At 71.0% G+C, this 55,573-nt stretch carries 54 protein-coding genes (1 of these 54 only partly in view); 28 read left to right on the top strand and 26 right to left on the bottom strand.

Going from position 1 to position 55,573, the window contains the following annotated elements:
- On the bottom strand, nucleotides 1-584 hold the start of the coding sequence (locus tag ACZ6QQ_RS12365; protein ID WP_465876285.1) for a helix-turn-helix domain-containing protein. Its footprint begins 601 nt before the window's first position; only the first 584 of its 1,185 coding nucleotides appear in the window; its start codon is at nucleotides 582-584; the stop codon falls past the left edge of the window.
- 191 nt (nucleotides 585-775) lie between these two features.
- Here ACZ6QQ_RS12365 and ACZ6QQ_RS12360 point away from each other — a divergent pair, with 191 nt between their 5' ends.
- Nucleotides 776-1,153: a VOC family protein gene (locus tag ACZ6QQ_RS12360; RefSeq protein WP_465876054.1), complete on the top strand. Its 378-nt coding sequence runs from the start codon at nucleotides 776-778 to the stop codon at nucleotides 1,151-1,153.
- A gap of 229 nt (nucleotides 1,154-1,382) precedes the next feature.
- Here the strand turns inward: ACZ6QQ_RS12360 and ACZ6QQ_RS12355 are convergent, their stop codons facing one another.
- From ACZ6QQ_RS12355 to ACZ6QQ_RS12345, 3 genes are all read right to left on the bottom strand, one after another.
- Entirely contained in the window at nucleotides 1,383-1,997 is a 615-nt protein-coding gene (locus tag ACZ6QQ_RS12355; protein ID WP_465876053.1) for a restriction endonuclease, read from the bottom strand.
- Nucleotides 1,998-2,249: 252 nt separating this feature from the next.
- Nucleotides 2,250-3,038 (bottom strand): GNAT family N-acetyltransferase, encoded by a 789-nt coding sequence (locus tag ACZ6QQ_RS12350; RefSeq protein ID WP_465876052.1) that lies wholly within the window; start codon nucleotides 3,036-3,038, stop codon nucleotides 2,250-2,252.
- 21 nt (nucleotides 3,039-3,059) lie between these two features.
- Complete coding sequence (locus tag ACZ6QQ_RS12345; protein WP_465876051.1) at nucleotides 3,060-4,163, bottom strand: L-dopachrome tautomerase-related protein; 1,104 nt, start codon at nucleotides 4,161-4,163, stop codon at nucleotides 3,060-3,062.
- 237 nt (nucleotides 4,164-4,400) lie between these two features.
- Here ACZ6QQ_RS12345 and ACZ6QQ_RS12340 point away from each other — a divergent pair, with 237 nt between their 5' ends.
- Nucleotides 4,401-5,156 carry a phosphotransferase family protein gene (locus ACZ6QQ_RS12340; RefSeq protein ID WP_465876050.1) on the top strand — a complete coding sequence of 252 codons (756 nt, stop codon included), beginning with the start codon at nucleotides 4,401-4,403 and terminating at the stop codon, nucleotides 5,154-5,156.
- A gap of 173 nt (nucleotides 5,157-5,329) precedes the next feature.
- On the opposite strand, the gene ACZ6QQ_RS12335 is transcribed toward ACZ6QQ_RS12340, so the two are convergent.
- Nucleotides 5,330-7,222, bottom strand: a complete 1,893-nt coding sequence (locus ACZ6QQ_RS12335) for a CocE/NonD family hydrolase (RefSeq protein ID WP_465876049.1) — start codon at nucleotides 7,220-7,222, stop codon at nucleotides 5,330-5,332.
- 267 nt (nucleotides 7,223-7,489) lie between these two features.
- On the opposite strand from ACZ6QQ_RS12335, the gene ACZ6QQ_RS12330 reads away from it, so the two are divergent.
- The 7 genes from ACZ6QQ_RS12330 to ACZ6QQ_RS12300 all read left to right on the top strand — a co-directional run bounded on the left by ACZ6QQ_RS12330 (nucleotide 7,490) and on the right by ACZ6QQ_RS12300 (nucleotide 16,711).
- Entirely contained in the window at nucleotides 7,490-8,812 is a 1,323-nt protein-coding gene (locus ACZ6QQ_RS12330; RefSeq protein WP_465876048.1) for a glycosyltransferase family 4 protein, read from the top strand.
- 226 nt (nucleotides 8,813-9,038) lie between these two features.
- Complete coding sequence (locus tag ACZ6QQ_RS12325) at nucleotides 9,039-10,580, top strand: O-antigen ligase family protein (RefSeq protein WP_465876047.1); 1,542 nt, start codon at nucleotides 9,039-9,041, stop codon at nucleotides 10,578-10,580.
- Between the two features lie 5 nt (nucleotides 10,581-10,585).
- Entirely contained in the window at nucleotides 10,586-11,692 is a 1,107-nt protein-coding gene (locus ACZ6QQ_RS12320) for a Wzz/FepE/Etk N-terminal domain-containing protein (protein ID WP_465876046.1), read from the top strand.
- Between the two features lie 25 nt (nucleotides 11,693-11,717).
- The gene (locus ACZ6QQ_RS12315; RefSeq protein ID WP_465876045.1) at nucleotides 11,718-13,526 is read left to right on the top strand and encodes a flippase; all 1,809 of its coding nucleotides are present in this window, start codon (nucleotides 11,718-11,720) and stop codon (nucleotides 13,524-13,526) included.
- Entirely contained in the window at nucleotides 13,523-14,395 is an 873-nt protein-coding gene (locus ACZ6QQ_RS12310; RefSeq protein ID WP_465876044.1) for a sulfotransferase family protein, read from the top strand. The genes ACZ6QQ_RS12315 and ACZ6QQ_RS12310 overlap by 4 nt, the downstream gene beginning before the upstream one ends.
- A gap of 448 nt (nucleotides 14,396-14,843) precedes the next feature.
- Nucleotides 14,844-16,262, top strand: coding sequence for an O-antigen ligase family protein (locus ACZ6QQ_RS12305; RefSeq protein ID WP_465876043.1), 1,419 nt, complete (start codon nucleotides 14,844-14,846; stop codon nucleotides 16,260-16,262).
- 2 nt (nucleotides 16,263-16,264) lie between these two features.
- Nucleotides 16,265-16,711, top strand: coding sequence for a hypothetical protein (locus tag ACZ6QQ_RS12300; RefSeq protein WP_465876042.1), 447 nt, complete (start codon nucleotides 16,265-16,267; stop codon nucleotides 16,709-16,711).
- A gap of 79 nt (nucleotides 16,712-16,790) precedes the next feature.
- Here ACZ6QQ_RS12300 and ACZ6QQ_RS12295 read toward each other — a convergent pair whose 3' ends face one another.
- The 3 genes from ACZ6QQ_RS12295 to ACZ6QQ_RS12285 are packed head-to-tail and all read right to left on the bottom strand — an operon-like array spanning nucleotide 16,791 to nucleotide 20,045.
- Entirely contained in the window at nucleotides 16,791-18,299 is a 1,509-nt protein-coding gene (locus ACZ6QQ_RS12295; protein ID WP_465876041.1) for a hypothetical protein, read from the bottom strand.
- Nucleotides 18,296-19,075 (bottom strand): sulfotransferase family protein, encoded by a 780-nt coding sequence (locus ACZ6QQ_RS12290; RefSeq protein WP_465876040.1) that lies wholly within the window; start codon nucleotides 19,073-19,075, stop codon nucleotides 18,296-18,298. Before ACZ6QQ_RS12290 ends, ACZ6QQ_RS12295 begins: the two co-directional genes overlap by 4 nt.
- Entirely contained in the window at nucleotides 19,068-20,045 is a 978-nt protein-coding gene (locus ACZ6QQ_RS12285) for a hypothetical protein (protein WP_465876039.1), read from the bottom strand. Before ACZ6QQ_RS12285 ends, ACZ6QQ_RS12290 begins: the two co-directional genes overlap by 8 nt.
- A gap of 263 nt (nucleotides 20,046-20,308) precedes the next feature.
- Between ACZ6QQ_RS12285 and ACZ6QQ_RS12280 the strand changes: the two genes are divergently transcribed.
- The 3 genes from ACZ6QQ_RS12280 to ACZ6QQ_RS12270 are packed head-to-tail and all read left to right on the top strand — an operon-like array spanning nucleotide 20,309 to nucleotide 23,481.
- Complete coding sequence (locus ACZ6QQ_RS12280; RefSeq protein WP_465876038.1) at nucleotides 20,309-21,571, top strand: glycosyltransferase; 1,263 nt, start codon at nucleotides 20,309-20,311, stop codon at nucleotides 21,569-21,571.
- Nucleotides 21,568-22,566 (top strand): sulfotransferase family protein, encoded by a 999-nt coding sequence (locus ACZ6QQ_RS12275; RefSeq protein ID WP_465876037.1) that lies wholly within the window; start codon nucleotides 21,568-21,570, stop codon nucleotides 22,564-22,566. The genes ACZ6QQ_RS12280 and ACZ6QQ_RS12275 overlap by 4 nt, the downstream gene beginning before the upstream one ends.
- A 3-nt stretch (nucleotides 22,567-22,569) precedes the next feature.
- Entirely contained in the window at nucleotides 22,570-23,481 is a 912-nt protein-coding gene (locus ACZ6QQ_RS12270) for a sulfotransferase family protein (RefSeq protein WP_465876036.1), read from the top strand.
- A gap of 10 nt (nucleotides 23,482-23,491) precedes the next feature.
- On the opposite strand, the gene ACZ6QQ_RS12265 is transcribed toward ACZ6QQ_RS12270, so the two are convergent.
- Both ACZ6QQ_RS12265 and ACZ6QQ_RS12260 read right to left on the bottom strand, forming a co-directional pair.
- Complete coding sequence (locus ACZ6QQ_RS12265; RefSeq protein WP_465876035.1) at nucleotides 23,492-24,328, bottom strand: ABC transporter permease; 837 nt, start codon at nucleotides 24,326-24,328, stop codon at nucleotides 23,492-23,494.
- On the bottom strand, nucleotides 24,325-25,323 hold the full coding sequence (locus tag ACZ6QQ_RS12260) for an ATP-binding cassette domain-containing protein (protein WP_465876034.1): 999 nt from the start codon (nucleotides 25,321-25,323) through the stop codon (nucleotides 24,325-24,327). Before ACZ6QQ_RS12260 ends, ACZ6QQ_RS12265 begins: the two co-directional genes overlap by 4 nt.
- A gap of 146 nt (nucleotides 25,324-25,469) precedes the next feature.
- On the opposite strand from ACZ6QQ_RS12260, the gene ACZ6QQ_RS12255 reads away from it, so the two are divergent.
- The 4 genes from ACZ6QQ_RS12255 (at nucleotide 25,470) to ACZ6QQ_RS12240 (ending at nucleotide 28,891) form a co-directional block, all read left to right on the top strand.
- Entirely contained in the window at nucleotides 25,470-26,249 is a 780-nt protein-coding gene (locus ACZ6QQ_RS12255) for a TetR/AcrR family transcriptional regulator (protein WP_465876033.1), read from the top strand.
- 96 nt (nucleotides 26,250-26,345) lie between these two features.
- On the top strand, nucleotides 26,346-27,176 hold the full coding sequence (locus ACZ6QQ_RS12250; RefSeq protein ID WP_465876032.1) for a basic amino acid ABC transporter substrate-binding protein: 831 nt from the start codon (nucleotides 26,346-26,348) through the stop codon (nucleotides 27,174-27,176).
- 59 nt (nucleotides 27,177-27,235) lie between these two features.
- Nucleotides 27,236-28,102, top strand: a complete 867-nt coding sequence (locus ACZ6QQ_RS12245; protein ID WP_465876031.1) for an amino acid ABC transporter permease — start codon at nucleotides 27,236-27,238, stop codon at nucleotides 28,100-28,102.
- A gap of 6 nt (nucleotides 28,103-28,108) precedes the next feature.
- Nucleotides 28,109-28,891, top strand: coding sequence for an amino acid ABC transporter ATP-binding protein (locus tag ACZ6QQ_RS12240; RefSeq protein WP_465876030.1), 783 nt, complete (start codon nucleotides 28,109-28,111; stop codon nucleotides 28,889-28,891).
- 26 nt (nucleotides 28,892-28,917) lie between these two features.
- On the opposite strand, the gene ACZ6QQ_RS12235 is transcribed toward ACZ6QQ_RS12240, so the two are convergent.
- The gene (locus tag ACZ6QQ_RS12235) at nucleotides 28,918-29,334 is read right to left on the bottom strand and encodes an SAM-dependent methyltransferase (RefSeq protein ID WP_465876029.1); all 417 of its coding nucleotides are present in this window, start codon (nucleotides 29,332-29,334) and stop codon (nucleotides 28,918-28,920) included.
- A 46-nt stretch (nucleotides 29,335-29,380) separates the two neighbouring features.
- Nucleotides 29,381-30,658 (bottom strand): APC family permease, encoded by a 1,278-nt coding sequence (locus ACZ6QQ_RS12230; protein WP_465876028.1) that lies wholly within the window; start codon nucleotides 30,656-30,658, stop codon nucleotides 29,381-29,383.
- Between the two features lie 70 nt (nucleotides 30,659-30,728).
- On the opposite strand from ACZ6QQ_RS12230, the gene ACZ6QQ_RS12225 reads away from it, so the two are divergent.
- Entirely contained in the window at nucleotides 30,729-31,748 is a 1,020-nt protein-coding gene (locus tag ACZ6QQ_RS12225; RefSeq protein ID WP_465876027.1) for a helix-turn-helix domain-containing protein, read from the top strand.
- Between the two features lie 21 nt (nucleotides 31,749-31,769).
- On the opposite strand, the gene ACZ6QQ_RS12220 is transcribed toward ACZ6QQ_RS12225, so the two are convergent.
- From ACZ6QQ_RS12220 to ACZ6QQ_RS12210, 3 genes are all read right to left on the bottom strand, one after another.
- Nucleotides 31,770-32,315: an RICIN domain-containing protein gene (locus ACZ6QQ_RS12220; RefSeq protein ID WP_465876026.1), complete on the bottom strand. Its 546-nt coding sequence runs from the start codon at nucleotides 32,313-32,315 to the stop codon at nucleotides 31,770-31,772.
- A 213-nt stretch (nucleotides 32,316-32,528) separates the two neighbouring features.
- Nucleotides 32,529-33,776: a DUF2786 domain-containing protein gene (locus ACZ6QQ_RS12215; RefSeq protein WP_465876025.1), complete on the bottom strand. Its 1,248-nt coding sequence runs from the start codon at nucleotides 33,774-33,776 to the stop codon at nucleotides 32,529-32,531.
- Nucleotides 33,777-33,893: 117 nt separating this feature from the next.
- Nucleotides 33,894-34,154, bottom strand: a complete 261-nt coding sequence (locus tag ACZ6QQ_RS12210) for a hypothetical protein (RefSeq protein ID WP_465876024.1) — start codon at nucleotides 34,152-34,154, stop codon at nucleotides 33,894-33,896.
- 135 nt (nucleotides 34,155-34,289) lie between these two features.
- Here ACZ6QQ_RS12210 and ACZ6QQ_RS12205 point away from each other — a divergent pair, with 135 nt between their 5' ends.
- Nucleotides 34,290-34,847 (top strand): carboxymuconolactone decarboxylase family protein, encoded by a 558-nt coding sequence (locus ACZ6QQ_RS12205; protein ID WP_465876023.1) that lies wholly within the window; start codon nucleotides 34,290-34,292, stop codon nucleotides 34,845-34,847.
- A gap of 24 nt (nucleotides 34,848-34,871) precedes the next feature.
- Here ACZ6QQ_RS12205 and ACZ6QQ_RS12200 read toward each other — a convergent pair whose 3' ends face one another.
- On the bottom strand, nucleotides 34,872-36,284 hold the full coding sequence (locus ACZ6QQ_RS12200; RefSeq protein WP_465876022.1) for an aminopeptidase P N-terminal domain-containing protein: 1,413 nt from the start codon (nucleotides 36,282-36,284) through the stop codon (nucleotides 34,872-34,874).
- A gap of 13 nt (nucleotides 36,285-36,297) precedes the next feature.
- The gene (locus ACZ6QQ_RS12195; protein WP_465876021.1) at nucleotides 36,298-37,530 is read right to left on the bottom strand and encodes a PucR family transcriptional regulator; all 1,233 of its coding nucleotides are present in this window, start codon (nucleotides 37,528-37,530) and stop codon (nucleotides 36,298-36,300) included.
- A 280-nt stretch (nucleotides 37,531-37,810) separates the two neighbouring features.
- Here ACZ6QQ_RS12195 and ACZ6QQ_RS12190 point away from each other — a divergent pair, with 280 nt between their 5' ends.
- The 5 genes from ACZ6QQ_RS12190 to ACZ6QQ_RS12170 are packed head-to-tail and all read left to right on the top strand — an operon-like array spanning nucleotide 37,811 to nucleotide 42,681.
- Nucleotides 37,811-38,995: an NAD(P)/FAD-dependent oxidoreductase gene (locus ACZ6QQ_RS12190; protein WP_465876020.1), complete on the top strand. Its 1,185-nt coding sequence runs from the start codon at nucleotides 37,811-37,813 to the stop codon at nucleotides 38,993-38,995.
- Nucleotides 38,982-39,368: a (2Fe-2S)-binding protein gene (locus ACZ6QQ_RS12185; RefSeq protein ID WP_465876019.1), complete on the top strand. Its 387-nt coding sequence runs from the start codon at nucleotides 38,982-38,984 to the stop codon at nucleotides 39,366-39,368. Before ACZ6QQ_RS12190 ends, ACZ6QQ_RS12185 begins: the two co-directional genes overlap by 14 nt.
- On the top strand, nucleotides 39,361-40,785 hold the full coding sequence (locus tag ACZ6QQ_RS12180) for an FAD/NAD(P)-dependent oxidoreductase (RefSeq protein WP_465876018.1): 1,425 nt from the start codon (nucleotides 39,361-39,363) through the stop codon (nucleotides 40,783-40,785). Before ACZ6QQ_RS12185 ends, ACZ6QQ_RS12180 begins: the two co-directional genes overlap by 8 nt.
- Nucleotides 40,782-41,684, top strand: coding sequence for a dihydrodipicolinate synthase family protein (locus ACZ6QQ_RS12175; protein ID WP_465876017.1), 903 nt, complete (start codon nucleotides 40,782-40,784; stop codon nucleotides 41,682-41,684). Before ACZ6QQ_RS12180 ends, ACZ6QQ_RS12175 begins: the two co-directional genes overlap by 4 nt.
- Nucleotides 41,677-42,681, top strand: a complete 1,005-nt coding sequence (locus tag ACZ6QQ_RS12170) for a proline racemase family protein (protein WP_465876016.1) — start codon at nucleotides 41,677-41,679, stop codon at nucleotides 42,679-42,681. Before ACZ6QQ_RS12175 ends, ACZ6QQ_RS12170 begins: the two co-directional genes overlap by 8 nt.
- Nucleotides 42,682-42,847: 166 nt before the next feature.
- Here ACZ6QQ_RS12170 and ACZ6QQ_RS12165 read toward each other — a convergent pair whose 3' ends face one another.
- On the bottom strand, nucleotides 42,848-43,747 hold the full coding sequence (locus ACZ6QQ_RS12165) for a hypothetical protein (RefSeq protein WP_465876015.1): 900 nt from the start codon (nucleotides 43,745-43,747) through the stop codon (nucleotides 42,848-42,850).
- A 162-nt stretch (nucleotides 43,748-43,909) separates the two neighbouring features.
- On the opposite strand from ACZ6QQ_RS12165, the gene ACZ6QQ_RS12160 reads away from it, so the two are divergent.
- Both ACZ6QQ_RS12160 and ACZ6QQ_RS12155 read left to right on the top strand, forming a co-directional pair.
- On the top strand, nucleotides 43,910-45,046 hold the full coding sequence (locus ACZ6QQ_RS12160) for a sensor histidine kinase (protein WP_465876014.1): 1,137 nt from the start codon (nucleotides 43,910-43,912) through the stop codon (nucleotides 45,044-45,046).
- A complete protein-coding gene (locus tag ACZ6QQ_RS12155) occupies nucleotides 45,043-45,693 on the top strand; it encodes a response regulator (RefSeq protein ID WP_465876013.1) in 651 nt (216 codons plus the stop codon). The genes ACZ6QQ_RS12160 and ACZ6QQ_RS12155 overlap by 4 nt, the downstream gene beginning before the upstream one ends.
- Nucleotides 45,694-45,716: 23 nt before the next feature.
- Here the strand turns inward: ACZ6QQ_RS12155 and ACZ6QQ_RS12150 are convergent, their stop codons facing one another.
- The 5 genes from ACZ6QQ_RS12150 to ACZ6QQ_RS12130 all read right to left on the bottom strand — a co-directional run bounded on the left by ACZ6QQ_RS12150 (nucleotide 45,717) and on the right by ACZ6QQ_RS12130 (nucleotide 47,581).
- Nucleotides 45,717-46,214: a twin-arginine translocation signal domain-containing protein gene (locus tag ACZ6QQ_RS12150; protein ID WP_465876012.1), complete on the bottom strand. Its 498-nt coding sequence runs from the start codon at nucleotides 46,212-46,214 to the stop codon at nucleotides 45,717-45,719.
- A 146-nt stretch (nucleotides 46,215-46,360) separates the two neighbouring features.
- Nucleotides 46,361-46,837, bottom strand: a complete 477-nt coding sequence (locus ACZ6QQ_RS12145) for an NUDIX domain-containing protein (protein ID WP_465876011.1) — start codon at nucleotides 46,835-46,837, stop codon at nucleotides 46,361-46,363.
- Between the two features lie 11 nt (nucleotides 46,838-46,848).
- Nucleotides 46,849-47,070: a hypothetical protein gene (locus ACZ6QQ_RS12140; protein ID WP_465876010.1), complete on the bottom strand. Its 222-nt coding sequence runs from the start codon at nucleotides 47,068-47,070 to the stop codon at nucleotides 46,849-46,851.
- Complete coding sequence (locus ACZ6QQ_RS12135) at nucleotides 47,067-47,333, bottom strand: hypothetical protein (protein WP_465876009.1); 267 nt, start codon at nucleotides 47,331-47,333, stop codon at nucleotides 47,067-47,069. The genes ACZ6QQ_RS12140 and ACZ6QQ_RS12135 overlap by 4 nt, the downstream gene beginning before the upstream one ends.
- The gene (locus tag ACZ6QQ_RS12130; RefSeq protein ID WP_465876008.1) at nucleotides 47,330-47,581 is read right to left on the bottom strand and encodes a hypothetical protein; all 252 of its coding nucleotides are present in this window, start codon (nucleotides 47,579-47,581) and stop codon (nucleotides 47,330-47,332) included. Before ACZ6QQ_RS12130 ends, ACZ6QQ_RS12135 begins: the two co-directional genes overlap by 4 nt.
- A 286-nt stretch (nucleotides 47,582-47,867) precedes the next feature.
- On the opposite strand from ACZ6QQ_RS12130, the gene ACZ6QQ_RS12125 reads away from it, so the two are divergent.
- Nucleotides 47,868-49,040 carry an XRE family transcriptional regulator gene (locus ACZ6QQ_RS12125; RefSeq protein WP_465876007.1) on the top strand — a complete coding sequence of 391 codons (1,173 nt, stop codon included), beginning with the start codon at nucleotides 47,868-47,870 and terminating at the stop codon, nucleotides 49,038-49,040.
- Between the two features lie 9 nt (nucleotides 49,041-49,049).
- On the opposite strand, the gene ACZ6QQ_RS12120 is transcribed toward ACZ6QQ_RS12125, so the two are convergent.
- Nucleotides 49,050-49,625 (bottom strand): GNAT family N-acetyltransferase, encoded by a 576-nt coding sequence (locus ACZ6QQ_RS12120; RefSeq protein ID WP_465876006.1) that lies wholly within the window; start codon nucleotides 49,623-49,625, stop codon nucleotides 49,050-49,052.
- 17 nt (nucleotides 49,626-49,642) lie between these two features.
- A complete protein-coding gene (locus tag ACZ6QQ_RS12115; protein WP_465876005.1) occupies nucleotides 49,643-50,818 on the bottom strand; it encodes a nitric oxide synthase oxygenase in 1,176 nt (391 codons plus the stop codon).
- Between the two features lie 571 nt (nucleotides 50,819-51,389).
- Here ACZ6QQ_RS12115 and ACZ6QQ_RS12110 point away from each other — a divergent pair.
- Nucleotides 51,390-52,265, top strand: coding sequence for a TauD/TfdA family dioxygenase (locus ACZ6QQ_RS12110; protein ID WP_465876004.1), 876 nt, complete (start codon nucleotides 51,390-51,392; stop codon nucleotides 52,263-52,265).
- Nucleotides 52,266-52,289: 24 nt separating this feature from the next.
- On the opposite strand, the gene ACZ6QQ_RS12105 is transcribed toward ACZ6QQ_RS12110, so the two are convergent.
- Nucleotides 52,290-53,111, bottom strand: a complete 822-nt coding sequence (locus ACZ6QQ_RS12105) for a poly-gamma-glutamate hydrolase family protein (protein ID WP_465876003.1) — start codon at nucleotides 53,109-53,111, stop codon at nucleotides 52,290-52,292.
- Between the two features lie 305 nt (nucleotides 53,112-53,416).
- On the opposite strand from ACZ6QQ_RS12105, the gene ACZ6QQ_RS12100 reads away from it, so the two are divergent.
- Nucleotides 53,417-55,462 (top strand): M6 family metalloprotease domain-containing protein, encoded by a 2,046-nt coding sequence (locus ACZ6QQ_RS12100; RefSeq protein ID WP_465876002.1) that lies wholly within the window; start codon nucleotides 53,417-53,419, stop codon nucleotides 55,460-55,462.
- The last annotated feature ends 111 nt before the right edge of the window (nucleotides 55,463-55,573 follow it).

Here is a 55,573-nt window from a genome sequence, read left to right as displayed (position 1 = left end):
CGATAGATCGGATCGTCCGCCTCGGCGGCTGCTGCCAGTGCCCGGTCGGCTCCCAGTAGCGACACATCCAGTGCACCGATGCGCTTGCCGAACGCCCGCACCAACATCATCAGGTCGGCGGTCGCCCGTTGCGCCCCTCGCCGCTGCTCCCCGTCGACTGCGGCAACGGTGGCACGAGCCTTGGTGATCAGCTCGGGCAACACCGAACCCGTACGCGAGTACCGATCCCCCGAGTCGTACCAGGCGTTCCAACTCCACTCGATCGTCCGCCGTAGCCCGTCCAGATCCGGTGGCCCGTCAAGCTGCGGCGCGTAGGCGTACAGCGCGGCACGCACGGGAGCGACGGTTTCGTGCTCCGCCTGTTCATCGGGAAGGCTGCCCACGGGCAGGCCGGTCAGCCGGTAGAGATCGCGGACCTTGAGGATCCGGGCGATCTCGATCCAGTCGCCCAACGAGGTGACCGACCGCTCACCGGACTCCCACTTGCGCCAGGCGGAGACCGTCACGCCCTTGAGTTGCGCGGCCACCTCTTGCGTGATGCCGGCTCGCTGACGGTAGAGCTTTATGCGCTGGGCCGGCGTCATGCCGGGGTCGCTTCCCAGGTCCACGAGATTCCGCCTCCCGCGTGCGGTCGCCCAACCTCTGACGGTACTCCCGACTGCATCACCCGAACGCGGACAGTACCCAAGCTGGATCAGCGAGTCACAAGTCTCTGGTGACCATTCCCGACGTAACGCCAACGAGCCACGACCTGCCCGGCGCCTAGGATTGATCCATGATCGCTGAGCTTCAGTGTGTGGTGCTGGACTGCCCTCGTCCGGTGGAACTTGCCGAGTTCTACCGGACGCTCCTCGGTGGCGAGGTCAATCGGCCGGATCCGCAGTGGGCGGTCGACGACGACTGGGCGACATTGCACACGCCGTCCGGCCTCGTCCTGGCCTTTCAGCGGGTGGCGGACTACCGGCCACCGATGTGGCCCGATCCGGCCCGGCCCCAGCAGTTCCACCTGGACTTCCGTGTCGCGGACCTGGATGGTGCCCAGGAGCAGGTGTCGGCCCTGGGGGCGACGGTGTTGGACGACGGACCGGACGGGCGGGGCTGGCGCATCTACGCCGATCCCGCAGGGCACCCGTTCTGCCTGGTCCGCCACTGACGAACGGATGCCTCGTAGCGCTGGTGACCGTCCGTCATTGTCGACGCTACCCGGACACTGCGGCGGACGTATGAAGTGTCAATCTCGTACATCATTTTCGATGTACCAATGCAAAAGATGATGTACGAGTCGAAGGCATCAATTTCCCCGGCGGCGTCACGCTGTGTCGCCGGGGCTGGTCAGCGTGTCGTGCGCGACGAGGCGGCTGAGTGCCGAACGAGCCGCCCTCTCAGATCTGCGGGGTGAGCCGGTTGGCGATCTCCGGGGGTACGACGCCGTGCGCGGCCCAGTCCGCCAGTGCGGATCGCCCGACCAGACTGATCCTCAGCTCTCGGGCCAGCTCCACGCCGTCTCCCGCCGTGAAGCGACCGTTCGTGACGAGCATGCAGAGCTGGCCCTGGTGAATCGTGTGGCAGGTGCCGGCGAAGCGTTGGATGGCCGCGCTTCCGACCGGGTTGGTCCAGTCCTGACGCTTGCACTGCACGACCACCCGCCGACCGTCCGGCGTACGGGCGAGGATGTCCGCGCCCCGGTCGCCCGTACGGCCGCAGACCTGGACCTGGGTGAACCCGGATCGGGCGAGCAGAGCGGCCACCCACTGCTCGAACTGCTCTCCGCTCATGGCGTCGGTGGCCGCGATGGAGCGCGCCGACTCCGCCTCGATCGCCCGTTGCCGGGCGCGTTCCCGGAGCCAGAACCGGAGTACGGCGATGCCGACCGCGACCAGGGCCAGGACGATCAGGCCGGACCACACCGGGTGCCGCTCGACGAACTCCGCGACGGCCAGCACCAGGAACAGTGCCGGGAGAGCGGCCAACAGGACCCAGCCCGCCCGACCGTCCAACGGGCTGCCACCACCACCTTTCAGGTATCGAACGGTGGAGCGACGCCCCCGACCTCGGCGGTAGTGGGACCTGACGCGGGTGCCGTCGCGACGGCGGTACGAGCGGACCCGGTGCATCGTGGCTCCTTGGCGGCGAGGGATCCCCTACTCTCCGCTGTGGCTACGACACTTCAGTGTTGTCGGCATCGACCGGATCCGTCATCCGCGAAAGCTGGCATTCCGCCCGGACCGGAGGACGGACCCCGGCGCCAGCTATGACCGGGCGGTGAAGGTCAGCTCGGTGTACTCGGCCACCGGGCCGAAGCCGAGTCGGGTGTAGAGCGCGATCGCGGCGGCGTTGTCCGCCTTCACGTTCAACGCGATCCGGTCGACGTCCGCCAGCAGTCGGCGGCACAGTGCGGCCACCGCCACCGAGGCGAGCCCCCGGCCACGGGCCTGCGGATGGGTGGCCACGTTGCCGAGCGCCGCCACCCGGTAGCGGGGCGAGAAGACGTGCACGCCGGCCACCGCCAGCAGATCACCGTCGCGCCGGACCCCGACGTACGGGCCCTGCTCGACCATCTTGGGCACGAACGAGTGTGCCGGGTAGGCCAGCTCGTAGAACGCGGAGAGTTCGGGCAGGTCGGCAACGGTCAGCTCGACCACCTCGGTTTTGTCCTGCGCGCCCGACCACCGGTCCAGCCGGGTCGGGTCGGTCAGTGCCATCTTCAGGTGCGGCCCGTTCGAGTCGGCCGTGAACTCCGGCTCCAGCGCCGTCGTCACGCCGGGGGAGAGGTGGGCGTAGAACCGGCGCGGCAACAGCGGCCGCAGGTCCGACACCAGTTCGGTCAGTGCAACCGCGCGGTCCGGGGTGTCCAGGGCCAGCAGGATGGGCAGGCCCGCGCCGTGGAAGACCAGCGCCAGCGCCTCGCCCCGCCGGTACCAGGTTGTGTACGGCCAGAAGCGCTCGTCCAGATCACCCAGCTCGTACGCGCGCAGGTCCGGCGTACGCAGTAACAGGTCGGCCAGTTCGGCCCGGTCGTGCACACTCTCCACCGGCATCCAGAGATGATCACACAGGCGTTACCGCAGCAGCACCGGGCCCGCGTCGATCCGGGTCCGCATCAGCAGGTACGGCTTCTGCCGGCGGTCCACCCCGCCCTGGTAGGTCGGTTGGCGGTGCAGTTGATTGGCGGTGACGTACAGGTATCCGTCGGTGGCGATCGACATGGTGTCCGGCCAGAGCAGCCGAGGATCGCGGGCGACCGTCTCCAGCCGCCCGTCCGGGTGCCGGCGCAGGATCGCGTTCTGCTCGTACCCGGTCAGGTAGATCCGTCCGGCGTCGTCGCTCTCCAACCCGTCGGAGGCGGTGCCCTTGTCTCCCTCGTCGACGACCGTCGCCGCCACCTCGGCGTCGTCGAGTCCCCGGTCGAGCAGCGCGTCCACCGAGACGCTGTGCAGCCGTCGGGAGGTCAGCGGGCAGTAGTAGAGCCGGCTGCCGTCGGCGGAGATGGCGATCCCGTCCGACCCCATGGTCAGTGGCTTGGGCGGACCGTCGGCCGGCCGCATCAGGAACTCCCGCCCCTCCACCAGCGGGTGGAACACGGCGAGTGGTTCGGTCTTGGTGGACGGGTGGTCGTGCAGGCGTCGCCACGCCTCGCCGGTGGCCAGGTCGACCACGATGATGCCGTTCGGGCCGTTGCCGCTGGAGTCGGTGACGAAGGCGGTGCCGGCGGCGCCGCGCCGCAGGTCGAACCGGACGTCGTTGATGTACGAGGTGGGCAGGGCGACATCGGCGGGCAGCAGGATCTGCTGGGTGACGCTGTTGGTGGTGAGGTCGACGCAGACGAGTTTCGGCCCGCCGTACCGGGTGGGGGCCAACATCGGGCTGCCGGTGTCGACCACCCAGAGCCGGTCGGCGGGGTCGACCACGACGCACTGGACCGAGACGAACGCCTCCGGGTCGTCGTCGCCGGTCGGGCTGTTCCACGCGATGTCCGGATAGGGGTGGGTGTCCCCGTCGCGTACCTCGGCGACGGAGGCGGTGACCTTGTCGCCCCACTTCGGGAAGTTGACGAAGATCCGGCCGGTGTGCGAGACGGCCACCCCGGTCGGCATCGGCCCGGTGAAGGTGGCGACCACCTCCAGGTCCCCGTAGGGCTCGTCGGTGGCGAAGTGGTCGCTCATCAGCCGTACCCCCTTGGTGTGGTCACACTAGTTGCCGGTACTTCCCCGATTCGTCCGGCGGAAACCAGTCCGTCCTGGTGGGGTCTACCGGTCCGCGGTCCCGGAGTGGGCCAGCTCCCGGTCCAGGTCGTCGTCGGCGGTGTCCAGCGCCACGCCGAGCCGGTCGGCGTCCCGGCCGCCGGCGGATCTCGCCCGCCGCCCGCAAATCGGGCGACATCGGCGGCCATCCCCGCCAGGATGGCCGGTGTGGAAGAGGTTGAAGTCGTCGTCGCCCACAGACAGCGGGCGACGCTGCGCGTCGGCGACGTGTTCCTCAAGGTCGACGGCGACCCGGCGCACGCCGACGTCGAGGTGCGGGCGATGGCCATGGCGCCGATACCGACCCCGGCGATCCTCTGGCGCGAGCCACCTGTGCTCGCGATCGCCGCCGCGCCCGGCAAGGCGCTCGGCATCCTCGGCGAACCGTCGGCCGCGTCGCCCGCAGCGTGGGCTGCGGCGGGTGCCGCCATACGACGGCTGCACGATGCGCCGTTGCCGCCGTGGCCGGGGCCCAGGCTCGACGACGTGGCGGCGGAACTCGACCGCGAGTGCGCGTGGCTGCTCGCCAACGCCGTTCTGCCCGCCGAGGTGATCCGGCGCAACCGGGAGATCGCCGAGGGGGCGCTCCGGCCGTGGAGACCGGTGTTCATCCACGGTGACCTGCAGATCACCCACGTGTTCGTCGACGGCGACGAGGTCACCGGCGTCATCGACTGGTCCGAGGCCGCCCCCGGCGACGCCATGTTCGACCTCGCCATCTTGACGCTCGGGCACGAGGAACGCCTCGACGACCTGCTTGCCGGCTACGGTGCCGGCGCGGACCGGGACGTGATCCGCGCCTGGTGGTCACTGCGCAGCCTGGTGGCGTCGCACTGGCTGATCGAGCACGGCTTCGATCCGCACGCGCCGGGGTGCGAATTCGACGTGCTCAGATCCCGGATGCAGGAGCCCTAGTCTGTATCCGGGCTGGGCCACGCCGCCACCCGGCCTCAACTTCGATACAGCCCCTGGCGGGCAAGGCCCGCCAGCTCGTAGTCGGGCCGCAGGCCGGCGGCGGGGCTGATGGAGCCGCCGGCCTGCGGGTTTTCCCGTGGAACGCCAACTGCGCGGGAGACGTCCCGGGGGTCTTACAGTCCGGCGGCGTGCGCGGCGGCGGTGCCACCGACCACGGGCAGGACGATGTTGCTGCTCTTCAGCGCGACCTCGATGTTCGCCCGGCTCTGGTCGGCCTGGCTGGAGTACTGCGGGTAGCTGCCGACGATGATCACGCCGATCCGGTGACCCGGCTGGAAGACGTAGTCCTCCGGCAGCAGCGGGAAGTCGAAGTTGTACGCCTGACCCGGCACCAGCGGCACCGCGGTCCGCAGCGACTGCCGGTTCTGGGCGTCCATGATGCCCTTGGTGACCAGCTCGTAGTCGGCCGTCGCCACCCGCTTCTGGGTCTGCTTGTAGCAACCGTCGTCGGTCGGGCTGCTCTCGCCCCAGCAGTCCTGGGTCTCCAGCGTGATGATGCCCTCGCCCGAGGCCCGGTGGTTGACCCGCTCGGCGGTGCCGTAGTCGACCAGGATCGCACCGAAGTTGGTGTCGGTCTGGTTGGCCGAGGCCCGCAGCTGCACGACCGGCGTACCGGAGATGTGCAGCGGCGCGGTGAGCGGAGCGGACAGGAACGCCAGCCGGTTCGGCTGTACCGCGTCCGGGTTCAGGATCATCGTGTTCTGGCTCTGCGTCGGGCTGTCCGTGAACGCGCCGTTGACCGGCTTCGTCGTCGGGACCAGGCCGAGACCACCGGCACCGGTGGTACCCGGCTGGAGGAAGATCTCGGTGTCGGTCTTGCCCGGCACCGGCCAGTCGGCGTAGGTCTCCCACACGTCGGCGGAACGCTCCAGGTCGACCCGGGGCTCCTCCATGATGCCGTTCTGCACACCCTGGAGCCAGAAGTCGAACCAGCGGTGCAGGGTGTTCACCCACACCTCGCGGCGGGAGTCGAACGGGTCGACGTGACCCTCCTGCGACAGCCACAGCTTGCGCGGCACGTTGTTCTCGGCCAGCGCGTACCAGAACTTGCTGAAGTGGTCCGGCCGTACGTTGTCGTCGTTCAGGCCGTGGTAGAGCAGCACGCTCGCGGTGACCTTGTCGACCTTCTTGACGTAGCTGCGCTCGTTCCAGAAGGAGGTGTAGTCACCGCTCTCGTCACCGTCGACGGCGGCCATCGCGTCCCGGGTCGGCTTGCAGTAGTCCCGCCGCTCCGGGTTCGTGACCGTGTTGGCCAGCGACGCCACGTAGCTGTTGCCCCGGGTGATGACCCCGTTGCTGCGGACGTAGTCGTAGTACTCGGTCGGACCGCTGATCGGCACGATGGTGGTGAGGCCCTTGACCCCGGTCACCGCCGTCGACATGGCCAGCGAGCCGTCGTACGACTTGCCGATCATGCCGGTCTTGCCGTTGTGCCAGTCCGCCTTGACGACCTGGCCGGCGGCGTTGCGGGCGGTGGCCCGGCCGTTCAGCCAGTTGATCGCCTGCTTGGCGCTGAGGTTGTCCTCGTTGGCGTTGGTGGTCGGGCAACCCGTCGAGTTGTTCGTGCCCACCATGTCCAGCAGGATCACCGCGTAACCGCGCGGCACGAAATAGTTGTCGTAGAACAGCGGCCACTTGTCGTTCAGGCCGTCGCCGTCCAGGTCGGCCTTGCACTCGGACTCGTTGCCCCGGCAGACCGTCGAGTAATAGGGGCTGGCGTCCATGACGACCGGAACCTTGAGGCCATTCGCGGTGGCCTTGGGGCGCATCACATCGAACGCGATGATGTCGCGCAGCCCGTCGTTGTCACTGTCGAAAGTAGAGTCGATGAAAAGTCGTTCCCGGATGGCGTCGGCGTAACCGAAGACCGGCTGCGTCACCCCGTCCTGTACGACGATCGCGGGAGTGTCGACCGCGAGCGCCTGTGGCGCCGCCCCGACGACGGCGAGCGCGGCCACGGGCAGTACGGCGATACCCGTACGCCACAGCCTGCTGATGCGACCCATGCAGTTCTCCTTTTAGGTCAGAAGCCTCGGTAGGTTAGGCGGGAGGATGCACGGATCGCCATCTTCAGCTGTAGGAATTTGTTCGTTCACCGTTCGACCCGGAGACACCACGGGCGTCTCGACGTCATCCGGATGACATTTCGACATGTGACGAATGTTAAAGCTGATCTTTTCCGACACCTGTTCAGCGGGCTGGTCGGCCCGTTCGTGGCAGGGTGTTGATCTGCCCGAGCAGCGGGCGAGCACCTAGTCACGCAGGGAGTCGTCGTGGTCCATCCCGACCTGCAGGCCGAGAAAGTAGACCACGAAACCCCCAAAGCCGCCATTCCCGGCCAACACGGCCGAGGCGCTCCGGTCCGGCGGGAGATTCCCGCGCATCCCGCCGGACCGGGCGCCGGCTGGCGACCGCTGCGCATCGCGATGATCGGCCAGAAGGGCATGCCCGCCACCTACGGCGGGATCGAGCGGCACGTCGAGGAGCTGGCCAGCCGGCTCGCCGACTACGGCCACGAGGTGACCGTCTACTGCCGGGAGAGTTACGGCAGCATGCCGCTGGACCGGTACCGGGGCGTACGGCTGCGCCAGGTCCGGACGATCGCCAGCAAGCACCTCGACGCGATCGTGCACGCCGCCACCTCGACCATGGCGGCGATGGTCGAACGGCCGGACATCGTGCACTACCACGGGCTCGGACCGGGCCTGGTCGCCCCGCTGCCGCGCTGGCTGTCCCGGGCGCGGGTGGTGCTGACCGTGCACGGGCTGGACAACCAGCGGGACAAGTGGGGAGCCGGCGCACGGGCCGTACTCGGCAGCGCCCACTGGATGAGCGGGTACGTCCCGCACCGGCGGGTCGCCGTCTCGCGCGGCCTCGCCGCCCACTACGAGACCACGTTCGGCCGCCCGACCAGCTACATACCGAACGGGGTGAACCCGGCCCGGCCGTTGCCGGCCCGGCAGATCGGCGCCCGGTTCGGGCTGACCCCCGGCGGCTACCTCATCCTGGTCGGCCGGCTGGTCCCGGAGAAGGCCGCCGACCTGCTGATCCGGGCCTTCCGCCGCAGCGGCACCACGATGCGGCTGGCGATCGTCGGCGGCTCCTCGTTCACCGACGACTTCGTGGCGCAGCTGCGCCGCGAGGCAGACGGGGACGAGCGGATCGTCTTCACCGGCTTCGCCTACGGCGACCTCCTCGCCGAGCTGTACGCCAACGCCGCCGGCTTCGTCCAGCCGTCCCGGCTGGAAGGCCTGCCGCTGACCCTGCTCGAAGCGGCCGCGTACGGGCTGCCGGTGGTGGCCAGCGACATCGCGCCGCACGTGGAGGTGCTGGAGGCCGACGCTCCGGGGCGGCGGCTGTTCCGCGACGGTGACGAGGACGACCTGCTCCGGGCGCTGGCCCCGGTGCTCGCCGACCCGGCCGCCGAGCGGGCCGGCGCCGAGGCGCTGCGCGACCGGGTGACCGGGATGTACAGCTGGGACACCGCCGCGCGCGAGCTGGAGCGGCTCTACCTCGACCTGGCCCGGGTCCCCGGCCGCCGCGCCCGCGCCCGACTCGCCGCCCGAAGCTCCGCCGCCCGAAGCTCGTCCGCCTGAAGCTCGTCCGCCCGAAGCTCGTCCGTCCATCGTCGTGGCGGCATCGGCCCTGTTCAGGCCGGTTGCCTCGGGTCGGCCCGGGGGAGGATGCCCCGGTCGGCGTAACGGCCCCTTCTGCCCGGTCGGCGACCGGGGCTAGATTGAACCGATCTTCGTGCCGGGAGGACATGGGATGGCCGCGCCCGGCAGCGGCCGGGGCAACGTCGATTCGGCATCAGTGGGACCGGTGGAACAACACACGCAGCAGTTGGTCGGGGCGTACGCCACGTCGCCTGCACGAACCCGCGTACCCGGCGGTGACGTGCCGACCGGGGCAGCCGAGCCGGGGCGGGGCGGTACGGCCGCCCGGATCCTCGTCGGTGCCGCCGCGGTGCTCGCCGCGATCATCGCCGTCCTCGCCGGGCTGGCGCTGGCCGACGGTGACCGCCGGGGCGTGGTGCTGCCGATCGCCGCCGTCGCCGGGATCGCGGTGGCGGTGCTCGCCCTGACCCGGTTCGCCGGGTACGTCCTGCTGATGCTCGCCATCCGGTCCTGCGTCGACCTGTTCAAACTCACCGGACCGAGCGCCGGCCAGGCCGCACCCGTGGAGACGGGCCGGGCCACCGACCCGTCCACCCTGCTCGCCGTACTCTTCCTGCTCGCCGCCGGGCTCTGGCTGGCCGCCCAGTTCAGCCGGCAGGGCCGGCTGCGGGGTTCACCGCTGGGCTGGGCCATGCTGCTCGTCGGCGCCACCAGCCTGGTCAGCGCGCTCGGCGCGGCCGTACCGGCGAACAGCCTGCTCGAAGCGTTGCGCATCCTCACCGTGGTGGTGATGTTCGTGGTGCTGGAGCAGCTCATGCCGGACAGCGCGGCGATCCGTCGGGTGCTGCTGGCCTGCTACCTCTCGCTGGTGCTGGCGCTCGGCTACACCGTGCTGATGTCCCTGCTCGGGAACCCGCCGGCCGAGGTGAAGGGCAGCTTCACCCGGATCAGCGGTACGTTCAGCCAGTCGACCACCTTCGGCCGGTACCTGATGTTCATGGTGATCTTCGGGTTCGCGGTCTACCGCTTCCTGAGTCGCCGGCTGCGGGTCGTCCTCGGAGTGCTGCTCGGGTTGTCCCTGGTCTTCCTGCTGCTGACCAACACCCGCAGTGCCATCCTCGGCGCGGCGATCGGACTGGTCGTGGTGGCCGTACTGCACCGCAGCAAGCGGATGCTGGTCACGCTCTGCGTGGTGGCGGTCGCCGGGGTGAGCCTGGTGCCGGCGGTCGGGGACCGGTTCGCCCAACTCGCCGACGCGCGCGCCGTCGGTGGCGACCCGACCGGCAACACCCTGGCCTGGCGGATCGGCTACTGGACCGAGATCGTCACGCTGGCCAACCGCAACCCGTTGACCGGCATCGGGCCGAACATGACCCAGCGCGAGACCGACGAGGCGAAGAAGCCGCACAACGACTTCCTCCGGGCGTACGTCGAGACCGGGCTGCTCGGCCTCGTGGCGTACCTGACGATGCTGGTCGCCTTCCTCTACACCGCCCGTGGTGCCCTGCGGCGGGCACCACCCGGCAGCTTCGAACGCGGCGTGGCGGTCGGCTTCGCCGGCTGCGCCACCGCGTTCGTGGCGGTCAGCGCCGCCTCCAACGTCATTTCCAACGTGGTCACGCTCTGGTACTTCGTCGCCTTCGCTGCGGCGGCCAGCGCCATCGCCCGCCGACCGGCGACCGAACCGGCCGGCACGAAGCCACGGAGCACACCCGTCCCGTCGCACGCAACGACAGCATTGGGGTAACAAGCGTGGAGATCGTCGACTACCTGCGGGTCGCCCGGCGGCGGCTCTGGGTACTCGTGGGGGTGCCGGTGCTCGCCACCGGCGCGGCGGCCGGCATCGTGCTGCTCGCACCCCAGCAGTACAGCGGCACCGCGTACGTGGCCGCGCCGGCCCTGGTCGGCGGTGCCGCCGGGACCCAGTACAGCGGCACCCAGGCGGCCAACCAGTTCGTCGCGGCGTTCGGCGCGGCCGTCACCTCACCCCGCGTCCTCGCCGACGTGGCCGCCGACACCGGGGTGGCACCGGAGCGGCTGCGCGACGGGCTGACCGTCACCCAGGTCGGCGCGAGCAGCCAACTGGAGGTGCGGTACGCCGCCACCAAGAAGGCGAACGTCGCCCCGGTGCTGACCGCGACCACCACCCGCGCCCTGGCCTTCCTCTTCTCCTCCCAGGTCGGGATCGCCACCGGCGAGGTCGAGGCGGCCAACGCGGACGTGACCGCGGCGACCAAGGCGATCGGCGACTGGGAGAAGCTGAACAAGGTCTCCCAGCCGGACCGGATCTACCAGGCCACGCTGAGCGAGCTGACCAGCCTGCGGCAGCAGCAACTGTCCATGCAGGCGGTTGGCAACGGCCGGGGCGCCGACGCGGCGGCCAGTGCGATCAGCGCCGCGCAGAAGAAGCTCGACGAGCTGGGGCCGAAGCTCCCCGACTACCAGGCGCTGCTCGCCCAGCGGGACGCGGCGACCAGTGCGCTGTCCCAGGCCCGACAGGGCTTGCAGGCGGCCCGAGCGCAGACCCAGGCGGCCGACCCGGCCCAGGTGACCAGCATCGGACAGGTGCACGCGGTGAGCCGGCTGAGTGAACTGATCCGTACCGCGCTGCCGGTCGCCGGTGCCGGGGTGCTGCTCGGGGTGCTGCTGGTGGGCGTACTCGAACTGCTGTCGCGGGGTCGGGCCGCGCTGCGCCCGACGGCCCGGCCGACCCCGGTCCCGGCGGCCATCGGCGCCGCCGCCGACGCGGTCCCGGACGGACCGCTGCCGGCTCCGCTCGACACCGTGACCCGGGTCGACACCGTGACCCGGGTCGACAGCGTGACCCCGGTTGACAGCGTGACCCCGGTTCGGTCGTGACCGACCGGCACCGCCGGACCGCCGGGTGAGCGCGCAGTCGACCGGCCGGCCGCCAACCGAGCCGGGGACCGGCGACCAACGGGCCGTGCCGGAGACCCGCGACCAGCGGGCCGAGCCGGGGACCGGCGACCAACGGGCCGCACCGGAGGCCGCCGACCAGCCGGCCACGCCCGAGACCGGCGACCAACAGGTACGCGGGATGGCGCGGGGCGGGGTGCTGAACCTGGCCGGCGCGGTGCTGAGCCAGGCGGCCCTGTTCCTGATCATGTTGCTGCTGGCCCGCGTCCTCGGCCTGCGCGAGGTCGGCCGGTACGCCCAGGTCTACGCGGTGCTGTCGCTGCTCGGCCTGCTCTCGCTCTCCGGATTCCGAGCCGGACTGACCCGGTTCGTCGCGGTGCACCTCGCCGACGACGACCCGGCCGCGATCCGGGGCACCGTTCGGCTCGGGCTGTCCATCTCGGCGGCGGCCTCCACCCTGATCGCGGTCGGGCTCGCGCTCGGCGCACCGTGGCTGGCGCAGGCGCTCAACGATCCGCAGCTCACCACCGGGCTGCGGCTGGCCGCGTTGACCCTGCCGGCCGCCACCGTCTGCGAGGCGGCGCTGGCCGCCACCCGTGGCTGGCGCACCCAGCGCCCGTACGCGCTGATCGGGCAGGTCTACGAGCCGGGCGCCCGGCTGCTGCTCACGGTCGGGGCGCTGGTCGTCGGCGCCGGACTCACCGGAGCGTTCTGGGCCCTGGTGCTGGCGAGCTGGAGCGCGGCCGCGCTCGCGCTGATCGCACTGGTCCGGATGCTGCGCCGGGTGCCGGCCGCCGCGCCCGCGTACCGGCCCACCGAACTGTTCCGCTTCTCCACCGTGAGCTGGGTGTCGTCGCTCTCCTCCACCGGGCTGATCTGGGTCGACACGCTCCTGCTCGGGTTCTACGGCAACGACGACATCGGGGCGTACCACGTGGCGACCCGGCTGGTCACGGTGGCGGTGTTCGTGCTCGCGCCGATCAACGCGTCGTTCGGCCCGTACCTGGCCCACCTCTACCACCAGGGCCGGATGGACGAGGTACGCCGGATCTACGCCGTCGCCACCGGCTGGGTGGTACGCCTCTCGCTGCCCGCGTTCGTGGCGCTGCTGGTCCTGCCGGACCAGTTGCTGCACCTGGTCAACGGGTCCGCCCTGGTCGGCGGGGCGGCGGTGACCATCGCCCTGGCCCTCGGTCAGCTCGTCAACGCGGCGACCGGCCCGTGCGGGACGCTGCTGAACATGTCCGGCCGGGTGTCGGTCAACATGGTCGACAACCTGGTCGCGCTGGTGCTCAACATCCTGCTCAACCTCTGGCTGATCCCGGCGTACGGCATCCTCGGCGCGGCGGTCGCCTGGGCGGTGTCGCTGGCGGCGGTGAACATCGCCCGGGTCTGGCAGGTACGGGTGCTGGTGCACGCGGTACCGGTCACCGCCGGCATGCTCAAGGGGCTGGTCGCGGCGGTGTTCGCGCTGGTCGCCGGGTTCGGCGCACGCTGGCTGGTGCCGGGCTGGGCCGCTGAACTCGCGGTCGGCCTGGTCGTGATCGCGCTGGTCTACCTGGGGGCGGTGCTCGCCCTCGGGCTCAGTCGGGAGGACGTCATGGTGTTGCGATCGGTAACCCGCCGCCGCGGCCGCCGAACCGCCGCTACCGGTGCCCCCTCCGGCCCCGCCGCCGGCTCTGGCCCTGCCTCTGCCTCCGGCCCTGCCTCTGGCCCTGGCCCTGGCTCCGGCCCTGGCCCTGCCCTCTCCGGCCCTGCCCCCGGCTCCGGCTCTGGCCGTGCTGGGGCTGCCGAACGGGCGGGGGGCGAATCGTGACCGGGGTTGGTCGTCGGCTGGTGACGGACCGGCTGCGGCGCGGTGTCCGGGCGGCGCGGGCGTGGGGACGAGCCAGCCGACCCGGACCGTCCGGACCACTGCCGGACTTCCTCGTCATCGGCGGCCAGCGCTGCGGCACCACGTCGCTCTACCACTATCTTGCCGCCCACCCCTCGGTACGCGGCGCCACCGGCAAGGAACTGCAATTCTTCAGCCTGCACCACGGTCGCGGACTGCGCTGGTACCGGGCCCACTTCCCGGCGCTCGCGCCGGGGGAGCACAGCTTCGAGGCGAGCCCGTACTACCTGTTCCACCCGAGTGTGCCGGCCCGGATCGCGGCGGACCTGCCCGACGCCCGGTTCGTCGCACTGTTGCGGGATCCGGTGCAGCGGGCGTACTCGCACTACCTGCACACCCGCTCGTACGGCGCGGAGCCGCTCTCCTTCATGGACGCCCTCGACGCGGAGGAGGAGCGGCTGGCACGGGCACTGCGCGACGGCCCGGACACCCGCGCCGCCCACCGGGCACTGCGCAACCACTCGTACGCGGCCCGTGGCCGTTACGCCGAACAGTTGGAGCGGTGGTTCGCGCACATCCCCCGGGAGCGAATCCACGTCGCCCGTACCGAGGACCTGCACACCGATCCGGCCGGCACGTACGCCGAGATCCTGCGTTTCCTCGACCTGCCTCCCTTCACCCCCGAGACGTTCATCCGACACACCCGTCGCGTCGACTCCGGCCCCTCCCAGCTGACCCCCGCCCTCCGCGCCCGCCTGTCCACCCACTTCGCCCCCCACAACTCCCACCTGGCCACCCTCCTCACCCGCCCACCCCTCTGGCCCCCGACCCCTACCCCTGACCCGCGTTGATCATGAAGTTAGCGACCTCCGGAGGGCTCCGGGGGCGCGCTAACTTCATGATCAACCTCGGCAGGCGGGGCGGGGTGGGGGGTGGGGGGGTGGGGGGAGAAGTTTGAGGTTGGGGTGCAACCTTGCGAGGGACCGGGGCGTCTATCCCCCGTGACCGCGATGCGGGGCCGAGTGTCCCGAGTGGTACGTCGGTCACGTGTCGGGGGATGCGTCGACGCCGCAGGCTCGGGTAGGCGGTGCGGCGACTGACCCCGACGACGATCGAGCGGATCACAGGAACGCGACGGACGTCCACGGGGGACAGATGCGTACTTCTGCGCGATCCGGGTCGGATGCCGTCGTCGGCACCGGGCCGGACACGAAAACGGGTGGGACGGGGCAGGGTCCGGACGCGGACACGGACACCGACACGGGTGGGGCGGGGTCGGGATCGGGCTCGAAGTCCATCTTGTCCAACGCCGGCACGGACAGTGGCGGGGCGTCGCCGGATCCGGCTACGGAAGGCGGCGGGGCGACGCTGCCCGCGCACGCTGTCGTACTGATCGCGGCGCTCTCCGCCGGGGTGGTCGCCCAGGGCGGCTACTACCCGGCCGGGCGGGCGCTGGTGACCGTACTGGTGGCGGTCGCGCTGGTGGTGGCCGTCTGGCTTCGGCCCAGGGTACGGCGGGACGGCTGGCTGGTGGTGGCGGCCTGCGCGGCCCTGGCCGGGTGGATTCTGGTGCGGGCGGTGATCGCGGACGCGTACCCGGTGGCGATCGGGGCGGTCGCCACGCTCGGGGGCGTGGCCGCGGTGGTGCTGATCCTGGCGCGGACCAGTCCACGGGAGCGGGAGCGGTGCGTCGAGGCGCTGCTCGGGCTCGGGGTCCTGGTCGCGGTGACCGCGTGGATCGGGGTGGCGATGCGGGTGCCCCGGTTCGCCGTGCTGGTCGAGGGAAGACTGTGGCGGGGCGCCTCCACGCTCACCTACCCCAACGCCGCCGCCGCGCTGCTCGCGCCGCTCGCCCTGCTGGCGATCGCGCTGTTGCTCGCCCGGCCCCGGTCGCTGGTCCGGGCCGGGGCGGCGTACCTGCTGCTGGTCGGCACGGGGGCGGCCCTGAGCCGGGCCGGGCTGATCGCGCTGGTGGCCGGGTTGGTGGTGTTGGGCATCGTCGTCGGTCCGTGGCGGACGATCACTCGGGTGGGTCCGCTGCTGCTGGGCGCGGGTGTCGCCGTGGTGGCGCTCGTGCCGTCGACCCCGGCGACCGGGCAACCCCAACCGGCGCTCGCCACACTCGGTCTGCTGGCCGGAGCCCTGATCGTGCTGGGCTCGGTCCTGCTGTCGGCCCGGCTACGCGCTGCCGCGATGGTGGTCGCCCTGGTGGCCGGCGGGCTCACCCTGCTGAGTCAGTGGGACTCGGCGCAGTTGCGGGCGGTGCTGGCGAGTCGGGGCAACTTCAGTTCGCCGGGCCGAAGTGGTGCCGCGACGGCCGCGTTCGACCTGGTCGCGGCCAACCCGTGGTTCGGCACCGGGCTCGGTGAGGCCCGTTTCCTCTGGGTGACGCCCAACGGTAACGGCGCGCTGGCGCTCTACGCCCACAACGAGTACCTGCAACTTCTCGTCGACCTCGGCGTGGTCGGCGGGATCGCGTTACTGGCGCTGTTCGCGGCGATGGCACTGGCCGTCCGCCGGGGCGGCGCCGACCGGCACCGGGCCGGGATCAGAGCCGGTGCCTTTGCCGCGCTGACGGCGTTCGCCGTGCACAGCGGCTTCGACTTCCTGTGGCACATCGCGGTACTACCGCTCGTCGGCGCACTGCTCGTCGGGCTCACCGCACCGGCCACCGGGGAGATCCAATCTGGTACGACCCAAGTAGAGGAGAAAGAATGAAGATGTCCCGTTTTCGGGCGTCGGGGCTCGCCCTGCTGGCCATCGCGGTGGGCGCCGTGATCGCGTTCGCCCTGCCGGCGGGTGCGGCGGTCAGCGTGCAGTCGGAGTCGCCCTCGGTGGCGGTGCTGACCCTCGGTGGCAAGGCTCGGCTCGACGCCAACGGTGCGGTGGTGTTCGCGCCGGTCAAGGTCGCCTGCACGCCGGGTTCGTACAGCAGCACGCTGACGGTGGAGGTCACCCAGGCGGTGGGCAACACCATCGCCAAGGGTGAGAAGACGATCGTCATCCGGGACTGCACCGGCGAGCAGCAGAAGATCAACGTCGCGGTGACCCCGGACCAGCGGCCCTACACCAAGGGCGTCGCGTTCGGTTCGGCCAAGCTCGACGTCTGTGACCGGCGAGGCTGCCAGACCGTGTACGACGAGCGCAAGATCGAGATCATCAAGTAACACCGTCTCGGATCCGTAGAGCGGGGGTCGGGCCCCGGAACCGTTCATGGTTCCGGGCCCCGGTCGGTCTCCCGGGTGCTCAGCGGAGGCCGGCGAGGATCTTGTCCACCGGTTGGTCGGCGCGCAGCAGCAGGGGAGTGCCGCCAACGGTGGTGCCGGTGCGGCCGGCCGCGCGCAACTGGGTGCCGACCGCCCCGCTCTGCCCGCCCGGTGCGGCCGGCACGCTGACCGGCGTACCGGAGGCGGACCAGAGCACCAGAGTGCTGGTGGCGCCCCGGACGAAGGCGACCCCGTCGAGCTTGCCGGCGGCCGAGGCCGGCAGCGCGGTGACCGTGGCGTCGCGGGCCGCCTCGGCGAGGCTCGCCATCATCGCGCCCGCCTCGCGTTCGGTGCCGTTCGGGTCGAGCAGCCCGTACCGGACCTCGCTGCCGGCGGCGTTGTTCGGGTTGTACGCCAACGGCAGCCAGGCGATCTCCCCGATGCCACCGGCGACCAGCAGGGACACCGTCTTCACCATCTCGGCCGCCCGGCTGGCCGGGTCACCGTCGGCGTCGCGCCAGAACTGGCCGACCTCCCAGGCCTGGATCGGCATCCCGGCCGGGGTCCGCTCCCGCAGGTAGTCCAGCAGCGGCGGCACCCCGTCGAAGTGCTCGTAGAAGTGCAGTTGCCGGACGTCGACCGTCCGGTCCGCGAGCAGGGACTCGGTGGCGGCCAGGAAGCGCAGGCTGCGGGTGTTGGTGTCGGTGCCGAGCGCCTTGCGCAGCGCCGCCTCACCGGTCACCGCCGGGATCTGCTGGCCCCGGGTGCCCACCCGCCGCTGGAAGTACGCCTGGTAGGCGGCGACCGCGTCCGGCACCCGTCCAGCCTTCAGCAGCCGGTCGGCGACACCCATGCCGTACGCGACGCTGCTGATGCCGGAGTCGACCACCAGGGCCTTCGGGTCGGTCGCGCGGATCGTCTCGGCGGCGGCCTTCACCAGGCGTACGTAGTCCTCGGGGCTGCCGGCCCAGTAGCTCGGCGCGTTGACCTCGTTCTCGATCGCGTACTCGGTCACCCCGTACGGGGCGTAGCGGGTCACCACCGCGCGGACGAACCCCTGGTACGCGGCGAGGTCGGTCGGCATCGCCGACTCGGTCTTGTTCGCCGCCCCACGGGTGTACGCGGCGGTGCCCCCGGTCGCCCAGCACACCCCGGTACGGATCTTCAGGTGCAGCTTGATCCCGAGATCGCGGCTGCGGGTGGCGATCCGGTCCAGCTCGGCCCAGTCGAGCTGCCCCGCGCTGCGTTCGATCTCGCACCAGGTCAGTTCCTCGTAGGTGGCCGAGCCACCGATCTTCTTCAGGTACGGCGCGAACTGGTCGTACCGGGACCAGTCCCAGTGGGCGCCGAACGGGTTCGACACCCCGCCGACCGGGCGACCAGCTCCGGTGTCGCCCGGTGCCGGCGTACCTGCCGGGGTGCCGGTGCCCGGCGCGGCCGGCGGCGGCGAGTCCTCGCCCGCACCGGTGCAGCCGGCGCCGAGCAGCACCACGGCGGCGACTACGGCGGCGGTCAGCGCCCGCACCGGCGCCCGCCCGAGGCGCCTCACCGGTAGCCCAGGGCGCGCAGCGTACGCCCGGAGAAGATCCAGACGAGCAGGCGCAGGAACGGGTCCAGTTCGCGCCGGTAGGTGCCCACCCGGGACGGGTAGATCGGTGCCGCCACGTCCGCCGCCGCCCGCCGCTTCTCCGCCTCGGTGGTGTACTTCTGGGCCACGTCGTGCTGCTTGCTGCCGTAGTCGAGGATGCCGTCCTCCCACGGTTCGCCGAGGAACTCGAACAGGCCGCGCATCGCCTTCTCCGGTTCGGTCACCGTGTCCTCGTAACGCAGCTCGTAGTAACGGTCGGCGGGCAGCGTCGCGCCGACCGCCCGCGCGGTACGGATGTAGCGCGGCCACTTGACCACGCACTTCACCGCCGACCAGTAGCCGAACCGCTTGCGGTGCGAGACGACCACGTCCCGCCCGTCCCGGATCAGGTGCACGATCTGCGCGTCCGGGAAGACCTCGGTGACGAAGTCGAGCGACATCGCGTACAGCGGGGTCTTGTCGGCCCACCGGGTCTTGCCGCGCGCGGCGGCGTAGTCGGCGTGGACGCCGCCGAAGAACTCGCGGATCCGGCGCAGCCAGTCCTCCCGGGGGAAACCGAACCGGGCCAGCCGTTCCCAGTCCCGACCGACGACGCGTTGCAGGTCCGGCAGGAACCGGGTTTCCGGGCCGCAACTGATGCCGGAGTGCGAGTCGAGCACCAGTCGCAGCATCGTGGTGCCGGACCGCTGGCAGCCGACCAGGAAGATCGGCGCGGTACGGGCTTCGGGTTCAGCCACGGTCGGCCACCTTCCGTTCGGATCCAGCAGCATCGGCGGCGGCGTACGGCGCGAGGCGGGCGGCCAGGTCGTCGCAGAGTGCCCGGACCCGCGTGTCGATCGGCAGCCGCCGGCCGGCCGACCCGCCCTCCGGTGCGCCGTGCGACCGGCGCGGGGCGATGTGGGCGTGCAGCCGGGGGTGGTAGGGGAAGTCGAGAAAGGCGCAGAGCCGGCGGATCTGCGCCGCAGGCTCGGCGACCAGGGTGTCGTACCGGCAGAGCAGCACGTCGGTGCGCCCGGACAGGCCCAGGTCGACGTAGAGCGAGTTGCGGACGTACCAGAACAGGGCGGCGCCGGTGTGCGGGTCCATCCGCTCCGGTCCGCAGTCGCGGACCAGTTCCACCGTTGCCGGGTCGAGCCGCTGCCCCTGCCACCGTCGACCGATGCTGCCGTCGGCGATCGCCCGCAGCGCCCGCAGGTTGGCGTCGCCGAACTTCGCCACCTCGGACCGGGCCCGGTCGTCGACGTCGCGGTAGACCCAGAGCGCGCGGCCGGGGGCCAGCCCCGGCAGGTCCAGCAACTCGTCCACCCGGTGGCTCTCGCAGAGCGGCTTGACCAGGACGTACGCGTGCCGGCTGCGCCGGATCGTGGCGGTCAGCACCTCGTCGGGGCGGAGCTGGAAGCGGTGGAAGACGGTGCTGTCGTTCTCGTTGCGCACCTCGACCTCGGGTGCCGAGTCCAGCCCCCGGACCAGCATGTTCGTGCCCGAGCGCTGCAATCCGACCAGGTAGACCGGCATCGCCGAGCCGGGCGTGCGGCCGGCCCGCCGCCGCCAGCGCCGTTTGGCCAGCGCGGTGCCGATCCGGTCGACCGGGTTGAGCCGGTCCTCCTCGACCAGCCGACCGATTCCCTCCGTACGCGCCCAGCGCAGGTGCCGCGCCACCCGCCGGGCGGTGTACGCGAACGCGGAGAGATCGTCGTCGGCGGCCACGGTCCTCCTCGCTCGGGCACCGGCGCCACCCTGCCCGGAGGGCGGGGTACGGCCGGCGGCGCAGCCAGGTTATCGGGAGATCATGGCGAGAGGCCAGGCTGCGGGCCGTACGGGCACACAAAGATCATCCGTTCAGGCACATGACATTGGTGAACTGGACTCGCCGACCCGCCCTGCATACCGTGAGCCCTGGTCGGGGCAGGCAGGCCCCGGTCACCACCCCCGGGCCGGGTTCGCCCGATCGACGTGAGCGGGCCGAGTCGATGCGTGTGCTGCATGTGAACAAGTACCTCTACCGCCGTGGCGGTGCGGAGGGCTACCTGCTCGACCTGGCCGCGTTGCAGCGGGCAGCCGGCGACACGGTCGCCTACTTCGGCATGACCCACCCGGAGAACGAGACGCCGTTGCCGTACGCCGGGCACTTCCCGGCCGAGGTGGAGTTGGAGCCGGCGCCGAGCGGACTGCGCCCGCGCGCGACGGCCGCCGGCCGGATGCTCTGGTCCCCGTCGAGCCGGCGCGGGCTGGCCCGGGTGATCGAGGACTTCCGGCCGGACGTGCTGCACCTGCACAACGTCTACCACCAGCTCTCCCCGTCGGTGCTGGCCGCCGCCCGGTCCGCCGGGGTGCCGTGCCTGCTGACCATGCACGACTACAAGCTCGCCTGCCCCAGTTACCAGCTGCTCGACCGGGGCCGCCCCTGCCAGGCGTGCGTCACCGGTGGCCCGTTGCAGGCCGCCCGGCGGCGGTGCAAGGACGGCTCGCTGTCGCGCAGCGCGCTGCTCGCGGTCGAGACCTGGTTGCACCGCGAACTGCACGCGTACGACCCGGTGCAGGTCTTCGTCAGCCCGAGCGGGTTCCTCGCCGACGTGATGCACCGCGCCGGGGTGTACCCGGACCGGTTGCGGGTGGTGAACCACTTCGTCGACCTGACCGGGATCGGGGCCAAGGAGCAACCCGGTGGCGGGGTCGTGTTCGCCGGCCGGCTCGCCCCGGAGAAGGGCGTCGACGTGCTGGTCGAGGCGGTCGCCGCGCTGCCGGACGGGGTGCCGGTCGACATCGCCGGTGACGGTCCGGCCCGCCCGGCGCTGGAGGCGCTCGCGGCGCGGCTGGTGCCGGGCCGGATCCGGTTCCACGGTCGGCTGGACAAGGGCCGGCTGCACGAGCTGGTCCGGTCGGCGGCGGTGGTGGCGGTGCCGTCCCGGTGGCACGAGAACCAGCCGATGGCGGTGCTGGAGGCGTACGCCTGCGGGGTTCCGGTGGTCACCACCGACCTGGGTGGCCTGCCGGAGCTGGTGCAACCGGGGGTGGACGGCGAGATCGTCGCCGCCGACGCGGCCGGTCCGCTCGCCGACGCGCTGCGCGGCCTGCTGGCCGACCCGGCGCGGGCGTTCGCGATGGGGCGGGCGGGCCGGGCGAAGGTGGCCCGCGACTTCGCCCCGGAGCTGCACCTTCGCCGTCTCCGCGAGCTGTACGCCGAGGCCGCCGCAGCCGTCGGAGCCGACCGTGTCGCCGGGGCGGTCCGGTGAGCGCGGTCCGGGTCCTCTACCTCGCCGGCAGCGGGCGCAGCGGCAGCACGCTCGTCACCACCGTGCTGGGCCAGTTGCCCGGCTTCTTCGCCGCCGGTGAGCTGCGCTACCTGTGGCGGCGCGGCATCCTGGAGCACCGCCCGTGCGGGTGCGGGCTGCCACTGACCGAGTGTCCGCTCTGGACCGGTGTGCTGCGGGACCTGCCGGACGCCGACCCGGCCGGGATCGCCGCCCGGCTGGGCGACCGGCTCCGGCTGCGCCGACTGCCCGCGTTGCTGCGCCGGCACCGCCGGGGCCGTCCACCGGTGCCCGGTCACCCGGACGACCAGCAGCTGACCCGGCTGTACGCCTCGATCGCCGCGCACACCGGCCCCGGGACCGTCGTCGTCGACTCGTCCAAGCTGCCCCCGTACGGGGCACTGCTCGGCGGCCTGCCCGGCATCGAGCTGTACGTCCTGCACGTGGTCCGGGACCCGCGCGCCACCGCCTTCTCCTGGCGGCGCCGTCGGGCGCTGGACGGCGGCGACGACCGGCTGATGGCCCGCCCTCCGGTGTGGAAGGCGGCCCTGCTCTGGCTGGTCTGGAACAACGCCACCGTACGGCTCTGGGGTTCGTCGGGCCGGTACCTGCGGGTGCGTTACGAGGACTTTGTCGCCGCCCCGGCCGACACCACTGCCCGGATCGTTCGGTTCGTCGGTGGCATACCGGGGGAGCTGCCGTTCCCGACCCCGGACACGGTCCGGCTGGCCGCCACCCACTCGGTCGCCGGCAACCCCTCCCGGCACCGGACCGGCGTGGTCGGTGTCGTCGCCGACAGCGAATGGCTCGACGGGCTCTCCACCGGTGCGTACGCCACCGTGACCGGGCTGACCGGGCCGACCCTGCGCCGGTTCGGTTACCCGCTGCGCCGCCCCGGCGCCGCCGCACCGGCCACCGTCCCCGATCCCGGGGCGGCCGTCGTCTCCCCGTCACCCGCCGCCCGGCAGGAAGGCTGAACGATGCTCTCACTGGTGGTGGGCACCGGCCGGTGCGGTTCGACGCTGGTCCAGGAGTTGCTCTCCCGGCACCCGGCGGTCGGTTTCGTCTCCGGACTGGACGACAAACTCTCCCGGCTGAACCCGAAGGGCCGGTTCAACGGCGCGCTCTACCGGCGATCGGCGCCGCGCCCGGCCGGCATGACCTCGCTGCGGCACAGCCGCCGGCTGCTGGAGCGGGGCCGGGTACGGGTTGCCCCGTCGGAGGCGTACCACCTGCTGGACCGGCAGGTGATGGGTGGTTTCTCCCGGCCCTGCCGGGACCTGCTCGCCGAGGACCTGACCCCGTTCGTCGCCCGCCGGTTGCGCGCCTTCTTCGACGACCGGATCAACCGGCAGGGCTGCGAGCAGTTGGTGCAGCACGTCACCGGGTGGCCGCGTACCGGTTTCCTGCATGCGGCGTACCCGGATCTGCGGGTGGTCAACGTGGTCCGGGACGGCCGGGCGGTGGCCAACTCCTGGCTCCAGATGGGCTGGTGGGACGGTTGGCGCGGGCCGGACAACTGGATCTACGGTTCGTTGCCGGACGACCTGCGGCAGGAGTGGGCCGAGTCCGGCCAGTCCTTCCAGGTCCTGGCGGCGCTCGGCTGGAAGATGCTGATGGAGGCGTTCACCCAGGCCCGGCTGCGGCACCCGGCCGACCAGTGGCTCGACGTACGGTACGAGGACCTGGTGGCGCAGCCGCGTGAACAGGTCGGCCGGATGCTCGACTTCCTCGGGTTGGACTGGTCACCGGCGTTCGAGAAGGGTTTCGCCCGGTACGACTTCCCGCCGGGGCGGGCGGCGGCGTACCGGGACGAGCTCAGCCCGGCGCAGCTCGGCGCGGTCGAGCGGGTGCTGGAGAAGCCGCTGGCCGAGTGGGGCTACCCGATCTGAGCCGGCGTTCTCACCTCGGGCCGGTGTCGAACCGGCGGATGGCCAGCGGCAGGAAGACCACCAGCAGCAGCACCGACCAGCCGACCGTCGCGGTGACCGGGTGGGCGATCGGCCAGGCCGGGTCGACCGTGGTGGCGGCCGGGTTGCCGAAGAGCTGACGGCAGGCGGCGACGGCCGCGCTGACCGGGTTCCAGTCGGCGGCCGTACGCAGCACGGCCGGCATGCCCTCGGTCGGCACGAAGACGTTCGAGATCATCGTGACCGGCATGATCAGTGGGCCGAGCTTGGCGGCCGTCTGCACGTCGCGGATCACCGTGCCGAGGAAGACGCCGACCCACGAGATCGCGAACTGCAACAGCATCAGCAGCCCGAAACCGGCCAGTGCGGACCCCGGACCGGTCTGCACCCGCCAGCCGACCACCAGGCCGGCGCCGGCCATCACCAGCAGGCTCACCGCGTGGGTCAGCAGGTCGGCGAGGGTCTGGCCGAACAGGATGGACGAGCGCGTGGCCGGCATCGACCGGAACCGGTCCATCACCCCGAGGTCGCTGTCGCCGGCGATCGTGATCATCGAGGTGACCAGGGTGGTCACCGCCGACATCACGAACAGGCCGGGCATCAGGTACGCCCGGTAGTTGGCTCCCTCGGCGATCGGGATGGCGCTGCCGAAGACGTATCCGAAGAGGACCACGGCGGTCAGCGGGAAGGCGAGCGTGCCGACGATCTGTCCCGGCGCGTGCTTGAGTTGCAGCAGGTTGCGGTGGCAGATGGTGAGGATGTCGCTGAGCCGCCAGCGCAGCCGGGCCAGTCCGACGTCGTCGCGTACGCCGGTGGTGATCGCGGTCATCCGACAGTCTCCTCGATCGGGTTGTGGTCGCTGTCCCGGTTGTCACCGGCCGGGTTGCCGGTCAGCCGGAGGAACACCTCGTCCAGGGTGGGGCGGCGTACCGCCACGTCCTCGGGGTCCACCCCGGCCTGGTCCAGCAGGCGGACGACCGCCGGCAGGGTGAGCGTGTCGGCGCCGATCGGCACGCTGAGCAGCCGCCGGTCGGGGTCGACGTCCGGGGTCGCGCCGGCCAGCCGGGCCAGCGCCGCCCCGGTCGACTCCAGTTCGGCCGGCGTACGGACCACCACGTCGATCCGACCGCCGAGTTGCGCCTTGAGCGCGTCCGGGCTGCCCGAGGTGACCACCCGGCCCTGGTCGATCACCGCGATGTGCTGCGCCAACTGGTCGGCCTCGTCCAGGTACTGGGTGGTCAGCAGGACGGTCATGCCGTCGGCGACGAGTTCCCGGACGGTCTGCCAGATCTCGTTGCGGCTGCGCGGGTCGAGCCCGGTGGTCGGTTCGTCCAGGAAGAGCACCGCCGGGGAGACGATCAGGCTGGAGATCAGGTCGAGCCGACGGCGCATGCCCCCGGAGTAGGTGCGGACCAGCCGGTCGGCGGCGTGCCCGAGGTCGAACCGGGTGAGCAGGTCGTCGGCGCGGCGGCGGGCGGTGGCGCGGGTGAGGTGGAACAGGCGACCGAAGATGTGCAGGTTCTCGCGGCCGGTGAGTCCCTCGTCCAGGGCGGCGTACTGGCCGGCGAGGCCGATGCGGTGCCGTACCCGGATCGCCTCCCGGACCACGTCGTGCCCGGCGACGAAGGCGCGGCCGGCGTCGGGTCGGGTGAGCGTGGCGAAGATGCGGATCGCGGTGCTCTTGCCGGCGCCGTTCGGTCCGAGCAGGCCGTAGACCGTACCGGCGGGTACGGCCAGGTCGAGACCGGCGAGGGCCTGGGTGGCGCCGAAGCGTTTGTGCAGCCCCTCCGCGACGACCACCGCGTCGCCTGTTGCCTGTGCCACGGGACCTCCTACTGGGTACGCCGTACGCGGTTGATGCTCGCACGCTAGCTAACCGGGTACGCTGTACGCAAGTGCGGGATCGGGTGCGGATCGGATCGACGGAACCCGTGCGCGACGGCGACGGGCGACACACCGGAAGGCACGTGGTGGCAACAGGCGACAGGTTCAGCGGCGACGGTTCCGGGACCGGGCAGACACCCGACCTGCCCACGGCGGTACGGGTCAGCCTGCCCTCCCCGCCGTCGTCGCGCGGACCCGCGCCGACCTACAGTCGGGCCCAGGTGGCCGCCGCCGCGATCGCCATCGCCGACGAGCACGGCATCGAGGCGGTCTCCATGCGCCGGGTCGCCGCCGCCCTGGGGACCGGGCCGATGAGCCTCTACCGCTACGTGGACAACAAGGAAGCGCTCTGCGAGCTGATGCTCGACCACATGTTCGGTGAGACCGAGCTGCCCGAGCCGACCGGCGACTGGCGGGCCGACCTGGCCGAGGTGGCCCGCAGCCTGCGCCGGGCCCAGCTCAGTCACCCGTGGCTGGCCCGGATCGCCGCCGGGCGTCCGGCGATGGGCCCGAACATGCTGGAGATCTTCGAGTACGGGATGTCCATCCTGGACCGGCTCGACCTCGACACCGCCGACATGCTGGAGATCTTCGCCCTGGTCAGCAGCTGGGTCGGCGGCTTCGTGCAGGAGGAGGTGGCCGAGCGGGCGGCCCGTCGGGACCGGGGCCTGGACGAGCGGGAGTGGCAGCAGAGCATGTCCCGCTACATCGAGACGCTGACCGGCAGCGGACAGTATCCGTACTTCACCCGCGTGGTGCGGGCCGGCGCCGACCGGGACTTCGACACCCGGTTCGAGCGCGGCCTCGACCGGATCCTCACCGGGATCGAGGCCACCCTGCCGGATCGGCCGCCGTCGCGGGGTTAGCCACGCCACCCCCGCACGGGCCGGCGACCCGTACCGGAAGATCTTGGCATAACCTATAGGGAACATACGGTTTGTTCGCCTGGGGAGGTTGTGCGGATGAGGAAGCTTCAAGGCGCCCGGCGGGGTGCCGCACTGGCCGTGGGCACGGTGCTGGCGATCGGCGGTCTGGTCGGCTGCGCGAAGGAGGACACCGGCGCCACCACGACCGACGGGGTGGCGCTGGTCGCGGCCGGCAAGCTCACCACCTGCACCCACCTGCCGTACTCGCCGTTCCAGTCCAAGGACGGCAGCGGCAAGGTCGTCGGCTTCGACGTCGACCTGGTCGACCTCGCCGCCAAGAAGCTCGGCGTGACGCAGGACATCGTCGACACCCCGTTCGAGGGGATCAAGTCCGGTGCCGACCTCAACTCCGGCAAGTGCGACGTGGCCGCGGCGGGCATGACCATCACCGAGGCCCGCAAGGAGGTCCTCACCTTCAGCGACCCGTACTTCGACGCCACCCAGGCCCTCGCGGTGCCGGTCGGCAAGCCGTACAAGACCCTCGCCGACCTGGCCGGCAAGCGGCTCGGCGTACAGGGTGCCACCACCGGCGAGGACTACGTCAAGGCGCAGGTCGCCCAGCAGAACCTCAAGGTCGAGGTGGTCTCCTACAAGGACCTCGGCGCCGCCCAGCAGGCACTGGCCACCGGCCAGATCGAGGCCGTCGTCGGCGACCTGCCGGTGTGGAACGAGTACATCAAGGCCAACCCCGGCAAGGTGGTCGTCGCCGCCGGCTTCGACACCGGCGAGCAGTACGGCTTCGCGGTCAAGAAGGACGGCGACCCCAAGCTGCTGGCCGCGATCAACGAGGCGCTCGCGGAGGCACGGGCCGACGGCAGCTATGACACGATCTACGAGAAGTGGATCGGCGCGAAGCCGGCGAGCTGACCGGGTCCGGGATACAACATCGCCCGGTGGCACCCGCCGCCGGGCGATCTGGGGGAGGCATGGCAGAACCTGAGACGCTCGCGGCCGGGACCGGGGCGCGACCCGCCCCGGTCCCACCGCCGCCGGCCCGGCGCCGGCTCGGTCGCCGCCAACGGCAACGGCTCGGACGTACGGCCGGATACCTGGTCTTCGTCGCGCTGCTGGTCGCCGTGGCGGCGGCCGCCGACTGGGGTCGGCTCGCCGACGCCTTCTTCCGGCTGGACGTCGCCGGGGAGATGTTCCCCGAGGCGATCACCGTCGCACTGCGCAACACCATCGTGTACACCCTGCTGGCGTTCGCCTTCGGGTTGGTGCTCGGCCTGGTGCTGGCACTGATGCGACTGTCGTCGGTCGGCCCGTACCGCTGGTTCGCCACCGGTTACGTCGAACTGTTCCGTGGCCTGCCGTCGCTGCTGGTCCTGTTCATGGTCGGCTATGGCGTCCCGCTCGCCTTCCCCAACCGGGAGATCCCCGGCGGGGTGTACGGCGCGGTCACCGTCGGGCTCGGGGTGACCGCCGCGGCGTACATGGCCGAGACGATCCGGGCCGGGATCCAGGCGGTGCCGAAGGGACAGTTGGAGGCGGCCCGGACGCTGGGCATGTCGCACGGGCGGGCAATGGTCTCGATCGTGCTGCCGCAGGCGTTCCGGATCGTCATCCCGCCCCTGACCAACGAGATCATCCTGCTCACCAAGGACACCTCGCTGGCGTACGTCCTCGGCGTCACCGCGACCACCATCGAGCTGACCAAGTTCGCCGGTGACGCCCTCAACACCAGGGTCAACCCGACCCCACTGGTGGTGGCCGGCCTGCTCTACCTGGTGATCACGCTGCCGCTGTCGCAACTGGTCCGGTGGCTGGAACGCCGGGCCGCGAAGGAGAGGTGACCGGCGGTGTCCGCGATCGAGATTCGCGACCTGCGCAAGTCGTTCGGCAAGGTCGAGGTGCTGCGCGGCATCGACCTGTCGGTGGAGACCGGTGAGGTCGTCTGCGTGATCGGACCGTCCGGCTCGGGCAAGTCGACCCTGCTGCGCTGCGTCAACCTGCTGGAGCAGCCGTCGGGCGGGTCGGTGCACGTGGCCGGCGTCGAGGTCACCGACCCGGACTGCGACATCGACGACGTACGGCGCCGGATCGGCATGGTCTTCCAGCAGTTCAACCTCTTCGGCCACCTGCGCGTACGGGAGAACCTGACCATCGCGCAGCGACGCGTACTCGGTCGCTCCCGCGCCGAGGCGGACCGGATCGCGGCGGCGAACCTCGACCGGGTCGGCCTGGCCGACAAGGCCGACGCCTACCCGGCACAGCTCTCCGGCGGGCAGCAGCAGCGGGTCGCCATCGCCCGCGCGCTGTCGATGAACCCGCAGCTCATGCTCTTCGACGAGCCGACCAGCGCCCTCGACCCCGAGCTCGTCGGCGAGGTGCTGGCGGTGATGCGGGGCCTGGCCGCCGAGGGCATGACCATGCTGGTCGTCACCCACGAGATGAGTTTCGCCCGCGAGGTCGCGTCCCGGGTGGTCTTCATGGACGGTGGCACGGTCGTCGAGTCCGGGCCGCCGGAGCAGGTGTTCGGGGCGCCGCGCGAGGCCCGGACCCGCGCGTTCCTGCACCGGGTGCTGGAACCGACCCGGGTCAGCGAGGCCGAGATCGGCGCCCACGCACCGACCCCGAGCTAGTCCGGTCCGGCATGGACCGGCGAACGTCAGCCCTTGCGGGCCAAGCCGCCGTAGACCGAGACCGCCGCGTCGCTGGGCAGGTCCCCGGTCCGCTCCGGGCCGAGGTCGGGGCGCCAGTGCGGCAGCACCCGCACACCCGGCTCGATCAGGTCCAGGCCGTCGAAGAAGCGCTCGATCTGCGGCTTGGGGCGCACCTGCATGGTCACCCCGGTCCTGCGGTAGACCGCCGCGATCGCCTCCCACGCCTGCGGTGCGAAGTCACCGGTGCGGTGGGACAGGGCCAGGTAGCTGCCGGCCGGCAGCGCGTCAAGCAGCCGGTTCGCCAGCCCGTACGGGTCGTCCGAGTCGGGCACGAAGTGCATGATGGCGATCAGCAGCAGCCCGACCGGCTGGTCGAGGTCGAGCGTGCGGCGTACCTGCGGCGAGTCGAGGATCGCGTCCAAGCTACCCGGGCGGGTCCCACCCGCTCCGAAGTGGACCGTCGCCGGCTCAAGGAACGGCTCGCAGGCGGAGGTAGAGCAGAGCACCGGCGGCCAGGACCAGCGGCCAGAGCAGGTACCAACCGGTCATCACCAGCAGCGCGGTGACCGCCACCAGCGCGAACAGCGCGTACCGGTGGGCTCGGGTGCCGCGCGGCAGCAGCCGGAGCGCGGCGGCCGTGCCCAGGGCGTACACCAGGACGAAACAGCCGGTGGTGAGCAGCACCAGCGGTTTCGGGCCGATCCCGGCGGCCACCGCGACCGCCATCGCCAGCCCGGCCAGTGTCGAGACCACCAGCAGGCTGCGCCGGGGCACCTCGCCCGCGCTGCTGCCCCGGTCCAGCCACGCCGGCAGCGCGCCGTCGCGGCCCAGTGCGGCGCCGAGCTTCGCCGCCCCGGCGAAGTAGGCGTTCATCGTGCCGAGGGTGAGCAACAGCGCGGCGACGGCGGCGATCAGGTGCACCTCCCCGCCGATGCCGAGGGCGAGCAGTTCCGCGAGCGGCGCCTCGCTGTCGCCGGCCGCCGGGCCGAGGACGAGCACGGTGGCGGCGGCGACGCCGAGGTAGAGCACCCCGACCACCACGACCGCGATGGTGGCCGCGCGGGGCAGGTCACGCTTCGGCTGCCGGAAGTCCGCCGCCAGGTGGGTGATCGCCTCCCAGCCGGCGAAGCTCCAGACCAGCAGCGCCGCCGCCGGCCCGACCGCCAGCCAGCCGTGCGGCGCGAACGGCCGCAGGTTTTCCCAGCGCAGGTGCGGCAGCGCGGCCAGCACGGCGGCCACCAGCAGGGCCACCAGCAGGGCCGCGAGCACCAGTTGCACCCGCCCGGAGACCCGCAGCCCGAGCGCGTTCGTCATCGTCACGACCACTATCAGGACCGCCCCGGTGACCGCCGTGGTGGTCGCGCCGCCGCCCAGGGAGGCGGCCACGTAACCACCGGCGAACAGCGCCGCGGCGGGGGCGCCGGCCGGGACCGCGAAATAGAAACACCAGCCGACGACGGCCGCCGCCCGCGCCCCGAAGGCGTTGCGGACGTACGTCGAGACGCCGCCCGCGTCCGGGTAGCGCGCGCCCAGCGCGGCGAAGGTCGCGGCGAGCGGCATCGAGAGCAGCACCAGGGCCAGCCAGGCGAGCAGTGACGCCGGTCCGGCCGCCTCGGCGGCCAGCGCGGGCAGGGCGATCACGCCGGTGCCGAGCACCGCCCCGACGTAGAGCGCGGTGCCCTGGGCGACGGTCAGCCGGCCGCCGGACCGTACGGTGCCGCTGTTTTCGATCAAGGAATCGGTCACGGGTCCAACCTGCTGCACCCGCCGACCGCCGACCAGTGGCAGGAATGCCGATCTGCGGTACGTTCCTGCCATGAAGTCGCCCCACGTGGTCGCGCTCGCGGTCACCGACGCGATCCCGGTCTTCGAGTTCGCCGTACCGTGCGAGGTTTTCGGGGTCGACCGCTCCGACCTGGCCGACCCCTGGTACGACCTGCGCCTGTGCGCCGCCGTCCCCGGCCCGCTACGGACCACTCTCGGCCTGCGGGTCGACGCCCCGTACGGGCTCGACGAACTGGCCGCCGCCGACACGGTGGTGGTGGCCGCCTGCAACCGGCCGACCCAGCTGCGCCCGCCCGAGCCGCTGCTCGACGCGCTGCGCCGGGCACACGAGCGGGGCGCCCGGATCGTCTCGATCTGCAGCGGCGCCTACCTGCTCGCCGCCGCCGGCCTGCTCGACGGGCGCCGGGCCACCACCCACTGGATGAACGCGGTCGACTTCGCCCACCGCTTCCCCCGCGTCCGGGTCGACCCGGACGTGCTCTACACCGACGACGGGGACCTGTTCACCTCCGCCGGCACCGGTGCGGCCATCGATCTCTGCCTGCACCTGGTCCGCCTCGACCACGGCACCGCCGTCGCCAACGAGGTGGCCCGCCGGATGGTGGTGCCGCCGCACCGCGACGGCGGCCAGGCCCAGTACGCCCGACCGGTCACCCGGGGCGAGCCCCAGTCGGACCTGTCCCCGCTGCTCGACTGGGCCCGAGGACACCTCGACCGGCCGCTGACCGTGGCGGAGCTGGCGCACCGGGCACACCTGAGCCCGCGTACGTTCGCCAGGCGGTTCCGGGACACGCTCGGCACGAGCCCGTTGCAGTGGCTGGTCGAGCAGCGGGTACGGGTGGCCCAGGAGTTGCTGGAGACGACCGACGAACCGGTGGAGCGGATCGCCCGCCGGGCCGGGTTCGGCAACCCGGTCAGCCTGCGCCGGCACTTCCGCCGGGTCACCAGCGTGTCGCCGCAGACGTACCGGCACGTGTTCCGGACCGACGACCGGCGTGACCGCGCCGGCGCCGCCACCCCGTTCGACAGGGCGGCGGCGCCGGGCCGGTGACGGTTCAGGTGGCCGACCTGGCTAACCCCCGTAGACGGTCCAGGACTGCGCTCCCGAGCCGTTGCAGCCCCACAGCTGCAGCCGTTGTCCGCTGCTGAAGTTGCTTCCCGGAACGTCGATGCAGATCGCGTAGTCGCTGTGGGTGGCGAGTTGGTATCCGCCCCCCCAACCGGGAGCCCAGTGCCACCTCTGGGAGGCGCTGCCATTGCAGTTGTTGACCTTCATCGGGACGCCCCAATTGCGTTCTCCGTCGAAGTCCAGGCACAGATTGCGGTTGTATCCCGGGTGGAGGTAACCGCCGCCCTCGCTCGCGGTTTCCCAAACCCAGAGCTGCGCGTCGCTCCCGTTGTTGGTCCACAACTGCACGGCGGCGCCGGATCCCCCCGAGTTGGACACGTCCATGTAGAGATCGGCGGTGGCGCGTTCCATCAACCGGTACCGGGGCCAGTTGGAGGGAAACGCGGGATCGACCGCGCTGGCCGGGACGACCCCGCCGACCAGCGAGGACAGGACGAGTAGGACACTGGCGAGCAGCATTCCCGCGATTCGCCTTCGAGTGAGCATCATTGACCTCCGGATACGCGCCCGTGTGGGAAAGGGCAACCGAATGGCGGGCCGATAATCGTGCCCGACGGAAGCCCCGCCCCGTACGCGGCTTGTCGATGAATGAAATCGACGCTACCGGATGGGTCGATGGTGGAACTCACGTTTCGATGGTGGCCGAAGCCATGAACAACTGTCCGGAAACCGCTTGCGTCGGTGCGCCTCGTGGCGATCGGGTCAGTAGCCGGCGGCGGGGTCGCGGGTGGGCAGGGTGGCCTGGTCGGCGGCCTCCCGGCCCGACTCCCAGCCCTCGCGGCTGTCGACCCGGCTGCCACGGGCCCGGACCGTGTTCGGGAAGACCTGCCGCATCGTCTCGCGTACCTGCTCGTCGCGGGCGGCGAGCACCGGCAGCAGGTCGACCGGTTCGGCGCTGCCGATCGCCCCGGTGCTCCCGGTCGCCTCGGTGCTCCGGGTCGCCTCGGCCAGGGCGGCCTTCGCGGCGCCGGCCAGTCGTTCGCCGATCCGGATGGCGAACGCCACCAGGAAGGACTGCCGGAAGGCCTTGAGCCTGGCCCGGCCGGCCTTGCCGCCCGGCGGCTCGCTGCGCGCCATCGCCCGGTGCGCCTGCACCAACAGCGAGGTGTAGAGCAGGTCGACCGCGTCGATGTCGGCGTCGAAGCCGAAGACCGTGCTGAAGCCGAGTTCCGGCGACCAGACCGTGTGGCAGCGGTTCGCCCGCGCGACGGCGTCGAGCAGCGACGCCTTCTCACCCTCGTACGGGTGGTCCACGCCGATCCGGCGGGCGAACGGCACCACGGTCGAGTTGCCGTCCCGTGCGACCAGCAGCGCCTCGTCCAGGCTGTGTCGGGTGATCAACTCCTGGGCCTTGGCGGTGTACGCCTCCGCCTCCGCCGGGTACGTGCTCGACTCCGCCTTGGCCAGCAGCGCGCGTACCCGGTCCAGGAGGCGTTCGTCGATCCGCCGGGACCCGTCGGTGCCGGACCGGCCACCGCGCCGGGGTGCCGTGCCGGGCGGCGGTACGAGCACCTCGATCGGCGGCAACCCGGACAGGATGGTGAGCAGGCTCAGCACCGAGTCGAGCACGGTCACCCGGTCCGACCGCCACCTGGTGGTGACCTCGTCGAGGTAACTGGCGTCGGCGGTCCACCAGATCTGCGCGCCGAGCGTGTCGGCCTGGGCCAGCCACCGCTCGTCGACCGTGGCGCGGGGAAACCGCCGCAGGTACGCGGCGACCGCGTCGGTCACCAGTTGCCCGTGCGTCGGCTGTCCCTTCCGCTCGACCACCCGGTGCAACTCGACCGGCTGCCAACCGTCGCGCAGCAGCCGGGCGCACGCCTCCTGGACCATCTCCACCAGCACCGGATCGACCTCGGTCGACGGCGTGACGGTCAGCGCGTCCAGCCCGGTCTCGTAGTCGACCCGTCCGCCGACCACCGCACTGATTCTCGCCTGCACCGATGTCACCCGCACATCGTTACGGACACCGATCCGGCCCGGCCCGGCGGGTGCCGTCCGCAGCGGATTTGTCACACGAAGTGGTTGACGGGCGCCGCTTCGGCCCCTTTCGCCGCAGGCGTCACATCAGCGCAGTCGGAGTGGGTTTCCGTTGAGGGTGTTGCCGGTCCACTCGGTCACGGCGGAGGCCGGGTCGACGTCGTGCGGCCCGAACTCGTACGGCGTGTGCCAGCGGTTGTCGCGCACCCGTACGTTCGTCAGCGATTGCCCGTTCTTCGCGCGGATCTGCAGGCTGTAGGTGCCGCCGGTGAAGTCGTTCGACTCGATGGCGATGTTGTCGATCCCGGTCCGCCCGGGAGGCGGAGATATGGCGACAAGGCCCGTCATCGGGCGGAATACGTCGCCGCTGGTTCGTACCGAGGTGGTGAAGCGTTGGTTGACGTATAGACGGGGGTAAACCAGGCTGATCAACGGAGGCGGGCCCGGAGTTCCGGGCCCGAGCGAATCGGAGAGGGAGCGCGGATGCCGCACCTGACATTGCACGAGCCGGGGATCCGGGGCCTGTTCCGGTTCCGACCCGAGACGGCCCTTCCACTCAACGGGCTGGTCGAGGTGCTGCTCTGCGGGCCAAGCACGCTGACTCGCGGCGAACGCGAGCTGATCGCGGCCTACGTCTCGGCACTCAACGAGTGCCGCTACTGCTACTCCGCCCACGCCGCCTACGCCGCCGCGCAACTCGACGAGGGAATGGACCTGGTCGAGCAGGTACGCGCCGACGTCGACGGCGCACCCGTCTCGGCCAAGCTGAGGGCCCTGCTGCACATCGCCGCCGCCGTGCAGAACACGGGACGGGCGGTCACCGACGACCTTGTCGCGGCTGCCCGTGCCGAGGACGCGGGCGACCAGGAGATCCACGACACGGTGCTGATCGCCGCCGCGTTCTGCATGTTCAACCGCTATGTCGACGGACTGGCCACCGCGCTGCCCGAAGACCCCGACTTCTACACCGACCGGGCCAAGCGGATCGTCGCCGGTGGGTACCTGGCCGTGCTGGAGGAGGCCCGGCAGGCGCAAGCCTGACCGGAGCGCCCGCCCCGGCGACGGCTACTGCGCCAGGGCGGCCATCCAGGACTCCACGTCGGTGGCGCTGCGCGGCAGGGCGGCGGAGAGGTTGCGGCTGCCGGTCGTCGTGATCAGCAGATCCTCCTCGATCCGCATCCCCAGGCCGCGCAGCTCCGCCGGCACCAGCTCGTCGTTCGGCTGGAAGTAGAGCCCCGGCTCGACGGTCAGGGTCATCCCGGCCTGCAACTCGCCGTCGGCGTACCGGCCGGCGGTGGCTCGGGCGCAGTCGTGCACGTCCAGGCCGAGCATGTGGCCGGAACCGCAGAGCGTCCACCGGCGGTAGAGCTGCCGCTGCGGGTCGAGCGCCTCGTCCAAGGAACAGTTGAGCAGACCCAGGTCGACCAGCCCGGCGGCGAGTACGGCCATCGCCGCCCAGTGGTAGTCGCGGAACGCCGCTCCGGGGCGCAGGGTGTCGATGGCCGCGTCGTTGGCCGCCCGGACCAGCTCGTACACGTCGTGCTGGACCGGGGTGAACCGGCCACTGACCGGTAGCACCCGGGTGATGTCGGCGGTGTACCGGGTGCCGACCTCCACCCCGGCGTCGAGCAGCAGCAACTGGCCGGGTTGGACCGGGCCGGTGTTGTCCTTCCAGTGCAGGGTGGCCGCGTGCGCACCGGCGGCGACGATCGAGTGGTAACCGACCTCCTCGCCCTCGGTCCGGGCCCGCCGCCAGAAGGTTCCCTCCAGCCACCGCTCGCCACCGGGGCCGGTGGCCTGCGGCAACGCCCGTACGACATCCTCGAAGCCGCGGACGGTGACGTCGACGGCGTGCTGGAGCTGGGCGACCTCCCACTCGTCCTTGATCAGCCGCAGGTCGGCCAGGGCGACGGCCAGATCAGCGTCCCCGGCCGGGTCGGTCACCGGAACCAGCGCGTCCAGATGCGGGTCGACGCCCCGCAACACCCGCGCCCGCCGGGTCGTCCGCAGCACGTCCGGCAGCTCCGTCAACGGCCGGCAGCGCAGGTTCAGCGCCCGACCGAGGGTGGCCAGGTCGGCTCGGGCACCGTTCCACACCACCCCGGTCGTCCGGTCGGCCCAGTACGCGACGCTGCCCAGCTTCGGCGGCTCGTCGGTGAACAGGGTCGCCTCGCCGTCCGGGTCCAGCACCAGCGTCCCGCCACGGGTCCCGTCCCCGGTCAACCAGGTGTAGTCGGCTCCGGGACGGAACCGGTAGAACTGGTCGTTGCTGCGTACCGGTGCGGCGCCGGCCGGCACCACCAGATGCTCGCCGGGAAACATCCCCGACAGCCGAGCCCGCCGCTTCGCCGCCCAGGCGGCCACCTCCGGGTGCACCTCGACCGGCGCGTCCGGGTCGCTCCAGCCGGTCCCCATGAACTCCGCCAGGGCGGCGGGAATGGCCAGGTCGTGGCTGCCGGTGTCGAGCGTGGAGGACATGGGTGGTTACTCCCTACTGTTGCGGGCGGTAGTTGCCGGTCAGCCGGCCCAGCTTCAACGCCAGGTGCAGGCAGAGCCGCTCGTTACCGTCCTTGAGGTCGGTCTCGGCGAGCTGCTCGACGCGTTGCAGCCGGTAGTAGAGCGTGGTCCGGTGCAGCCGGAGCTGTTCGGCGGTGGCGTGCGCGTTGCCGGCCAGGTCCAGGTACGCCTCCAACGTCTCCAGCAGGACGTGGTTGGCGTCGTCGCGCAGCAGTCGTTCCAGGCCGGGATGCACCCCGGCCACGTCCAGGTGCTGGTGGTCCAGCCGGGACAGCACCCGGTAGATGCCGAGGTTCGCCCAGGAGACCACCCGGCCGAGCGCGGGCAGCTGCACACCCACCCGCGCCGCCTGCGCCGCCTCCTCGTACGAGCCGACGGCGTCGACCAGGCCGGCCCGCGACCCACCGATGCCGATCACCGTACGGGCGACCGAGCCGAGCCCCCGGGTGGCGTGCTGGAGTGCCTCGTCGAGGTGGCGGGCGACCGCCTCCGGTGCCGGTCGGCCGGCGACCCGGCCGCCGCAGACCAGCAGCACCCCGTGGTCGTGCCGGACCAGGTGCAACGCCTCGCGGGTGCCGAGCCAGCGGCGGGTGGTGACCAGTGCCTGTTCCAGGGCGATCCGGGCCACCTCGTCGGGCACCTGCCCGCGCGGTACGACGAGTTGCGCGACCAGTCCGGTGGCCGCCCCGTCACCGGCGATCACACCCTCTTCGAGCAGCGTACGGACCGCGTGCCGGCGGGCCTCCACACTCTCCACCAGCAGGGTACGGGCGGCTTCGGTCTCCCGCTGCGAGGCCAACTCGCCGAGCAGGTTCTCCCGGTACAGCGCCAGGGCCAGGTCGGCCATCACCCCGTTCGCGGTCTCGATGTCGGCGTCGGTCATTCCCCCGTCGGCGTCGATGAACCAGACGAACCCGAGCAGCAGGTCGTCGTGCCGGATCGGTACGCACACCCGGGGCAGCAGGTCGAGTTCCGGGCACGCCTCGGTGCGTACCGGTTCCCGCGCCTTCATGATGCCGACGTTGCGGAACCAGGCGATCACCTCCGGGGTGGTCTGCCGCCGCAGGATCGAGGCCCGCCGGACGTCGTCGAGCACCCCGGTGTGTTCGCTGTAGACGACGACGCGTTGGCGCCGGTCCTCGATGAGCGCCGGCCGACCGACGCGGGCGGCGACGGCATCGACGATGCGTTGCAGCTCAGCCTGCATGTCATCCCCTGGTCGTCCCTGGTTTACCGAATGGGGCAGGTGCCCCGGGAATCCGACCGGAGCCGTTGGACCGCCAGGCCCTACCTTCGCGTTGACATTGGTCCGAGCGCAAGTGGTCGTTACCAAGTCAAGACCGAAGGGCGGACCCAGCTACCGGCAGAAGTCGGGGCGAACTACCGACAGAAGTACTGCCGGGCCCGGCGCTGTTTCGGCAACTGTCCGAAGACTGGGCGTAACCGTCGTACCTACGGTTGCCCCGAAGCGCGGGGGAGGAGACCAGATGCCCGACGGGTACGACGTGGTGGTGATCGGCGCCGGCATCATCGGTGCCGCCTGCGCGTACGCCTGTGCCCGGCGGGGCCTGTCGGTGGCGGTACTCGAACGCGGTGGCCTGCTCGGCGGCGCCACCGGCTCGGGCGAGGGGAACCTGCTGGTCTCGGACAAGTCGCCCGGTCCCGAACTCGATCTGGCGCTGCGCAGCAACCGGCTCTGGCAGCGGCTCGACGAGGAACTGTCCGACCGTTACGGCGACTTCGAACTCGAACGCAAGGGCGGCCTGATGGTCACCCGTACGCAGACCGGGCTGGCGGCGCTGAACGGGTTCGCGTCCGGGCAGGCGGCCGCCGGGGTGACCGTCGAGCCGGTCGACCCCGAGCGACTGCGGGACCTGGAACCGGGGATCACCGACGGGCTCGCCGGGGGTGTCCTCTACCCGCAGGACATGCAGCTGATGCCGGCGCGGGCAGCGGTTGTCCTGCTCGCCGCCGCCCGGGACGCGGGAGCCAGCGTACGGCTGCGTACCGAGGTCACCGGGGTCCGGCGGGACGGCACCGGCCGGGTGACCGGGGTGCTCACCACGGCCGGGATGGTCGCCGCCGGGCAGGTGGTCAACGCCGCCGGAGCCTGGGCGGGGCAGATCGCCGGGCTGGCCGGGGCGACCGTACCGGTCACGCCGCGACGCGGCTTCATCCTGGTCACCGAGCCGGTCGGGCAGCTGGTCCGGCACAAGGTCTACGCCGCCGACTATCTCGACAACGTCGCCAGCGGTGACTCCGACCTCCAGTCGTCGGCCGTGGTCGAGGGCACCCCGAGCGGCACCATCCTGATCGGCGCCACCCGCGAACTGGTCGGCTTCGACCCGACCCCCAACCCGGAGGCCGTACGCCGGCTGGCGCACAACGCGATCGCGCTGTTCCCGGTGCTGGCCCGGATCCGGGTGATGCGGCTCTACCACGGCTTCCGCCCGTTCTCGCCGGACCACCTGCCGGTGATCGGGGCCGATCCACGAGCCCCCGGACTGGTCCACGCGCACGGCCACGAGGGGGCCGGGATCGGCCTGGCCCCGGTGACCGGGGAACTGGTCGCCCAGGTGGTGCTCGGTGAGCCCCCGGAGCTGGACCTGCGCCCGTTCGACCCGACCCGGTTCGGCTCGGCCGAGGAGGTGGTCACGGATGTCGCCGCCTGACCGCCCGTCCACCGACCGTTTCGACATCACAGTCGACGGTGTCCGGGTTCCGGTCCGTACGGGGCAGACCGTCGCGGCGGTGCTGCTCGGAGCCGGTCGGCCGGTCACCCGGCTGACCCGGATGCGGGGCCGCCCGCGCGGGATCTTCTGCGGCATCGGTACGTGTTTCGACTGCCTGGTCGTCTGCAACGACGAACCGGGCGTCCGCTCCTGCCTGCGCCCCGTCGCCCCCGGCGACGTCATCCACACCGGCGGCGTCATCGAAACCGGCACCGCCGAACCGGCAACGGGGTCGGCGTCGGCAACGGGAACGGGGTCGACACCGGGAACGGCAACGGGGACGGCAACGGCAACGGGGGCCGGGGATGACTGACCCGCGGATCGCGGTGGTCGGTGCCGGGCCGGCCGGACTGGCCGCCGCGCTCGCCGCCGCCGACGGTGGCGCCGAGGTGACCGTGGTCGACCTGGGTGCGCTGCCGGGCGGGCAGTACCTGCGCCAACCGGCCGTCGTCGGGTTGCCACCGGCCCGGCACCCGGCCGCCGCCGACGCGCTGTTGCACCGCACCCGCGCCCATCCCCGGATCAGCTTCCTCCTCGGCCACCAGGTCTGGCAGGCCAGCGCCGACCCGACCCCGCACCTGGAGAACCGGGGCGGCCCCGGACTCACCCTGCGGCTGCTCGGGCCGGACGGGCCGGTCACGCTGCACCCGTCCGCGCTGGTGCTCGCCCCCGGCGGACACGACCGGGTGGTGCCGTTCCCCGGCTGGGACCTGCCCGGCGTGGTCACCGCGGGTGCCGCCCAGGCCCTGGCCAAGGGGCAGGGCGTGCTGGTCGGCCGGCGGGTGCTGGTCGCCGGTACCGGGCCGTTCCTGCTCACCGTCGCGGCCGGACTCGCCGACGCGGGCGCGGAGGTGGCCGGGGTGGTCGAGGCGTCCCGGATGAGCCGCTGGGGGCGGCACCTCGGCGCGATCGCCGGTGTTCCCGGCAAGCTTGGCGAAGCGGTTCGCTACCTGGGCGCGCTGCGCCGCCACCGCATCCCGATCTGGCCCGGCGAGGCCGTGACCATGGTCGAGGCGTACGGCGACCGGCTGCGGGCCACCGTCCGTCGGGTGGACGGCGGCTGGCGTGCCGGCCGGGTAACCCGGACGGTGGACGTGGACGCCGTCTGCGTCGGCCACGGCTTCACCCCGTCGGTGGAGTTGGCCGTCGCGCTCGGCTGCGCCACCCACCACGATCCGGCCGACGGCAGCCTCGTGGTCGACGTCGACGACAGCCAGGCGAGCACCGTACCGGGGGTCTTCGTCGCCGGTGAGGCGACCGGAGTGGGCGGCGCCGACCTGGCCCGACACGAGGGGACGCTGGCCGGGTTGGCCGTCCTGCACCGGTTCGGCCGGCTCGACACCGCCGCGTTCGTACGCGCCGCCGGCCCACTGCGCCGCCGGATCGACCGCCAGCGCCGGTTCGCCGCCGCACTGCACCGGGTCCATCCGGTGCCGGACGGCTGGACGCACTGGTTGCGGGCGGACACCGTGCTCTGCCGCTGCGAGGAGGTGACCGTCGGGCGTACCCGGTCCGACATCGCCGCGTACGGCATCGACGACCTGCGGGCACTCAAGCTGGTCACCCGGATCGGGATGGGCCGCTGCCAGGGTCGGATGTGCGGGCGGGCCGCTGCCTGCCTGCTCGGGCAGGTCAGCGGGCGGCCACAGCCGCTCGCCACCTTCGCCAACCGTCACATAGCCATGCCGGTGCCACTGGGCACCGTCGCCGAGGAAGGAACAACCCCGTGACAGCTCACAAGCCGTGGCAGGGCGTCGTGGTCGCCATTCCGACGCCGTTCCGCGACGATCTCTCCGTCGACTTCGACCGGTTGCAGGAGCATGTGCGCTGGTTGGCGGAGGAGGGCTGTCACGGTGTCACCCCGTGCGGCTCGCTGGGGGAGTACCAGAACCTCAGCGACGACGAGCGGGCCGACGTCGTACGGGCAACGGTGGAGGCGGCACCGGACGGGTTCGCGGTGGTCCCCGGTGTCGGCGGGTACGGCAGCCGTCAGTCCCGCCGCTGGGCCGAGCACGCCGCGTCGGTCGGTGCGGACGCCGTACTGGCGTTGCCGCCGAACACGTACGCCGCCCGTGATGCCGAGGTGGTGGCCCACTTCCGGGAGGTGGCCTCGGCCGGGCTGCCGGTGGTGGCGTACAACAACCCGTTCGACACCAAGGTCGACCTGACCCCGGAGTTGCTCGCCACCATCGCCGAGACCGACGGGATCGTGGCGGTGAAGGAGTTCAGCGGCGACGTACGCCGCCTGCACCGCATCCTCGACCTGAGCCCGCACCTCGACGTGCTGGCCGGGGCCGACGACGTGCTGTTGGAGCTGGTGGTGTGCGGGGCGAAGGGCTGGATCGCCGGTTTCCCGAGCGCCCTGCCGAAGCTGTCGGTGAAGCTCTACGAATTGGCCCGTGCGCAGAACCTGGCCGAGGCGCTCCCGCTCTACGCCGAACTGCACCCGATCTTCGGTTGGGACAGCCGGCCGGTGTTCGTACAGGCGATCAAGCTCGGGATGGAACTCGCCGGCCGGTACGGCGGCCCCTGCCGCCCGCCGCGCGGCCCGCTCTCGGCGGAGACCGAGGCCCAGGTCCGCAAGGACATGGCCCGCGCGCTCGCCGTCAGCGGTGATTCGGGTGCGTAGCCGGATGGTGTTGCACGCGGTCGACTCGCACACCGAGGGGATGCCGACCCGTGTCATCACCGGCGGCGTCGGGGTGCTGCCGGGGGAGACGATGTTCGACCGCAAGCGCCTGTTCGAACAGGACCGGGACGGCCTGCGTCGGCTGCTGATGCAGGAGCCGCGCGGCCACCCGGCGATGTCCGGCGCCATCCTGCAACCGCCGACCCGGCCGGACGCCGACTTCGGGGTGCTCTTCATCGAGGTCTCCGGCCTGCTGCCGATGTGTGGTCACGGCACGATCGGGGTGGCGACGGTGCTGGTCGAGACGGGCATGGTGCCGGTGGTGGAGCCGGTGACCACGGTCCGGCTGGACACCCCGGCCGGGCTGGTCACCGTCGACGTGGCGGTCCGCGACGGGCGGGCGGCGGCGGTCACCATCCGCAACGTACCGTCGTTCCTGCTCGCCGCCGACCAGGTGGTCGAGGTGGGTGACGACATCGGCCCGGTCCGGTACGACATGGCCTTCGGCGGCAACTTCTACGCCATCGTGGAGGCCGAGTCGCTGGGTCTGCCGATCGAGCCGGCCACGGTGCCGGAGCTGATCCGCCGGGGCATGAAGATCATGGCGGCGATCGACGAGCAGGCGCCTCCGGTGCACCCCACCAATCCGGAGATCAACGACTGCCGGCACGTACAGATCGTCCAGGCCGGAACCGACGGCGCCGACGCGCGCAACGCGGTCGTGATCCACCCCGGCTGGGTGGACCGGTCGCCGTGCGGAACCGGCACGTCCGCGCGGATGGCCCAGCGGCACGCTCGTGGCCTGCTCGACCTGGACACCGACTTCGTCAACGAGTCGCCGATCGGCACCCGGTTCACCGGCCGGCTGACCGGCACCACCACGGTCGGCGACCTGCCCGCGGTGCTTCCCTCGGTCACCGGCCGGGCCTGGATCACCGCCACCGCGCAGTACCTGCTCGACCCGGAGGACCCGTTCCCCGAGGGCTTCCTGATCTGAGTACGGGAGGGGCCCCTGTCATCGCCACACGTTGTGCAGGGGCACCATTCAGTCACCGGGCCGGTACCAACCGAGCAGGCACGTCCGACGCGGCTACCGTCGGCACCGACGTCGCGCCGCCGGCCGGCCGGCCGCAGTGCAATTGCGGTAGGTCTGCTACGCAGGTTCAAGCGATGGTGGTGGGCTCGGGAACGCCCTCGACTCGTCGGCGGCGCTGTTGCCGTTCCCGCGCGTCGGCGGCGCGGCCCCAGCGGGTCCGGCTCCACGGCTTCACCACGGACAGGATGGTGGCGGCCCACAGGGCGAGCGTGAACCCGGCCAGGCAGGCCGTCAGGGCGATCCCGGTCCCACCCGGCTCGCCGGCCGGGTCGGCCGTACGCAGGGAGAGCTCGTCCGCCAGCGCGCTTTCGACCGTGCCGGCCACCAGCGGAATGCTGACCGAGATGGCGAACTTGACGATCACCCACCAGTACCGGACGAGGCCCCACTTCGTGCCGAGCGACACGACCACGCCGGTGATGATCGACAGGAACATCGACGGAATCGCGACCGCCTGATCGACGACGTGCAGCAACTCGTACGCGCCGTGTCGCATCGCGGGCGAGGCGGCGGTCGTGCCGACGATTGCCAGCACGGTCATGGTGAGACCCACACCGAGCCATCCGACGCTGAACCCGACGTGCAGAACAAGCCAGATCTTGCGGGTCCGGGGCGACATTCGGGGGAACTGTGGCCGGCTCAGCGCCAGGATCGTCAACGACAGCGGGATGCCGAGCAGAGCGATCAGGACCGGGATGCTGAATACGAACTGTAGTGGCGCCATGACCAGGTGTAGGACGATCGTGACCTGGCGACCGCGCTCCGGTCCGCGTAACGCGGCTGACACCGACAACCCGGCAGCCAGCGAGTAGCCGACGAGGGCCGCCGTCCGGAGCACGCCGGAGCCGGAGCCGTTCAGGAGCAGCACGACGTTCAACAGGGCGAAACACGTGAAGGCCCAGTGCAGTATCGCGGCCGGCGCAGGGGTGGCGTCACGGCCGGTCGCGATGCGGGGACCAGATGGCATGTCGGGATGCATGCTCGAAAACTAGGTTCGCCCGAGCTGCGCGACATCGGTCGATGTGTTCCGAAACGGTGGTCAATAGTCGGCTGACGCGGCGACGGGCACTACTTTCGGTTGAATCCGACGGTGGAGGCGCAGTGCCGCCGACCTCCGTAGACTTCCGGCATGGGGCTCGGTCAGCGCCGCGTCGTTGACGTGCTACTCGCCGCGGTCTGCGTACTCGCCGGTGCCTGGGATGGTCTCCAGTCCGGCCTCTTCAACGGCTCACCGCTCGTCGACGAGCGGGCGCCGCTGGCGGTCAACGTGGCACTCGGGATACTTACCGGCCTCACCGTCCTGGTCCGGCGCAGTCGTCCGGTGCTGCTGTACGTCTGTGCCCTGCTGAGCTGGGGCGTCGTGGGCGCCTACCCGGCCCTGCTGGTGGCGCAGTTCTCCGTCGGCGCCCATGTCCGCTCCGCCTGGAGTCGGGTCGTACTCACGGCCGCCATGCTGGTCGTCGTGACCGGGCCGCTGTGGCGGGTGGGCGGTGGTGACGGGGCCGTACCGCTCAGCTTCGCGCTCTGTATCGTGCCCGTGCTGGTCGGTCTCTATCTGACGTCCCGTCGGGAGTTGTTGGCCAGCCTGGAGGAGCGCGCCCGGCGCAACGAGCGCGAGGAGCGGCTGCGGATCGACCAGGCCCGCGCCGAGGAGCGGGCCCATCTCGCCCGGGACATGCACGACGTGGTCACCCATCGGGTGTCCCTCATGGTGCTGCACGCCACGGCGCTGGAGTCGGCGCAGGGGCGGGACGCGATGGCGATCGCGGGCCAGATCCAGGGCATCGGTCGCACCGCGCTGGAGGAGCTCCGTACGCTGGTCGGAGTCTTGCGCGACGGCGCCGCCGCGCCGCTGCGACCGCAGCCGGGGATCACCGATCTTGAGGAACTGGTCGCCTCCTCGGCGGCGCTCGGCCTGGCGGTCGAGTTGAGAATCGAGGACGGACTACGGGCGCCTGCCCTGGTGGAGCACGCGGTCTACCGGGTGGTCCAGGAGGCTCTGACCAACGTGCACAAGCACGCCGGCGACGCCCGGACCACGGTCACCGTCGCCTCGGACGGTGACGGCCTGCTGCTGGTCGTCGCCGACGGCGGCAGCACTCCGACGCCGGACGTGGCTGCCGGCGGCGGGCACGGGCTGCTCGGAATCTCCGAACGTGTCCGGTTGATCGGTGGCACGCTCCGCACCCGGCGGCTGCCCGGAGGCGGATTCGAGGTGCGGGCCAGGATGCCGATGGCGGCGATGGCGAGGGAGGTCCCGCGATGATCCGGCTGCTGATCGTCGACGACGAGTGGATGGTCCGCGCCATGCTGCGCACGATCATGTCGGCCTACGACGACATCGACGTCGTGGGTGAGGCCGGGAACGGGGACGAGGCGGTGCGGCAGTCGCACGCGCTGCGCCCCGATGTGGTGCTGATGGACATCCGGATGCCCCGCGCCGACGGCCTCACCGCCACCGCCACACTGTCCCGGTTCGCGGTGCCGCCGAAGGTCGTCGTCCTGACCACGTTCGATCTCGACGAGTATGTCCAGAGTGCGCTGCGGCACGGCGCGGTCGGGTTCCTGCTCAAGGACGCCACCGCCGACCAGATGGCCGCCGCTGTGCGCAGCGCCGCCGCCGGGGATGCCATGCTGTCCCCGCAGGTCACCCGCAAGCTGCTGCACCGGTTCGCCGAGCCGGCCAGCCCCCGCCGCGCGGACGCCGCCCGCCGGTTGAAGGTGCTCACGGACAAGGAGCGGGAGGTCCTGGTGGCCCTCGGTGAAGGGTTGACCAACAGTGACATCGGTCGGCGGCTGCACCTGAGCGAGGCCACCGTGAAAAGCCATGTCAGCCGGCTCCTCGCCAAGCTGCAACTGACCAACCGGGTGCAGGCGGCGATCCTGGCGCATCACGCCGGTCTGGTGAACTGAGCGCCGTCCGCGCCCGGGGCCGGTCAGAAGGTGCTGATGTCGAACCGGGTCGCCCTGGCGCTCACCGGGCCACGACTGATCTCGTTGCCGTCGATGTCGAGCGCCCGGTACGTGCCCTCGCTGGTCAGCCTGTCGCCGTCCACCCGGGCGTGGTGCAGTGCCCGAACCTCGCCGTTGTAGCGGTGTGGCAGCCCCTTCAGGTCGTCCGGCAGCACCTGCCACAGCGTGAAGGTGACCGTACGCCGTCCGGTGGCCTCCCACCGCCCGGTGGCGATGTGGATACCCTCCGCGAACGACAGGAAGAAGCCGCCGGGCAGGAAGGTGAACAGGCCGATTTCCTCCTCGTGCGGCAAGGTGACCACACCGCGCCAGGTGCCCAGCACCGGGCTGCCGGACACCCCGTGGCCGGTCGGGGCCGCCTCGGCCGCGCTCACCGTGGCACCGAGCCCGAACGCGCCGACCCCGGCGCCCGTACCGACGGCACGTCGCAGAAATCGCCTGCGGTCAATCTGACCTTTCATGGGAAACACCTCACGGATCGCTCGTACGGATTGGACCGAGAACGACCGTACGGCGGTGGTCCGCCCCTCCACATCGATCGTTGGAGTGCGAATCCATCTGTCCCGCCCCGCCCTTCGACTGAGCCGGTCGGCCGAACCCCAATTTCTCAGTCGGCGTGGCCCACCGCCACGATGTTCGCCGCCCATCGAGCGCCGGCCGCGACGAGCGTGGGCAACTCCCGAGGAACGTTCAGGCCGGTGATCCCGTCGATGGATACCCACTTTGCGTCGGCCACCTCGTCCACCTTGGCGGTGAGTGCGCCGGGCCGGGAACGGCACACATAGACGAAGTCAATGTGCCGATGTAACCCGTCCCGCGAGTCGGCAACGTCCATCTCGATGATCGCGAACGGCGTGACGATGCTCCGCACCGCTGGATGCTCGAACGAGGGCCTGCCGACGAGGTCGACGTCGATGCTGGTCTCCTCGCGAGCCTCCCTGGCGGCGGCCTCCGCCGGGTCCTCGTTCGGGTTGACGTGCCCACCCGGATACAGCCACAACCCGGACCTGCGGTGATGGACGAGAAGCACCTGATCCCCGCCGTTGAGCACGATGGCGGATGCGGTGTTGTGCCGAACAGTCATGTCACATGCCCTCACAGCAGATAGATCCGGGTCGGGGTGCCGTCCGGTGCGGCGACCGTGAGTTGCCCGTCCGGGGCGAGATCGTGCAGCAACGCTGCCAGCCGGATCGCGCGGTTCACCGCGTCGGTGCGGTTGGTGCCCTGGTCGTTGGCGAATTCCGTCAACGCGGCGTCGGCAACACTCGTCAGGTTGACCGTGATCTTGACGAGTCGGGGCCGGTCGGATCCGGTCATCGCCGGGGGCCCGACGGCCAGCCGAGGAACCGGGTGTAGAGACCACGGCGAGGCACATTCGGAGCGTTCCGGGCCAGGTCGTCGAGCGCCTGGACGTACTGGGTGGCAAGGTACTGGCAGAGTCCGACCCGGTTGTTGACGAATTCCGCCAGCAGCGCGAGTCGAGCCGGACTGCACGGCCACGCCGCAGCGCAGACCCGACACCGCCAGGTCGGCCGCATCGGCAGGTGCAGTCGTTTCTGCGTACGGCGACGAGCGGTCACGCCGGATCGCTCGGGTCATGTCGTGCGTGCCCCGAGACCTCGGCTGCGAATCGCGTCCGTCGAGCTGTGGCGACCGGGGCGTCGTATCGGCGTCCCCGGTTCGCGGGAAGGTTGTGGCTCGCCGGGACGGGCTGCGGCTCGGGAGCCGTTTCGCGGATCGCGTCTACCGAGGGCTCGGACTCGACCCCGGCCAACACTTCCTGTCTCGACTCGATCTCCTTCGTCAGGGATTTCGGATCGAAGGTCATCGTCGGCTCGTAGTCTCCACTGAAGATCATCGGAGTGCCTTTCCTGGTATCACGCTTCGTATCCCGACGAGTGCCGGAGTCACCATCAGAGCCAACAGGCTGAGTGACCTGGGCGGCTAGGTGTCACGATGGGACAACCGATCGTCACCACCACCTGTCACCTGTGTCATGAGTGGGGAAAGATGGGCTGATGGTCTACCCGGAGTCCCCGCGCGACGATCGGCCGAGCTGGGCCCGCCGGCTTCGGTCGGAGCGGCAAGCCCGTGGCTGGTCCCAGGGCGACGCCGTGGCCGCGCTGCGGGCACACAGCGACAGGAGCCTTCCCGGCAGCGCCAGCCTTCTCCGGAACTGGAAGCGGTGGGAGGCCGGCGAGGCGGAGCCCGACGGGTTCTACAAGCCGCTGTTGGCGGCCACCTTCAGCACCGTGACCGCCGCACTCTTCCCGCGACAGGGCGGGGCGGACGTCGAGGCGCAGCTCGTGGCGAGCACTGGAATGGATACCGTCGAGCTTCTTTCTCGGTTGCGCGCCTCGGATGCTTCGGCGAGCACCATCGATGCGCTCGAGATCACCACAGAACGGTTGAGCTGCGAATACTCCCATGTGCCGTCCGGTGAGCTGTTGGTCGAGGGGCGTGAGTGGCTTCGGCGACTCGTATTGCTTCGCGACGGACGGCTTACGCTCGCCCAGCACCGGAAGGTGCTGTCTCTGGCCGGTCGGGTCGCACTGTTGGTCGGGTGTGTCGAATACGACATGGGGGAGATTCGGTCTGCCGAGGCGACTCGCCGAGCCGCTCTCGCGCTCGGTAACGAGTGCGCCGACAGCGACATCGTCGGCTGGGCGCACGAGATGCGCAGTTGGTACGCACTTACTCAGGGTCAGTATCGGGCGGCGGCCGCAGCGGCGGAAACGGGCCTGGCCGCCGTCGGTCCGAGCCACAGCGTTGTTGTCCAATTGGCCGCGCATCAGGCCAAGGCGTGGGCTCGCCTCGGTGACCGACGTCGGGTGAGCGCGGTCCTCGAACGGGGGCGGACCGTGTTGGAGGCGCTACCGTACCCGGACAATATCGACAACCACTTTGTGGTCGACCCGTCGAAGTGGGATTTCTACACCATGGACTGCTATCGGCACGTGGGCGAAGACCAACTTGCCAAGGCGTACGCGGAAGAGGTCATCCGCTCCTCGACCGGTGCCGACGGTCGCGTTCGGAGACCGATGCGGGTGGCCGAGGCTCATGTCACGCTCGGAGTCGTCGCCGCCCGCGATGGTGACCTGGAGGCCGCGCTCTCTCAGGGACGCAGGGCGCTCGCCGGTGCTCGCCGCTCTCTGCCTTCGCTTTCCATGTATACCCGCGAACTGGTCGATGCCCTGGTCGAGCGGTTTCCAGGTGAGTCGATGGTTGAGGAATATACGGCGGAGTTGCGGGCGCTCTTCGCATACGACGGAGTTGGCGGCCGATGAACGGCAGGATCAGGACGTTGGGTGTCGGGCGTTGGTCTGGTGTGACCACCGGCCCGTACGCCGGAAGTGGTCTTCGAGGTCGGCCCGGCGGGCCTCCATGAAGTAGCCGGTGACCGAACGCCCGTCCTTGCGCGCGTAGTCGTGCTGGCGCCCGTACTCCCGGAAGCCGAGGCGCTCCCAGAGCCGCCTCGGGCCGTCGTCACGCACTTCGAGGGTGAGGATGTCGCAGCCCATTTCGGCGGCCACCCGGAGAGCCTCCCCGAAGCCGGCGGCGAGAAAGCGGTTCCGGTAGTCCGGATGGATCACGCAGCGTCGCAGGTCCACGATGTGCCGGCGCCCGGGCTGCGGCGCCTGGGCGAGCGTGACCATTCCGATGATGTGTCCATCCTCGGTGCGGACGGCCATCAGTTTGACCGCGCCCCGACGCAGGTCGTCGTTGAAGGACCGCATCAGCGCGAGTCCTTCCTCGTCGTTGAGCGGTTCGTTGAAGCCGAGGTTCCGTTCCCGGAGGGCCACGCCGTTCATCAGGTCGAGTATTTCGCGCATCTCCCCGTCGGAGAGCACCTTCGGCCACTCGTACCGCACGGAGTCTCCCGGTGTCATCAGCTGTTGGCCGAGTCGGGCCGGGTCGCGTGGGGGCACGCGGACAGCGGGTCGTCCTGACGGACGAAGTTGGGCCGGACGTCGAAGTCCGGCGCGTCGAACGTCCGGTGGAATGCCGGTGTCGTGCTGCTCGACAGCGGGGGATTGACCCAGGACCAGTCGGTCGGCACCGTACGCCCCAGCCGCTCCTCCCGTTCGACGTACTGCACGAAGTGGCGGGCTGCGGTGTGGTGGTCGTACATGCGCACGCCGGCCCGCTCGAAGCTGCTCAGAACGGCATAGGTGAGCTCGATCAGGGCCCGGTCCTTCCACATCGTACGATCGCCGGAGGTGTCGAGCCCCATTTTCTCGGCGACGATCCGCAGCTTGTTGTACCGGTCCTCGTCGCTGAAATTCCGGGCACCGATCTCGGTGCTCAGGTACCAGCCGGTGAAGGGTGCGCAGGTGTAGGTGAGACCGCCCAGTTCAAGTGCCATGTCGGAGAGCGCGGGATTGGCGTACCATTTCAGCCCGAGTTCCTCGAACCACGGCAGGTCCGGATGGTCGATCGGAACTTCGAGTGCGGTGTCGGGCGGGACGTCGTACCATTTCACCCCGTCGTCGGGGGTCGTGACGACGAGTGGCAGTAAATCGAACGGGGTGCCCGCGCCCTGCCAGCCCAGACGCTGGACCTGATCGGTGAGGTCGGCGGTCGCCGGGTCACCGACGATGCTTCCGTCGGGCTGGCGGTACCCGGCATAGCGGAGCAGGTGTGGATTGGATATTTGTATCGTGTCGCCATTTGGTGTACGGGGTGGAAACACCGATATAACCGCTTCTATCTTTCCGGCGTTGGTCGAGGTGCGGACGTGCTCCCAGCACGCTTCCGCGATGCTGTCCGCGCTCGTGCGGTCGCGGAAGTCGAGGAGTTTCAGTGACCGCCAGTGCATGCGCCCCACGCAGCGGGCATGGTTGCGCCAGGCGAGGCGGGCGCCGATGAGCAGCTCGTCGACGGTGTGCGTGTAGGTGCCCGTCTCCTCGATGTCGCGCAGCACCTGCGCCCGACGTTCCGGCGGTACGTGCGAAAGCTCGGGCAGACCGAAGAAGTGTTCCGCGCCTTGGCGTACCTCGTCGGTCCGGTTCGTGGAGGTGGTCGACGGTGTTGTACTGGCGGCCTGCTCGGCGGAAGTGGACACTGATCTCCTCAGGCAAGTACTGCCGTGCTCGGGAATCAAGACCGGAAAAGCCTCTCGGGGCAATGCCACAAATGGCAGTGCCCTTATTGCTTCCCTTGTCTTCGGGTGTCAGGCGTCACATGCTGCTGCACAGGTTAATGTGATGGTCGACGATGGACAAGGTCAAATTTTGCCTGAGATGTGGATCACAGTCCCCTTCGGCTGGGTGCGCTTGACATGCTCTAATGTAGACACTGGTCTGTCGTGCACGTGGATTTGTGCGCGCGAGCGGGAACGGAAAATCGTCGGCTGGCGTGCCACCTTTGGTCCGATTTCGACAAATTTGTTGTTCTGGCTGTGCCTGATTGGCGCGAACACTGTAGGCCAGTGATACGCGTCAATTCGGGCGATCACCAACAAAGCATGTCACTCCATCCGATGCCAAGGGGCACATATGCCTGCCGGTCAAGCACTGCCAAGCTTCGAAGTCGACGTTCCGGAGCGCGCCAGGGTGGCCATCATTCGCGCCGCACACGATCTGGTCCGCGTGGGAGCGCGGGGAGAGAACGTTCTCCGGCAGCCGCATTGGCGGTTGCCCCAGGCCCTTGCCGCGACACTTCGCCGTACGCTCGCCCCGCCCCTACTGGCGCGGGGGTTCGCGCTGGTGCCCGGACTGTTCGACGACCTGGACGATCCCGGACCGACACCGGCGCGGTGGGCCGAGGCCGACCCGGAGCGGACCGCCGCCCTCGACGTGGCACTGGCGCTGGTCGCCGCGGCGCTGGGTCGCGTCTTCGGCTGGGCCAACCAGCAGGCGGGGCGATTCGTCCACAACATCCTGCCGAGCCCGGAACACAGCCACGCCCAGGTCGGCGCGAGCAGCACCGTGCCGCTCGAATGGCACACCGAGGACGCCTTCCATCCCGAGCGGGCCGATCTGCTGCTACTGGCCTGCGTCCGTAACCCGGACCTGATCGGCACCCGGTTGGCCGGGATCCGCGACGCGGCGGTCACCGGTGCGGATCTGGCGCAGCTCGCCCGCCCCCTCGTGGCGATCGAGCCGGACGACAGCTACGGCGCCGACGCGTCGACCGGGGCCGCAGCGGTGGGCATGCCCACGATCTGGAACGGCCCGGCGGGCCGGTGTGTCCGCTACGACCCGTCGTACACCCGGTTGATGACCGACGACGCGGGGTTCGTCGCGGCCTTTCGGCGGCTCGGCGGCACATTCGAGGAGTGCGGCCGAACCCTGGCTCTCGGGCCGGGCGATCTGCTCGTGGTGGACAACGACGCGATGGTGCACGGGCGGGTCGCCTTCCGCGCCCGGTACGACGGCACCGACCGGTGGCTCAAGCGGGTGCTGGTCCGGTCGGCGCGGACACGCACGGAGGGCGAGCGGCAGGAGCACGGCTACCACCAGAATCCGGTGTACCCGGACGATTCGGGCCCGATCCACCGCTTCCCGTGACCGGGGCTCCGGACCGGGATGGGTCTAGAGGATGACCTGGCCCGCCTCCAGGCGGGCGATCGCGGTCCGGACCGCCGCGACGAAGCTCCAGAACAGCGGCGTGGTGGTGTTCTTGCGTTGGGCTCGGGTGTTGACCTCGAACATCGCCAGCCGCAGCGGGGTGGTGAGCTCCAGTTGACCGCCGGCCCCGAGCAGGGTGCGGTTGGCGATGTTGTCGGGGTGGTTGCCGTTGAGCGAGTCGTGGTCGACCGCGTCGATCGCCTGGAACCCGGCGGCGGTCAGCTCCTCCAGCAGGTACTGCTTGAACGTGTTGTTCCGGCCTCCGACCAGCAGCGCGGCGGTGCCGTCCGGTACACCGGCCTGGGACGGGGTGCAGCCGTGCAGGCCCAGCGCGTTGAGCGCGCCCGCGCAGAGGGACCGGGCGATTCCGTCGTCGCAGTGCGAGGACGTGACGTGCAGTTCGCCGTTGTCGGAGGCCCGCAGCCCCTCGAACAGCCAGTAGTCGTGGGTGGTGCCGCCGCCCGGGGTGACCGCGAGACTGGCCGGGTGGTAGCCGGCCATGGCCAGGCACAACTCCGAGGTGCCGACCTCGATCCCGCCACCGTGCGGGGCGAGGACCGTGGTCTTCGCGAACGGATACCGCTGGGACAGGCCGTCGTCGAGGTAGTGGTGCCGTTGGTGGCGGCGCCCGTAGTCGACCCCCTCGACCAGGTCGCGGTCCGCGTAGAGGGCGGTGTTCGACGGGTACGCGTCCGCGGCGCTCGCCGCGGTGGAGGTGAGAACCTGCACGGCGGGTACGGCCAGGGTGACCATGGCGAGGAGGTTCCGGCGGCTCGCGGCGATCACGGGTGTCCTTCCCCTCGTCGGCCGGCCCGCTGCCGACGATCACCGCGACCCTAGCCGAGATAGCGGCCCGCCGATGCCCCGTTGATCAAGCCATCGACCGTTGCCGAGCCGCCCCGACACGGCGTCGAACAGGCGGCCCTCGATGCTCATTCACCTGTCGAAAGCCGCTGGTTGACCTGCCGACATCTGCACGGTGACCGGGAAGTGGCGAGGCTTCTACATTCGTTGCGCGGCGCGGACCCTTCGGGGGCGCCCGGCCACTTCGGCGCCTCCCGCGTCGAACCCCCGCGACGAAGGGCGACTACATGCACCTTCCGTTCAACAAGAGAAACGCACGGCGCTCCATCCTGGTCGCCGCGGTCACGTCCGCACTGGTCGTCTCCGTGGCAACCAGCGGCGCGTCGGCGGCTCCGGCCAACCCGGCCGGCGGCACCGGGCCCTTCCAGGTGCTCGACCCGCAGAACTGGGAAAACCCGGACACGATGACCTGGGACGACTACAAGGCCGCCCCGGGCACCAACTGGGCCGACCCGAACGTGCGCGGCTCGGTCCGTAACTTCAAGATCGCGCTGGTCACGCTCGACTACGTCGACCAGCCGTTCGTGGTCACCCAGCGGGCCCGGTCGTCGGTCTTCGGCAACCCGCAGGCGAGCGCGGCGAACATCCCGCGTGAGCAGGTGCCGCAGTTCTACCAGGATTTCCTGAACAAGCCGAACGACCTGAACAAGGGTCACACCCTGCACGAGTACTGGATGCAGGACTCCAACGGCCGGTACGGCGTTGACCTGTCCGGGTTCGGCCCGTACCAGATGCCGGCGAAGTCGTACCAGTACGGCATCACCAACGACATGAACCCGGGCATGTGCCCCGGCGGCGAGACCTGCAACCGCAACATCCGTACCGATGGTCTGGGCGCCTGGCGCGCGGCCGTCGGCGACGAGGTCGCGGACTCGTTCGAGCTGGTCTTCATCCTCGGTGCCGGTCAGGACGAGTCGTCGACCTGGCAGGAATTCGGCCAGATGATGTTCCAGACCAAGGAGGACGTGCCGGACGCGTGGGGCCCGCCGGACCCGGCGATGCCCAACTACGCCAAGACCCGGTACGTCGACTGGACCTCGTGGAAGTCGGCGGCGACCATCTGGCCGAACGCCGGTGGCGGCTCCTCCACCCAGGCGGAGAGCTCCGGCATGGGCGTGTACGCCCACGAGCTGACGCACCTGCTCAGCATCGGTGACAACTACAACAACCCGTACGGCACTCCGTTGCGCCGGGCGTACACCGGTATCTGGAGCATGATGTCGCGCGGGTCGTTCAACGGCCCCGGTGGTCCGCACACCCGTTGGCAGATCCCGCCGGTCAACGGCGGTTCGATGGGCTCCCTGCACACCGTGCGGGACAAGCTCAAGATCGGTCTGCTCGGCGAGGAGCACGTGCTGCGGCTGTCCCGCGAGGCGCTGGCCTCGTCCGGGATCGTCGTGGCCGAGATCAAGGCGCGTGCCGTCGACGCCGGCCCGAAGGGTCTGACCGGCATCAACATCGCGCTGAACAAGGATCTCCAGCCGGCCTGCAACACCAGTACCGACCCGCTCTGCGACGGTGGCAACTTCAACAACTACACCGTCGAGGTCGTCGACCGGATGGGTGCGGACTCGTTCACCCCGGACAGCGGCGTACTGGTCAGCAAGACCAAGAACGCGGACAGCTCGCCGTTCCAGTGGGTCGTGGACGCGAACCCGCAGGACATCGACATGATCGATTTCTACCAGCCGAACGGCACCCCGCAGAAGATCACCATGGGTGACTACCGGCAGCTCTCGGACGCGCTGTTCCACGCCGGCACCAACTCCGGCAGCGAGTTCGAGTACGTCGACGGCCCGAACCGCCTGCACTTCTACGTCCTGGACATCAAGCGCAACGCGGACGGCATCCTGTCGTACACCGTCGCGGTCCAGTCGCTGGACGGCAACGGCGGGCCGAGCGCCCACGGTGTCAACCTCGGCAAGGGCGAGGTGACCAGCGCCGGTGCGCCCACCAAGAAGGGCGTCACCTGCTCGTTCGACCTGACCAACACCGGGACGTACTCGGCCGGCGGTCAGCAGCACCCGGAGGACGCGGCCGCGTACCTCAAGTCCGACGTCTACCGGCTCTCCACCGAGGTCGCCGGTAAGGGCTGGCGCTCCGAGCTGCCGAACGCACTCGCCACCGCCCAGTTCGGCAAGTCCACCACGGTCAAGGTCTCGGTTGCCGCCAACAGCGACGCCGCCGCGACCGGGTTCGTGAAGCTGACCGCCACCTCGGTCAGCGACCCGAGCAAGACCGTCACCAAGCAGTGCCGGGTCGAGAAGTCCTGACCGATCGTCAAGACTGATCACCGGAACTGACCACCGGACGGGGGGGGGGGGGGGGGGGGGGGGGGGGGGGACGTAGGGAACAACCCGGGAACCACACACCGCCGGGAAGAG

This window comes from Micromonospora sp. NPDC049529 (assembly GCF_055586685.1).
This window is presented reverse-complemented; position numbering and strand designations above follow the sequence as displayed.

What these genes read in the sequence shown, in the direction of transcription:
- ACZ6QQ_RS12360 (WP_465876054.1), top strand. Translation starts at nt 776, where the DNA reads ATGATCGCTGAGCTTCAGTGTGTGGTGCTGGACTGCCCTCGTCCGGTG.
- ACZ6QQ_RS12350 (WP_465876052.1), bottom strand. Translation starts at nt 3,038, where the DNA reads ATGCCGGTGGAGAGTGTGCACGACCGGGCCGAACTGGCCGACCTGTTA.
- ACZ6QQ_RS12345 (WP_465876051.1), bottom strand. Translation starts at nt 4,163, where the DNA reads ATGAGCGACCACTTCGCCACCGACGAGCCCTACGGGGACCTGGAGGTG.
- ACZ6QQ_RS12340 (WP_465876050.1), top strand. Translation starts at nt 4,401, where the DNA reads ATGGCCGGTGTGGAAGAGGTTGAAGTCGTCGTCGCCCACAGACAGCGG.
- ACZ6QQ_RS12335 (WP_465876049.1), bottom strand. Translation starts at nt 7,222, where the DNA reads ATGGGTCGCATCAGCAGGCTGTGGCGTACGGGTATCGCCGTACTGCCC.
- ACZ6QQ_RS12300 (WP_465876042.1), top strand. Translation starts at nt 16,265, where the DNA reads ATGTCCCGTTTTCGGGCGTCGGGGCTCGCCCTGCTGGCCATCGCGGTG.
- ACZ6QQ_RS12280 (WP_465876038.1), top strand. Translation starts at nt 20,309, where the DNA reads ATGCGTGTGCTGCATGTGAACAAGTACCTCTACCGCCGTGGCGGTGCG.
- ACZ6QQ_RS12270 (WP_465876036.1), top strand. Translation starts at nt 22,570, where the DNA reads ATGCTCTCACTGGTGGTGGGCACCGGCCGGTGCGGTTCGACGCTGGTC.
- ACZ6QQ_RS12265 (WP_465876035.1), bottom strand. Translation starts at nt 24,328, where the DNA reads ATGACCGCGATCACCACCGGCGTACGCGACGACGTCGGACTGGCCCGG.
- ACZ6QQ_RS12250 (WP_465876032.1), top strand. Translation starts at nt 26,346, where the DNA reads ATGAGGAAGCTTCAAGGCGCCCGGCGGGGTGCCGCACTGGCCGTGGGC.
- ACZ6QQ_RS12245 (WP_465876031.1), top strand. Translation starts at nt 27,236, where the DNA reads ATGGCAGAACCTGAGACGCTCGCGGCCGGGACCGGGGCGCGACCCGCC.
- ACZ6QQ_RS12225 (WP_465876027.1), top strand. Translation starts at nt 30,729, where the DNA reads ATGAAGTCGCCCCACGTGGTCGCGCTCGCGGTCACCGACGCGATCCCG.
- ACZ6QQ_RS12220 (WP_465876026.1), bottom strand. Translation starts at nt 32,315, where the DNA reads ATGATGCTCACTCGAAGGCGAATCGCGGGAATGCTGCTCGCCAGTGTC.
- ACZ6QQ_RS12210 (WP_465876024.1), bottom strand. Translation starts at nt 34,154, where the DNA reads ATGACGGGCCTTGTCGCCATATCTCCGCCTCCCGGGCGGACCGGGATC.
- ACZ6QQ_RS12205 (WP_465876023.1), top strand. Translation starts at nt 34,290, where the DNA reads ATGCCGCACCTGACATTGCACGAGCCGGGGATCCGGGGCCTGTTCCGG.
- ACZ6QQ_RS12200 (WP_465876022.1), bottom strand. Translation starts at nt 36,284, where the DNA reads ATGTCCTCCACGCTCGACACCGGCAGCCACGACCTGGCCATTCCCGCC.
- ACZ6QQ_RS12195 (WP_465876021.1), bottom strand. Translation starts at nt 37,530, where the DNA reads ATGCAGGCTGAGCTGCAACGCATCGTCGATGCCGTCGCCGCCCGCGTC.
- ACZ6QQ_RS12190 (WP_465876020.1), top strand. Translation starts at nt 37,811, where the DNA reads ATGCCCGACGGGTACGACGTGGTGGTGATCGGCGCCGGCATCATCGGT.
- ACZ6QQ_RS12185 (WP_465876019.1), top strand. Translation starts at nt 38,982, where the DNA reads ATGTCGCCGCCTGACCGCCCGTCCACCGACCGTTTCGACATCACAGTC.
- ACZ6QQ_RS12180 (WP_465876018.1), top strand. Translation starts at nt 39,361, where the DNA reads ATGACTGACCCGCGGATCGCGGTGGTCGGTGCCGGGCCGGCCGGACTG.
- ACZ6QQ_RS12165 (WP_465876015.1), bottom strand. Translation starts at nt 43,747, where the DNA reads ATGCCATCTGGTCCCCGCATCGCGACCGGCCGTGACGCCACCCCTGCG.
- ACZ6QQ_RS12160 (WP_465876014.1), top strand. Translation starts at nt 43,910, where the DNA reads ATGGGGCTCGGTCAGCGCCGCGTCGTTGACGTGCTACTCGCCGCGGTC.
- ACZ6QQ_RS12155 (WP_465876013.1), top strand. Translation starts at nt 45,043, where the DNA reads ATGATCCGGCTGCTGATCGTCGACGACGAGTGGATGGTCCGCGCCATG.
- ACZ6QQ_RS12150 (WP_465876012.1), bottom strand. Translation starts at nt 46,214, where the DNA reads ATGAAAGGTCAGATTGACCGCAGGCGATTTCTGCGACGTGCCGTCGGT.
- ACZ6QQ_RS12145 (WP_465876011.1), bottom strand. Translation starts at nt 46,837, where the DNA reads ATGACTGTTCGGCACAACACCGCATCCGCCATCGTGCTCAACGGCGGG.
- ACZ6QQ_RS12140 (WP_465876010.1), bottom strand. Translation starts at nt 47,070, where the DNA reads ATGACCGGATCCGACCGGCCCCGACTCGTCAAGATCACGGTCAACCTG.
- ACZ6QQ_RS12130 (WP_465876008.1), bottom strand. Translation starts at nt 47,581, where the DNA reads ATGACCTTCGATCCGAAATCCCTGACGAAGGAGATCGAGTCGAGACAG.
- ACZ6QQ_RS12100 (WP_465876002.1), top strand. Translation starts at nt 53,417, where the DNA reads ATGCACCTTCCGTTCAACAAGAGAAACGCACGGCGCTCCATCCTGGTC.